The organism is Hansschlegelia sp. (assembly GCF_035538955.1).
Taxonomy (GTDB): domain Bacteria; phylum Pseudomonadota; class Alphaproteobacteria; order Rhizobiales; family Methylopilaceae; genus Methylopila.
In genome coordinates this window covers 1-55216 of the sequence record NZ_DATLJK010000017.1, presented here as the reverse complement: position 1 = coordinate 55216, position 55216 = coordinate 1, and the positions used below count along the sequence as shown (strand labels likewise).

Here is a 55216-nt window from a genome sequence, read left to right as displayed (position 1 = left end):
GCAGCGCTTCATCCCCGAATATGGCGAGTCCGGCGAGCAGTCGCTGCTGCGGGGCTTCCTGATCGGCAGCCGCGTGATGTCGATGGTCACCTCGACCATCATTGCGGGGGTTGGCGTGCTGGGCGTGTGGCTGTTCCAGGACCAGCTCGACAGCTGGGCCGTGGTCCCGCTCTACCTCGCCTTCTTCTGCGTGCCGATGTACGTGCTGACCGACGTGCAGGACGGCATCGCACGGTCCTACAATTGGATCGACGTGGCCTTGGCGCCCGCCTATTTCGTGCGGCCGCTGCTGATCCTGCTGCTGCTCGGGGCGCTCAGCTACGAGCGTTTTGCGCCGACCGCCACGACCGCGATGGCCGCCACCATCATCGCCACCTGGGCGACCTCGATCGCGCAGCTCGTGATGCTGGAGCGCAGGCTGAAGCGGCGGCTGGCGCCGGGACCGCGCGCCTACGCGCCGGGAACCTGGATCAAGATTTCGCTGCCGATCTTCATGGTCGAGGGGTTCTACCTGCTCCTCGCCTACACCGACGTGCTGGTGCTCTCCGCCTTTCGCGAGCCGCGCGAGGTCGGCGTCTACTACGCGGCCGTGAAGGTGATGTCGCTGGTGGCCTTCGTGTCGTTCTCCGTCTCGGCCGCGGTGGCGCACCGCTTCACCGAATATGCGGTCTCGGGCGAACGCGCGCGCCTCGAGACGATGGTGAAGGACGCCGCGCGCTGGACCTTCTGGCCGTCGCTCGCGGGCGCGGCGATCATCCTCGTCTGCGGCTGGCCGATCCTGTGGCTGTTCGGGCCCGGCTTCACGGACGGCTATAGCCTGCTGCCCGTCATCGCGGTCGGCCTCATCGCGCGGGCGAGCGTCGGACCGCTCGAACGGCTGCTGAACATGCTGGGCGAACAGAACATCTGCGCCGCCGTCTATGGCGGGGCGTTCTTGCTGAACGTCGCGCTCTGCATCGCGCTGGTGCCCGGGTTCGGGATGATGGGCGCCGCCGCCGGAACGTCGGCGACGCTGGTCATCGAGTCGGTGCTGCTGTTCGCCATCACCCGTCGGCGGCTCGGCCTAGGCGCCCTGCCCTGGTCGCGCGCCGAAGCCGGCGGCGTTCCCGCGGCCGCGGATGTCGCCGCCCTGCGCCCTAAGGCCGCCATGCGTTCGACAGAGGCCGTCCAGTCCTTCCGTTTCGAGCTCATGACGATCGAGACGCTGGGCGCCCATCGCGCGGCCTGGGACGACCTTGCCGGCCGCGCGCTCGAGCCCAACCTGTTCTGCGAGGCGGACTTCGCGCTCTCCGCCGAGCGCATGAAGGCCGTCCGCCGCATCCGCATCGCGACTGCATGGGACGACTCCGGGCCTGGCGGGTCGCGCATGATGGCGGCGGCGGCGGTGACGCCGCGCCGCCTGCTGCCGCTCGTGCGCATGCTGGCGAGCACCGAGTGGGCGTATTTCGGCGCCCTCGGCGCACCGCTGCTCGACCGCGATCACCCGACGCTCGCGGTCGAGGGGCTGCTGGACGGGCTCGGCCGGCACGGCCATGCGATGTTCATGTTCCGCTTCCTGCCGGAGCAGGGACCGACGGCCGACGCGATCCGGGCCGCCATCGCGTTCCGGGGAAGCGCGCTGCTGCGCGTCGACGGCCATGAGCGCGCCGTGCTGCGCTCGGAGCTGCCGGCCGAGGACTACCTCACAGAAGCGCTCTCCTCGAAGAAACTGAAGGAGCTGCGCCGGCAGCTGCGGCGCCTCGGCGACGACGGTCCGGTGGCGTTCCGCGAGGCCCGCGCGCCCGACGACGTCGCGGCCGCGCTCGAGCGTTTCCTCGATCTGGAGGCGCGCGGCTGGAAGGGCGACAACGGCAGCGCCATGAAGCTCCATGACGATCAGGCGAGCTTCGTCCGGCAGCTGTTCGCCCGCCGCGCCGAAAAGGGCGAGGCGCGTATTCTGGAGCTGTTCGTCGGCGAGGAGCTGATCTCCGCCGGCCTGGTGCTCTCCAGCGGCCGCGCCGCCTGGTTCTACAAGACCGCCTATGACGAGCGCCGCTCCAAGTGCTCTCCGGGCGTACAGCTGACCCTCGAGCTCACCCGCCGGCTGCTCGAGGATGACGGGATCGACTTCGTGGACTCGACCGCGATCGCCGATCACCCGATGATCGATCACATCTGGCGGGAGCGTCTGGCGCTCGGGGACTGGCTGGTCGCCATCCGTCCCGGAGCAGGACCGCTGGTGATGGCCGCGGCGCGGGCCGAACATCTGCGCCGACGACTTCGCGCAATGGCCCGCGACCTCTATCATCGTTTGAAGGACAGAAGCCGATGACCGCCCTCCGCGCCGACGCGGCTGAGCTCGCCGCGAACTATCCGCTCCGCCATTTCCGAATCGCGCATGATCTGGCGTCGCACCCGCTGCTGCAGCTGCCGCGGCTGATCGAGCTGACTAAGGAGCTCGACCGTGACCGGATCGAATACAATTCCGGAAAGCTCCAGGTGAACCAGAAGGCGGAGGAGACTCCGCTGGTCGAAATGCCGCCGGAGGAGGTCGTCCGCAAGATCGAGACCGCCGGCGCCTGGATGGTGCTGAAGCGCGTCGACACCGTGCCGGCCTATCGGGCGATGATGGAGGAGGCGCTGCTCTCGATCGCGCAGCAGCTCGGCCATAAGAGCCTGGACGGCGCGAGCTTCCGCGAGATCGAGGGCTTCATCTTCGTGTCGTCGGCGAATTCCGTGACGCCGTTCCATTGCGACAACGAGGACAATTTCTTCGTCCAGATCCGCGGCCCGAAATTCTTCCACCTGTTCGACAATGACGACCGCTCGCTGGTCTCCGAAGAGCTGCTCGAGAGCGCGCCCACGAAGCACCGCAACCTGCCCTATGAGCCAAGCTTCGAGAGCCGCGCGACGGTCTACGACCTGAAGCCCGGCGAAGGCGTGTTCGTGCCCTACCAGGTGCCGCACTGGGTCCGCACCGGCGACGACTACTCGATCTCGATGGCCATCACCTGGCGATCGGCGGACGTCGTGCGCCGCAACAAGCTGATCTTCATGAACGCCTGGCTGCGCGAAAAGGGCTTTCCGCAGGCCGCGCCCGGCAGCAAGCCGGCGCTCGACGGGCTGAAGGTCGCGGCCTACACGGCGGCCCGCTCCGCGCTGGAGCCGTTGCGCCGCAACGAGTCGATGCGTCGCCTGCTGCGCCGCGTGATCTTCGGGGAGAAGGCCAACTATTTCGACGCGGCCCACAAGGCGGCGGAGCAGAAGAAGGCGGCCTAGGCGCGAGCGCCTCGCGCGCTCGACCGCTTTATTCCGCGTCCCGGAGCGCGCGACGGATCAGCTTGCCCGTCGTGGTCAGCGGCAGCGCCTCCACGAACGCGACCTCGCGCGGATATTCGTGCGCCGAGAGCCGCTCGCGCACGAAGCGGCTGAGCTCCTGCGCGAGCGCCGGGCTCGGCTCCGACCCCGGCTTCAATTGCACAAAGGCCTTCACGATCTCGGTGCGCAGGGGGTCGGGCTTTCCCACGACGGCGGCGAGCGCGACCGCGGGGTGCCGGGCGAGGCAGTCCTCGATGTCGCTCGGCCCGATCCGATAACCCGACGAGGTGATCACGTCGTCGTCGCGGCCGAGGAAGCGGAAATAGCCCGCCGCGTCGACCACGGCCTGGTCGCCTGTCGTCAGCAAGCCGTCGCGGAACCGGGCCGCTGTCGCTTCAGGCTGGCGCCAGTATTCCAGGAACATCACGGGGTCTGGCGCGCGGACGCAGATCTCTCCGGCCTCGTTGGGAGCGCATGTGCGGCCCTCTGGGTCGAGCACGGCCACCCGATGGCCCGGAACCGGCTTACCCGTAAACCCCGCCTTCGAGACGCCAAGGGCGGCCGCCGAGGCCAGCACGTAGTTGCACTCGGTCTGGCCATAGACCTCGTTGACCGGCGTCCCGAGCGCCTCCTGCGCCCATTCGAAGGAGGCCTCGCTCAGCCGCTCGCCCGCCGAGACCAGGCTGCGGAGCGGCGTCCGCAGCCGGCCCTCCGGGCCGTCGATCTGCGCCATCAGGCGCAGCGCAGTCGGCGGGATGAAGGCGTTGCGCACCCCCGCCTCCTCGATCAACGCGAATGAGCCGGCCGGGTCGAACTTGGTGACGGGCTGCGCCACCACCGGCACGCCGTAGTGGAGCGCCGGCATCAGCAGGTTGAGCAGGCCGCCCGCCCACGCCCAGTCGGCCGGCGTCCAGGCGAGATCGCCGGGCCGCGGAAAGCCGTCATGCGTCATGCGGAAGCCTGGAAGGTGCCCGAGCAGCACGCGGCCGGCGTGCAGCGCGCCCTTTGGCGGTCCGGTGGTTCCGGAGGTGTAGATCATCAGCGCCGGATCGTCCGGGGTCGTGGCGGCGGGCTCGACGCCGCCTCCCGCCGCGACCAGCGCAGCGTAGTCGAGCGCCTCGCCGTCGGCCCCGTCGGTCGAGACGATCGTCTCGAGCGCCGGAAGCGGCTCGGAGACCTCCCGCAGCTTGGCCAGACCCGCGGCGCAGGTGACGAGCGCCCGGGCGCCCGAATCCCTGAGCCTGAAGGACAGCGCGTCCGGCCCGAAGGCGAGCGCGAGCGGCATTGCGATCGCCTCGAGCCGCGACGCCGCCACATGGGCCGCGACCGCCTCCGCGCCTTGCGGCAGGAAGATCGCCACCCGGTCGCCCCGACTGACGCCGCGGCGCGCGAGCGCCGCCGCCAGCGCCTGCGAGGCTGCGCGCAGCTCGCCATAGCTCGTCGCGGCGAGAGGTTCTCCGGCTCGCTTGGTCAGCAGCGCGGTGCGGCCGGGGCTGCGCGACGCCCAGCGGTCGCAGATCGCCTCGGCGAGGCTGAAGCGCGCCGGCAGGCGCCAGCGGAAATTTCCGCGCAGCTTTTCGTAAGGGTCGTCGGCCTCGCCCATCAGCAGATCCGGCCCGTCAGCCCGCGAGATGCGCGAACGCCCGGACCACCTTGTCATAGACCGACCGCTTGAACGGCACGATCATGCCGGGGAGCTCGGACATTCTGGCCCAGCGCCATTCCGAGAATTCAGGCTTGTGGCCCGGCGGGGCGAGATCGATCTCCGACTCGTCGCCGGTGAAGCGGAACGCGAACCAGAGCTGCGTCTGGCCGGCGAATTTGCCGGACCGGGTGCGCGCCAGCACCTCCGGCGGAAAATCGTAGCAGTACCACTCCGGCGCCTCGGCGAGCAGTTCGACCGAGCGGACGCCGGTCTCCTCGATCAGTTCGCGTTTCGCCGCGGCGAGCGGGTCCTCGTTGCGGTCGATTCCGCCCTGCGGCATCTGCCAGAGATAATCCATCTTGTCCGGGTCATGCTGGCCGCCCCGGCGCTTGCCGACGAACACGAGTCCGTCGCGGTTGAGCAGCATGACGCCGACGCAGCGCCGGTAGGGCAGCCGCGCCGCTGCGCCTCCCTGGCCCGCGGGGCTCACGACGGTCCCTGCGGGCGCACGGCGGCGGTGATCGGCGTCAGCGCGACGCCGCGATCCGCAAGCCCGCCGGCCCAGGCCGCGATGCGCTTCAGGCTGAGAGGCGATGCTGTCGCCCAGCCGACCGCCGCGCCGTCCGTCTTCGCGGCGCGCTCGAGGTCGGCGAGGGCCGCGTCGATCGCTCCGGCGTCGGCCACGACGTCGATCTGGATCGCGGGCCGCGCATGCACCAGACCGGCCTGCTCGGCGGCCAGATCCGCCCGGCTCTCGCCACCCGCCGCGGCGGCGAACAACAGGCCCCGCCGCCCGAGTTCAGTGAACACCGGCGCCATGGCTGCGTCCGTCTCGAGAAACTTGCCGCCGCCAAGCGGCGCGACGCCGACATAGCCCTTGGCCCGCCCCAGCGCCCAGCGCAGCCGCTCCAGATTGGCCGGCGCCGGCAGGCTCGTCAGCAGCGTCTGCGGCCCGGTGTCGTTGGCCGGATAGCCATAGGGCTCCATCGGCGCCTGGATGAGGGTCTCGTGCCCCTGCGCGCGCGCCTTTTCGACCTGCTCGGCGACGTCCTTGCCATAGGGCGAGAAGGCGAGCGTGACGGGAGCCGGCAGCGAAGCGGTGGCGATTTCGGTCACCTCGTGGCTCACGCCGAGGCCGGCGACGATGAGCGCCACGCGGGCCTTGGCGGCGGCCGCCTGCTGCGGCCGGGCATAAACGTCGAGCGGACGCCGCCCATCCGCGCCGATCCGTGGCAGCGGGCCGTAGCGGCTGTCTTCGAGCAGCGTCGCCTGGATTGCGGAAGACGACGCCTGGCCGGTCTCCGCCGGATCGTCCGCGCCCGGAATCCGGATGATCACCGGACCCGACTTCGGCATCGGATCGCCGGGGCGCACCACGGGCACGCCCTCGCGAGCGGCCCCCCCGGCCGAAGAAGACGCAGCCGGCCCAGCAGCCGGATCGGCCTGGGCGGATTGTTGGGGCGGCGGCGGCGAACGGCGCTCGATGGCCGCGACCGCGACCGGCTCACCGCCGAGCGGATCGTCGGCGAGCATCGCCCAAAGACCCACAAAGGCGAGCGCGGCGCCGACCACGCAGGCGAGCGCCACAGCGCCATCGACGCGACGCCGGGTCCGGCGGGGGCTACGGCCCGCGCGCGGCATGAGCGGCTTTTCGAGGTCGTCCTGCGTCATGGAGGTCCGCCCGGTCGCGGACGAGTCTAGCGGATTCGCGAAGCGGCCGCCGAGAACTTGGTTCCCGGCGGCCGCGAATGCGCGACGGCGTGGCGAGCGCGCCTCAGTTGGCGCTGGTCTTGTTCTGCGGCGGGAAGTTGGCGTTCGACTGGATGCCGTGCATCAGGTCGAAGGCGTAGTTGAGCTGCTTGTCGTCCTTGCGCTCCGGCGGGATGTAGGCCGAAGAGCCGGACTGCTCCTGCTCGCCATTCTTGAGGTGGCCCTTCAGCCCCGCCTCGCCCTTGGTCTCGTCCTTGCCCTTGACGTCGTCCGGGACGTCCTGGTCGACCTCGATGTCGGGCAGGATGCCCTTGGCCTGGATCGACTTGCCGGAGGGCGTGTAGTAGCGCGCGGTGGTCAGACGGATCGCGCCGGCGGTGCCGAGCGGGATGATGGTCTGCACCGAACCCTTGCCGAAGGAGCGCGTGCCCAGGATCGTGGCGCGCTTCTGGTCCTGCAGGGCGCCGGCGACGATTTCCGAAGCCGAGGCGGAGCCGCCATTGACCAGCACGATCACCGGCTTGCCCTTGGCGAGGTCGCCCGGGCGCGCGTTGAAGCGCTGCGACTCGTCCGGATTGCGGCCGCGCGTGGAGACGATCTCGCCGCGCTCCAGGAACGCGTCCGACACGGCGATCGCCTGGTCGAGCAAGCCGCCCGGATTGTTGCGCAGGTCGATGACGTAGCCCTTGAGCTTGTCGCCGGCCTTGTCGGCGATCTGGTCGATGCCCTTGCTCAGCCCCTCGAAGGTGGTGGCGTTGAACTGGCTGACGCGGATGTAGCCGATGTCGTCGCCGGCGAGCTCCCACTTGACCGAATCGAGCTTGATCTTGTCGCGGACGATCTTGACCTCGAGCGGCTTCTCCTGCCCTTCGCGCTGGATCGTGAGCGTGATCGGGGTGCCGACCGGGCCGCGCATCTTGTCGACCGCCTGCTCCAGGCTCAGCCCGTCCACCGACTCGCCGTCGAGCTTGGTGATGACGTCCTTGGCGCGGATGCCGGCGCGGGCGGCCGGGGTGTCGTCGATCGCGCCCTCGACGCGGATCGCGTTCTCGAACATCTGGACCTTGATGCCGAGACCGCCGAACTCGCCGTCGGTGTTGGTGCGCATTTCCTTGAACGCCTTGGCGTCCATGTAGCTCGAATGCGGATCGAGGCCCGACAGCATGCCGTTGATGGCCGACTCGACCAGCTTGGCGTCGTCCGGCTTCTCGACATAGTCGGCCCGCACCCGCTCGAACACGTCGCCGAACAGGTTCAGCTGGCGGTAGGTGTCGGCGGCGCCCGCGGCCTCGGCGACGGAGCCGAAGAAGGCGCGCGGCTGCAGGGCCATCCCGGCGGCGGAGGCGCCGATCACCGCCCCGAAAAGGACCAGGGAAACTTTTCGCATTATCCGCCTACCTTTTCGCCAGGAATCCCGGCCCACCAGGGCGAGGGGTCGATCGATCCCCGATCCTTGCGGAACTCGACGTAGAGCACGGGGCGCGCGGCGGGGGAAGTCGCCGCCTGTCCGGAAGCGGCCGCATCGCCGCGCATCGTTCCCACGGGTTCGCCTGCAAGGACGAACTGATTCAAGCCGACCGTGATGCGCTCCATGCCCGCAAGAAGGATATGATAGCCGCCGCCCGCGTTCAGGATCAAGAGTTCCCCGTAGGAGCGGAACGGTCCGGCGTAGACGACCCAGCCATCGCAGGGCGCGGTGACCGGCGCGCCGGGCGCGGCGGCGAACGACACCCCCTGCTCCTCGCCGCCGGCGGCGTTGCGCTGGCCGAACGTGCGCAGGCGCTTGCCGGCCACCGGCAGCGGCAGCATGCCTCGCGCCTCGGCGAAAGGGATCGCAGGGGCGAGCCGCGCCGAATCATGCAGCGACGCAAGAGTGCGCTGGCCGCCGGGCTCGGCAGGCGGCGCCTTCGCGGCCTCGGCGGCCGCGCGTGACGCCTGCTCCTGCTCCATCCGGGCGATCAGCGCCTCGAGATCGCTGACATTGTGCGTGATGGTCGCCGCCTTGTCGGACTCAGCCGAGAGGTCGCCTTCGCGCTGGCCGAGCTGGCGCTGGCGTTCGTCCACGAGGGCCGCAAGCCGCTCGCGCTCGCCGCCGAGCTGCTTGAGCTCGCCCGCCATGGCGTCGCGCTCGCCGGTCAGCATCTCCTTCAGGCGCGCCATCTCCCGCAGATCCGAGGCGAGCGACTCCCCCTCCGTCCGCATGTCGGGCACCACCGCGCCGAGCAGGATCGCCGAGCGGATCGCCTCCAGGGCGTCATCGGGGCGGACGAGCAGCGCCGGCGGCGGCTGCCGGCCCATGCGCTGGAGGGCTGCGATCACGTCTGCGAGAACGCCGCGGCGACGCTCGAGCGACGCCTTCAGCTGCCGCTCGGATTCGGCGAGATCGTCGATCCGGCCGGCCCGCTCTTCGACCTGCCGCTCGCGGTCGCGGATCGAGGCGACCGTGTCGATCAGGCTCGCCTGCAGCTTGCCGCGCTCGCCCTTCAGCGCCTCGATCTCGGCGGCGAGCCGCTGGCGGCGCTCCTGCGTCTCCTTGAGGCTTTCGCGCGCCTCCTCGAGGGCCTTGCGCTGCTCGGCGGCCGCACCCGGGGCCGGCGGATCTTCGGCGCGCGCGGCCGACGCCGCTGCGAGAAGCGCGAGACAGATCAGCAGAACGCGAAGAGGGCCGGACGTCATCCGGCCATTTGAAACGCCCGCCGTTAAGCCTTCGTCAACCACGACGGACGCTCAGCCGCGATGGTAGGGGTGGCCCGCCAGGATGGTCGCGGCGCGGTAGATCTGCTCGGCGAGCAGGATGCGGACGATCTGGTGCGGCCAGGTCATCGCCCCGAAGGCGAGCCGCATGTCGGCCCCAGCCAGGAAGTCGGGCGCGAACCCGTCAGCGCCGCCGATCACAAAAGCGAGGCCCGCGGCGCCGTCATCGCGCCGGCGGCCGATATCGCTCGCGAACGCTTCGCTGGAGATCGTCTTGCCGCGCTCGTCGAGCGCGCAGATCGCGCACCGGGGATCGAGCGCGGCGCGCAGCCGCTCGGCCTCATCGCGTTTGCGATCCTCCGGACGGCGCGCGCGGCTCTCGTCGAGCTCGACGATCTCGGGCGCATCGAGCCCGAGCGAGCGGCCGAGCTGTCCGGCGCGTTCGACATAGCGGGCGACGAGCTCGCGCTCCGGCCCGGCCTTGAGACGGCCGACCGCCGCGATCACGAGCCGCATGCGCCGTCAGATCAGGAGAGAGCGCCTTCGACGGGACGCCCCGCCGACCACATCTTCTCGAGATTGTAGAAGGCGCGCACTTCCGGGCGGAACAGGTGGACGATCACGTCGCCCGCGTCGATCAGCACCCAGTCGCAGTGCGGTAGTCCCTCGACCACGACCTTGCCGTGACCGCCCTTCTTCAACTCCTCGACCAGCTTGTCGGCGATCGCGCCGACGTGCCGGTTCGACCGCGCGGAAGAGATGACCATCTCATCGGCGAGCGCGGACTTGCCGCGCAGGTCGATGACCACGGTCTCTTCAGCCTTGTTGTCGTCGAGCACGTCGAGGATGAGATGAAGCAACGCCGGGTTCGCCGCTGCGGGCGCTCCGGCGCCGATGTGAGACGCCATCTTGGGCGTCTCCTTCAGCGCTATGGTGGACAGAGTTTTAGCCTTCCGTCTGCCGTCCTCAGGCCGGAATCCAGCTCCGACCAATGCTTAACATAAGCCCTGAGGGTGCGACATTTCAACCGCGACGTCTTCACGTCGCCGGGTCCTGCTCGGATTTGCGCCCCTGGCGCAGGATCGTGGACGACAACGCGGAGCGCGGACCGTGCAGGAAGCACCAGGCCGGCGGGGCCGCGCGGGCGAGCGAACGCGCGCGCCGCTCGGGAATTCGGTAGCGGGCGAGCGCATGCGCGGCGCGCGAGGACGGCGAGAAGGTCGCGCCCGGGCGATCCACCACCGCGATCGGAACCAGGTGGGCGATCTCCCGCCAGCGCTGCCAGCTGTGGAAGCCGGCGAGATTGTCCGCGCCCATGATCCACACGAAGGAGACGCCCCGGCAGCGCGCCGTCAGATAGGCGATGGCGTCATAGGTGAAGCGCACGCCGATCGCCGCCTCGGCGTCCGAGACCTCAATGTCGGGATGCGCAGCCGCGCGGCGCGCGGCGGCCATGCGCGCGGGCAGCGGCGGCAAAGCGGCGTTGTCCTTGAGCGGGTTGCCGGGAGTGACCAGCCACCAGACCTGGTCGAGCCCGAGCCGCCGCAGCGCCAGCAGGCTCGCCCGTCGATGGCCCTCATGCGGCGGATTGAACGAGCCGCCGAACAGCCCGATGGTCATGCCGGGCGCGTGCGGCGGCAGCCGCGGCAGCCCGGTCCGTCCGCCTGGAAGGCGCAGGCGCGCGACGCGACTCAAGAAAGCGCCGCCGCGGACGGCAGGCGGCCGTCCCCTCGCCTCACGGCCGCGTCTGGCCCTGGCCTCGGACGCGATAATTGAACGAGGTGAGCTGTTCGACGCCCACCGGCCCGCGCGCGTGCAGCCGGCCGGTCGCGATGCCGATCTCGGCGCCGAAGCCGAATTCGCCGCCATCGGCGAATTGGGTGGAGGCGTTGTGCAGCACGATCGCGCTGTCGACCTCCCGGAGAAAGCGCTCCGCGATCGCCGCGTCCTCGGTCACCACCGCATCGGTGTGATGCGAGCCATAGGTCTCGATATGCGCGAGCGCGCCGTCGATGCCGTCGACCACCCGCACCGCGATGATCGCGTTGAGGAACTCGGCGCCCCAGTCCTCTTCGGTCGCGGCGCGCGCCTCCGGGAACACGCGGCGGGTCTCGGCGTCGCCGCGGATCTCGCAGCCCGCCTCAATCAGCGCCTCGACGAGCGGAACGAGATGCGTGTCGGCGACCGCGCGGTCGACCAGCAGCGTCTCGGCCGCGCCGCAGACGCCGGTGCGGCGCATCTTGGCGTTGAGGACGATAGAGCGCGCCATCTCTAGGTCCGCGCCCTTCGCCACGAAAACGTGATTGTTGCCATCGAGATGCGCGAACACCGGCACGCGCGCCTCGGTCTGAACACGGGCTACGAGTCCCTTGCCGCCGCGCGGCACGATGACGTCCACATTGCCGTCGAGGCCGGCAAGCATTTCGCCCACCGCGGCGCGGTCGCGCGTCGGCACGAGCTGCACCGCGTCTTGCGGCAGCCCCGCTTCGCGAAGCCCGTAGGCGATGCAATCCGCGATCGCCGCGGAGGAGCGGAAGCTGTCGGTTCCGCCGCGCAGGATCGCGGCGTTGCCGGCCTTGAGGCAGAGCGCGCCGGCGTCCGCCGTGACATTGGGCCGGCTCTCATAGATTACGCCGATGACGCCGAGCGGCGTGCGCACGCGCTCGATCGCGAGCCCGTTCGGCCGCGTCCAGGCGGCAGTCGTCTCACCCACCGGATCGGCGAGGCCCGCCACTACCTCGAGGCCTTCCGCCACCGAGGCGAGGCGCGCAGGGGTCAGGGTAAGGCGGTCCAGGAAGGCGGTCGCGACGCCTGCGGCAAGCGCGGCCGCGACGTCCGCGGCGTTGGCGGCGAGAACGGCGGCCTCGGTCTCGCGCAACCGCCGTGCGGCCGCCAGCAGGGCGGCGTCCTTTGCCTCCCGCGGCGCGAGCGCCAGCACACGCGAGGCGGCGCGCGCGCGCCGGCCGATGTCGCGCATCAGCGTGGAAACGTCGTCGGTCCTGAGTTCGGCGACGGCCGTCATGCGAGCCTCCTCGAAACGGACTGCTCACGTAGCGCTTTTGGGCCGCTTCGTCATCACGCGCTCAGCCCTGGTCCGCGTTGCGCGTCCGGGACATCGGCGTCTTACGCCCCGGTGAGCACCAGATCGTCGCGGTGGATGATGGCCGAGCGGCCCTTGAAGCCGAGGATGCCCTCAATCTCGGCGGACGCCTTGCCGAGCAGACGGTTGGCGTCGCCGGAATCGTAGGACACCAGCCCACGCGCGACTTCCACGCCGTCGGGCGCGCGCACCACGACCGCGTCGCCGCGGCTGAAATGGCCCTCGACCCGGGTGATTCCGGCGGGCAGCAGGCTGCGGCCGCGGTTGAGCGCCGACGCGGCCCCCGCGTCCACGAAGATCGAGCCTCGCGGGGCCAGCACGCCGGCGATCCAGCGCTTGCGCGCCTGACCGGGGTTCTCGTGCGGCAGGAACCAGGTGCAGCGTCCGCCGCTCTCGATTGCGGCGAGCGGGCTCATGACCTTGCCGGATGCGATCAGCATGTGCGCGCCCGCGCCGGTCGCGATCCGGCCGGCCTCGACCTTGGTGCGCATGCCGCCGCGCGACAGTTCCGAGGCCGGGCCGCCGGCGATCGCCTCGACGGAGGCGTTGACGCGCTCCACGATCGGGATGTGCTTCGCGTTCGGGTCGCGGTCCGGCGGCGCGTCGTAAAGTCCGTCCACGTCCGACAGCAGGACGAGGCAATCCGCGCTCGCCATCGAGGCGACGCGCGCCGCCAGCCGGTCATTGTCGCCATAGCGGATCTCGGAAGTCGCGACCGTATCGTTCTCGTTGACGACCGGGATCGCCTTGAGCGCCACCAGCCGCGCCAGCGTCGCGCGGGCGTTGAGGTAGCGGCGGCGCTCCTCGGTGTCGCCGAGCGTCAGCAGGATCTGGCCGGCCGTGATGCCGTGCGCGCCCAGAACCTCGCTCCAGACGCGGGCGAGCGCGATCTGGCCAACGGCGGCGGCGGCCTGGCTGTCCTCGAGCCGCAGCGCGCCGCCAGGAAAGCCCAGGACCGTGCGGCCGAGCGCGATCGAGCCGGACGAAACCACGATGATCTCGGCGCCGCGCGCGGCGTGGCGGGCGAGATCGGCCGCGAGGCTTTCCAGCCAGTCACGCTTCAGCGCGCCTGCCTCGCGATCGACCAGCAGCGCTGAGCCGATCTTGACGACGATGCGGCGGAAGGAGGCGAGCGAAGGCGCGGTCACGGGATTGGTTTCCGCTGGAGGCCGGCGCGCGGCGCGCCGTCGGGGGTCGGCGGGATCGATAGGTTAGAAGCGGCGCCGGTTTCAAGCCGCCGCGCGGCCGCGGCTCATTCCGCCGCTTCGAAACGCCCGCCGGCGCGGCCGAAATGCGCCTCGCACAGCTCCCTCAGGTGCCGGGCGAGCAGCCGGTACTCATGGCCACGGCTGGCGCGCTCGCGCCAGATCAGCGCGAGCTCGCGGGATGAGCGCTCGCCCCGGCACGGGATGAGCGTCAGCGGCGCGCCCTCGGCGATGCCGGCCGCGACCGCGATCTCCGGCAGGAAGGTGACGCCGAGATCGTTCGCCGCCATCTGCACCAGCGTCATCAGGCTCATCGCCTTCAGGTCGCCGCCCTCATGCGCGAAGGTCGCGCCGGTCAGCGACAGCACCTGGTCGCGCAGGCAGTGGCCGGGCTCGAGCAGCAGCACGCGCTCCTCCGCCAGGTCCTCCGCCGCGATCTCGCCGCGTCCGGCCAGCCTGTGGCGGCTGTTCACGCCGACGAAGAAGCGGTCCCGCCAGAACGGCTCAACCGCAAGTCCGCCGGCCGAGAACGGCAGCGCGATGATCGCGGCGTCGAGCTCGCCGGTGCGGATGTCGGCGATCAGCGAGCGGCTCAGGCCCTCGCGCACCGAAATCCTCAATTCCGGGAAGGCGGCGCGGATGCTGGGCAGCGCGCGCGGCAGCAGGAACGGCGCGACCGAGGGGATGACGCCGAGCCTCAGCCGCGACGTCAGCGGTCTTCCGGCCCGCGCGAGCAGCGCCGGCAGATCCTCTATCTCGGCGAGGATTTCGGCGGCGCGCGCGGCGAGCAGCGCGCCTTCCGCGGTGAGCTCGAACCTGCGGCCGCTGCGCTCCGCGAGCCGAATTCCGAGCTCCGTCTCCATCTCCTGGATCGCGCCGCTGAGCGTGGACTGGCCGACGCCGACGCGGCGCGCCGCCTTGGAGAAGGAGGCGGTTTCCGCCAGAGCTACAAAATACCGCAGCTGCCGCAGGCTGACGTTCAGCACCGACGAGTCTCCTCGAAATCGAGCGGTTCGCCGCCCGAGGAGGAGACTATCGACAAAACCGATACCGCGCTTCTGTTTTATCGACTGGATCGCAGGTCGCGCGCGTGCGAGGCCGGAGGGGCGAGCGGCTGGCGGCTGCGCGACCCCAAGCGCGCGGCCCGCCGGAGAGCCTCAGGACCTTTTCCGGAGCGGAAACATGCTGGGCATTGGCGACAAGCTTCCCGAGTTCACCATTACGGGCGTCAAGCCCGGCTTCAACAATCACGAGGAAAACGGCGTCTCGGCGTTCGAGCCGATCACGGCCGAAAGCTTCCCGGGCAAGTGGAAGGTGATCTTCTTCTACCCGAAGGATTTCACCTTCGTGTGCCCGACCGAGATCGCGGAATTCGCGCGGCTCGCCTCCGACTTCGACGACCGCGACGCCGTGGTGCTGGGCGGCTCGGCCGACAACGAGTTCGTCAAGCTCGCCTGGCGGCGCAACCATGCCGATCTCGACAAGCTGCCGATCTGGTCCTTCGCGGACACCCGCGGCGACCTGATCGACGGCCTCGGCATCCGCTCGGCCGATGGCGTGCCCTACCGCTACACCTTCGTGGTCGACCCGGACAACGTGATCCAGCACGTCTACGCGACCAACCTGAATGTCGGCCGCGCGCCCAAGGACACGCTGCGCGTGCTCGACGCGCTGCAGACCGACGAGCTCTGCCCGTGCAACCGCCAGGTCGGCGGCGAGACGCTGAAGGCCGCCTAATCGGCCTGACGTCGCCTGCCCTCCCCGCGCCCGCCGGTCGGCGCGCGGGGCTCGGCATCCGCACACCCATGAGGACATTGTCATGTCGATCGAAGCGCTGAAGCAGGCGATCCCCGACTTCGCCAAGGACGTCCGTCTCAACCTGTCCTCGATGGCCAGCGACGAGACGCTCACCGACCAGCAGAAATACGGCCTGTTCGTCGCCTGCGGGATCGCCTCCCGCAACACGCAGCTGCGCGACGCGCTGCTCGGCGAGGCCGCGCCGAAGCTTTCCCCCGCCGCGCTGGCCGCCGCCAAGTCGGCCGCCGCAATCATGGGGATGAACAACGTCTACTACCGTTTCGTCCACCTCGCGGCGAACAAGGACTACCAGTCCATGCCGGCGAAGCTGCGCATGAACGTCATCGGCAACCCCGGCGTCGACAAGGTCGACTTCGAGCTCTGGTCGATCGCGATCTCGGCCATGAACGGCTGCGGCATGTGCATCGACGCGCATGAGGAGACGCTGCGCAAGGCGGGCGTCACCACCGACAGGATCCAGACCGCGGTGCGCTTCGCGGCGATCATCGCTTCCGCGGCGATCGCGCTCGAGGCGGCCGACGCCAGCGCGGAAGCGCTCGCGGCCTGAACGGCTTGCGGACAGCCCCGGCCGGCTCGGCCGGGGCTGTCCCCGCGCGACCTCAGACGACCACGAAATCGGCAGCCGTGACGGCGGCGTGGTTCTCCAGGATCGCGAAACGAACGGCCGCATAGGCGCCTCCCGTCCCGTCGCGATCGAAGAACAGCGCGCCCGTCGCCTGATCGTAGATGATGCGGTCGTCGGAATCGTGCGCCGCCGTGCCGGCGTAGAACGCGTCGGCGGCAAGCGCCCCTGCCGCAAGCCCCACGAACACCCCGTTTTCCAGCCGGATCGTATCGTCCGCCGCCACGAAGTCGGTGATGGTGTCGACGTTTGAGGCCTTGAGGGCGGTCGTGAACGCGAAAGTGTCGGCGCCCGCCCCGCCGGCGAGGCGGTCGTTGCCGCCGCCGCCGTCCAGCACGTTCGCCCCCGCGTTACCGAACAGCCGGTTGTCGAGGCTGTTGCCTGTGCCGTTGATGTTGGCCGATCCGGTCAACGCAAGGCGTTCGACGTGCTGCCCTGCGAGCGAAAAGGTGACGGAGGAATAGACCCGGTCGAGCCCCTGGTCCTGGGTCTCGACGACCCGATCGCCGACATTATCGACATAGTAGTCGTCGTCGCCGAGGCCGCCGGTCATCGTGTCCGCCCCGGCGCCGCCGTCGAGGTCGTTCGCGCCGGCGTTTCCAGTCAGCCGGTTCGCCTGAGAATTGCCCGTTCCGTTGATGTCGCCCAAGCCGGTCAGGACCAGATTTTCGATATACTGCCCGGCGAGCGAGAAGGTGACGGAGGCGTTCACCGTGTCGACGCCGGCGACGTTCGCCTCGATCACCACGTCGCCCGCATTGTCCACATAGTAGGTGTCGGCGCCATCGCCGCCCTCCATGCGGTCCGCGCCTCTGCCGCCGTCCAGCGTGTCGTTTCCGGCGAGGCCGTAGAGCTTGTCGGCCCCGGCCTGGCCGCTCAGCGCGTTCGCTCCGCCGTCGCCGCGTAGCGTGTCGGCGAAGCCGGAGCCCGAGACGTTCTCAAAGCCGACATAGGTGTCGCCATAGGCCCCCTCGTCGGCGAGATTGATCGTCACGCCAGTTGTCGCGAACGCAAAATCGAGCGTGTCGTTGCCATCGCCGCCATCCAGGAAGTCGATTCCGGCGCCGCCGCTGATCGTGTCGTTCCCGCCCCCGCCGCCGATGGAGGCGCCGTCGTTCCCGGCGATCAGCCTGTCGGCGCCGCCGCCGCTGATGATCGCGCCGCTGACCGTTCCGCCGCGCCCGTCGAAGAGATTCCCGCCGGAGCCGGCCAGCATGACGTCTCCCTCGACATGGCCGGAGTTGCGGAACGTCGTGCTGGCGTTGCCAAAATAGGAGTCTCCCTCGATCGTGCCGCTGTTGGTGAGCTGGATTGTCCCGCCGCTAGACACTTGGATTGCGTAGGATGAACTTCGTAACGTTCCGGAATTCGAGATGACGACCCCAGACGATCCGGAGCAGAATAGTGCGCTCGATCCACTGGTCACTGCACCGGAATTCGAGAAGTACGTGCCATCTGCAGCAGATATAGTAACTCCCCAACCATTTACAAATATGGCACCGTCGTTCACTATGTTTGAAAAATCGCCAGATGTCCATATTCCGTTGTAGCCGAAGATGTGTCCTGACGCAGCATTCCAGATATAAGACGTTAATCCTGAAGTCGTTATGCCGCCGCCAGCGTTGATAGTCCCGTTGTTCTGGACCCAGTTGAAGCCGTTGCTGCCCATGTTGACGCCCGAATAGCCGGCGCTGGTCGTCAGCGTCACGCCCTCCTCGATCGTGAGGTGCACGTTTGATCCGCTGATCGTGTAGCCGTCGGCGTTGCCGGCGTCGTAGTCGCTCGAGATGATCGGCATGAGCACAGACCTCCTGTGAGACCCGCCATAAGGCAAGATCAGAGGCTAGGCGCGTAGAATAGGGCTGTCGACTTCTTAGATGTTATCAGACGACCAAGAGGCCGGCGCAGAAGATCAGCGCAGGCGGACGCCCCCCAGGTCTCGGCCAACCAGGGCGCACCCCTCAGCGATGCTAGGGCCGCCAGGCTTCTTCCGCGATCTTCGGCATCGCCTCGGCGGCCTCCTGCTGCTTCGCTTCGTCGATGACGGCCAGCAGCCGACGCAGCGTGTCCTCAACGGCCTCGCGCGACAGCGAGGAGAGCGCGATCGGCGTCTGCTTCGCCGCCCGCTTCAGGCGGGCGAGCTGTTCCTTGCGCAGCTCGGGCGAAAGCGCGTCGGCCTTGGACAGGGCGACGATCTCGGGCTTGTCCGTAAGCCCGCCGCCATAGGCCTCGAGCTCCCGGCGCACCACCTTGTAGGCCTCGCCGGCATGCTCGCAGGTCCCGTCGACAAGATGCAGCAGCACGCGGCAGCGCTCAACATGGCCGAGAAAGCGGTCGCCGAGGCCGACGCCTTCATGCGCGCCTTCGATCAGGCCCGGAATGTCCGCCATCACGAACTCGCGGCCGTCGACGGCCACGACTCCGAGATTCGGGTGCAGGGTCGTGAACGGGTAGTCGGCGATCTTCGGCTTGGCCGCCGACACCGCCGCCAGGAAGGTCGACTTGCCGGCGTTCGGCAGGCCCACAAGGCCGGCGTCCGCAATCAGCTTCAACCGCAGCCAGACCCAGCGCTCCTCGCCCTCTAGCCCCGGATTGGCGCGCCGCGGCGCCTGGTTGGTCGAGGTTTTGAAGTAGGCGTTGCCGAAGCCGCCATTGCCGCCCTTGGCGAGCACGATGCGCTGCCCGACCTCCGTCAGATCGGCGAGCAGCGTCTCCTCGTCCTCATCCAGCACCTGGGTGCCCACCGGCACCTTCAGCACGACGTCCGCGCCGTTCGCGCCGGTGCGGTTCTTGCCCATGCCGTGGACGCCGGTCTTGGCCTTGAAGTGCTGCTTGAAGCGGTAATCGATCAGCGTGTTGAGGCCGTTGACGCACTCCACGATGACGTCGCCCCCGCGTCCGCCGTCGCCGCCGTCGGGGCCGCCGAACTCGATGAACTTCTCGCGCCGGAACGACACGCAGCCCGCGCCGCCGTCGCCGGAGCGTACGTAAATCTTGGCCTGGTCGAGGAATTTCATGGTCCGTCCAGTCGTTTCGGCGTCGCCGCCAGAGATGATCTAGGCCCGTTCGGCCGGGCGCGACAGGGCGCCGGCCGGCGCCTCAGTCGCGCTTCCGGTCCGGATCGCCGCCGCGCCCCAGGCCTTCAGCGAGTAGAACACGTCGCGTTCGAGCCGGAACCGGTCGACCGGCACGGAGCCGCCCGACGCCTGGGGCCGCATGTGGCCCGCGCCGGACCACTGAAACCCGCAGCGCTCCAGAACGCCGCGCGAGGCCGGGTTGATCGGCCGGCAGCAGGCCTTCACAGTCGCAGCCCCGGTCGTTTCGAACGCCGCCTCCAGCGCCGCCCGGGCGGCCTCGGTCGCGAGACCGACGCCGCGATGGTCGGCGCCCAGCCAGTAGCCGAGTTCGACCTCGTCGGCGCCGGCGTCGCGCCAGCCGATGCCGCCGATCAGCGCGCCGCTCTCCCTGAGCCGCATGCAGAAGCTGGCGTCGGCCGGAAAGCCCCGCCGCAGCGCCTGAAGCACGAAGGCGCGCGCCTCCTCGGGGCGGCGCACACGCGGGGTCGCGGCCGTGGTCAGCGGCAGCCCGCCGTCATTGGCGAGCGCCGCGATCTCGTCGGCGTCGGCCATCAGCGGCGGCCGCATCACGAGCCGCGCCGTCTCGATCGTCGGCCGCCCGGCCGCCCAGGCCTCGCGCTCGAGGTTCATGGCGACCAGGCGGACCGGCTCGGCGCGGGCCCGCGAGCGCGTCTCCACGACGCCGGCCGGCTTGAAGCCGAGTTTTCTGAGCACCGCGGCGGAGGCCGCGTTATCGACGAAATGACCGGAGACGATCTTCTCGATCGCAGTCGCGGCGAAGGCGAGATCCACCAACGCGCGCGTCGCCGCCGAGACGATCCCCCGCCCCCAATGGGCCCGGACGAGCCAATAGCCGAGCTCGGGAAAGCCCGCCGTCGCGTCGATCGCCACGCAGCCCGCAAAACTGTCTTCGACCCAGAGCCCGGCGCACAGCATGTGCGGCGAGGCGGCCGGCCCCCTGAGGAACACCGTCGCGTCCTCCGCCCCGTAAGGATGCGGCACCGCGACGAGGTTCTTGGCGACCTCGAGGTCGTTCAGCCCGGCCGCCAGCGCCGCCGCGTCGGCGGGCGCGAGCCGCCTGAGGCGGACGCCGGGAACCCTGGTGAGGCAATCCTCGGCGAGCAGGCCGTCGTCGAACGCGATGCGCGCGGACATGGAAACCAGACCCTGAAACGGCGACGGGGGAGAACGGCGTCCCGTCTCCCCCGTCGTCCTGGACCTTCGGTCCAAAATCCGCCGCCGGAGGGTCAGGCGCCCGGCGGCTGCGTCGCGTCAGCCTGCCGTCATTCCGCAGCTTCGGCCGTGACGGCCGGGGCGACGTTTACGTAGGTGCGGCCGTTCGCCTTGGAGACGAACAGAACCTTGCCGGTGACGGTGGCGAACAGGGTGTGGTCCTTGCCCATGCCGACATTGGCGCCAGGGTGCCACTTCGTGCCGCGCTGGCGCACGATGATGTTGCCCGGAATGACGTTCTCGCCGCCGAACTTCTTGACGCCGAGGCGCCGGCCTTCGGAGTCGCGGCCGTTGCGCGAGGAGCCGCCTGCCTTCTTGTGAGCCATCTGGTCTCTCCTGCCTCAGCCGTTCAGTTCTTCGCGCCGTCGAGGCTCACGATCTTCACGATCGTGTAGTCCTGGCGATGGCCGCGCTTGCGCTTGGAGTTCTGGCGACGGCGCTTCTTGAAGGCGATGACCTTCGGGCCGCGCGCGTGCTCGACGATCTCGGCCGCGACCGAGGCGCCGGAGACGAGCGGCGCGCCGATCATGACGTCGTCGCCCGAACCGATGGCGAGGATCTCGCCGAAGGTGATCTTGGAGCCGACGTCGCCGTCGAGCTTACCGACGGTCAGCACTTCGTCGGCGACGACCCGGTGCTGCTTGCCGCCGGTCTTGATGACTGCGAACATTTTGAAGTTCCTGTGTTCGATCCGGGCTCCGGGGAAGGCCCCTGGCGCGGCTTTTTGTCAGCCTGGGATTTGTCCCAAACGGAAAGGCGCGGACGGGAGACCCGCCGCGCCGATCGCGCGCTTCTACAGGATCGGACCTTTCCGGGTCAATCCCCGGCCTCGGCCACGGCCGGGTCCGCGAACGCTCCCACCATCGGCTCATGGCCCGTCGCCCGCAGGAAGCGGACGAGGTCGCCCGGCGCGATCGCCGTGGTGGCGGTGTTCTCGAGCGGATGGAAGTTCACCATGTCATGCGCCATCAGCGCGGCGTCGAGCGCGACCGTCACGCGCCCGCCCGGGTCGTTGATCGCGCCGAACGGCGTCACCGAACCCGGCTCGACGCCCCACACCTCGCGCAGCTGCTGGGCTGAGGCGAAGGACAGCCGCCCCTGGGCGCCCAGCTTCTCGTGCAGCCGCTTCAGGTCGATCGCGGCGTCGTCCTCAGCGCTCAGCAGGAACAGCCTGCCCTTCCTGTCCTTGAGAAAAAGGTTCTTGGACTTGCCGCCCGCGATGCGGCCCCTGAGCTCCGCGGACTCGGCGACCGTGAAAACCGCCGGATGCTCGATCGTGCGGGTCTCGACGCCGAGCGCCTCGAGATAGCCCATCAGCTCCGTCCGCGTGGCCATCTGTCCCCCGTGCAAGCCGCTCCGCATAGCGCAGCCGCCGAGGGGCCGGCAATCCCGGCCGGCGAAGCTCCGCGGAGCCGCAGGCCTGGGCGACGGAGCGCGCAGCCTCGTCGCCAGGGCGCCGGTTCACTTGACCACCGCCGGCTCCACGCGCGCTCGGCCCACGTCGCCCCCGGTCGCCTGCCGCAACGCGGCGGCCATCACGTTTCGGCAGAAGGTCTCGGTGAGGATCGGGTTCGGCCCGTGCGACCCGATCCGCGTTCTGTCATGACCGCTGACGCAGGCGACCAGCAGCGTCGACAGAGTCGATTTGCGCGCGTCGATCGTGGCGGCCGCGACGGCCGCCGGCTTGCCGTCGGAGCCGAGCTCGGCCCGGCCGCCGCCGACCAGCGCCACCAGCAGATGGCCGTACTGGCTGAGGATCACCGCATAGGCGTCATGCCCGATGACGCCGTTGGCGTAGCTCTGGCAGGCGGCGTAGAGCCCGTCGCGCAGCGCGAGCACGGCCGCGGCGCGGCCCCGGCCCTCCGAGACCGTCTCCACCGCCGAGCCGTCGAGCGCCGCCGCTCCGCTGAAAGGCGGCGCGGCCGCTGCGGCGCCGACGACGGCGTCGGCGGCAGGCTCGGCCGGAGGCGCGGCCTTGTTCACCGCGACCGCGATCTTCCGCGTGGCGTTCAGCGCGACCGCGTAATCGGGGCTCGGCTCCGAGCAGACCACCGGCTGGTAGCCAGGCCGCGTCCGCTCCGTCACGAGCCGCAGCGAACCGGTCGTCGCCAGCGCCTGAGTGGTCCCGAAATCCGCATGCGCCACGCGCTGGTTCGCCGAACTGCATGCGGCCAGCACGGACGCCGCCAGCATGGCCGGCGCAGCTCTCCAGACATTCATCGTTCCCCCCTTGCAGCCCCCGGCTCGACGCGCCTCTCCGCCGCTTAAATTGCGGCGACTGAAGAATACAATTTTAAGTTTAGTTACGGACCGAGGGGTCGCGCAACGGCATTTTCTCAAGCCGCGCCGCGCGCTGACGCGCGGGGGAGCGCGTAGCGTCACGCCGCTCGACGCGGCTTCAGCCTCGCTAAGGGTCTTGAGCAAGCGCCGCCCCCTCATCATCCGGTCTGCAGCGCGTCTTGCCAGCCGAGCGGCGCGACCGGCGGAATCCGCCTTGCAATCCCGATCGCGTTGCGGCATAGAGCGCGTCTCGCGGGCGACCCACCCGTGGGACGGACTTCAAGCGGGTGTAGCTCAGGGGTAGAGCACAACCTTGCCAAGGTTGGGGTCGAGGGTTCGAATCCCTTCGCCCGCTCCAGTTCTCAGACTGCCGAAAAGCCGCGGATCGCTCCGCGGCTTTCGTCGTTTCTGAGCCGCGCCGCGGAGGTGCGGCTCACGCGCTTCGAGACCGTGGTTACAGCTCGGTTACAAGGCCGGCCTGTGCGGGCGATATGAAGTCGCGGCGTCGCGGGAGTGCGGCTAGGTCTAGCCGCCTCGCCTGCTTCTGACCCTTTGCTGACATTGAGGATGTCCGCTTTGCGGCCTTTACCCCCGCGAGCGGTCATCCGAAGCAGAAAGTCAGGAGAAATCCGGACAGCTTGCACCCCGTCAAACGGGACCCCAGAGCCGCGGCACTTCAACATGAAGGTGCTTATGGCGCCGATCCTGACGTTAACCGCTCAGACCTTTGCGGTGGTCTCATGGGCTGGCGAGCATCTGGCATCCAGCACCGCGTCGCGACGGCCGAGGCGACGCAGCTCGTCCACACCACAGATGCAGCGAGCCGAACGGCGATCGCCGCGCTCCTGACCAAGCCTCAAGGGCAACACGCAGAACCCGGAGGGCAGCGTTAGCTTGCTGAACAGATCATCGAGCAGCACGCGGATGTGAAGGCGATACGGACAACATTGTGAAGCCGCCGGCGCGACAAATCGATCGAACGAGTCGAATGCCAGCCTCCATCAGGCACGATTGATCCTCATGTGACAACGTAGGAGCTCATCGTGCCACAGGCCAGCTCTCGGCAGATAACGGTAGTTCATTCAGTTCGGATCGGACAACGGACCAGTTAGGATATAGTCGATCTAGATGCTCAAAGAATGCACTCGTGTGCTTGGCCTCGATTAGATGTACTATCTCATGCACGATCACATATTCTAGCATGTCGCGCGGCTTCTTGACCAGCTCCGTATTAAGCCGGATTGTTCCTCGTTGCGGGTTGCAGCTCCCCCATTTGGTTTTCATCCTCTGCAGAAAATACCCCTGGACCTTGACGCCAATTCGACCCTCCCACTTTCGGATTAGCTCCGGAACCGCCTCGTGGAGAAGCCCCAAATGCCATTCGTGAATGATGCACGCGCGCTGGTCCCGCGTGGTTCCAGGCCTCACCTGCAGGTGGATCGTCCGGTGATCGATCTTGATCGTCGGCTTTTCGTCCCGCTCGGCCAGCTTCAATAGGTGCCGACGGCCCCAGAGATAATGGGTTTCGCGCCCACGGTATTGACGGGGCGCCTCGCGCGCTTGCTTTGCGAAACGGTCGCGCTGCTGCCTGATCCAGCCGATGCGGGTGATCGCGTAGGCCCTCGCAACATCTAGTCTCGTTGATGTCGGCGCAACAAGCGTGACGCGCCCATCCGGCGGATGGACAGACAAATGGACGTTCTTGACGTCCTTTCGCGTCACGCTGATCGCGATATCGCCAAGTTGGATCAGCTCGGCCATCAATACCCCGGTTGGTTCTTGATGATCTCGAACATCGCCAGAGTCGCTTCGCGATCGCGATTGAACAGCGGAAACAACACGTTCTTGACCTCGCGCTCTCGAACCGCATCGCCTTTCCAGCCAGCGGGAGCGTATTCGCGCACTGTTCGATCGATTTCCAGCGCCAGATTGGCTATGGCAGCGTCATCCGCCGGGCACACGAAACCGCTTGCGGGTATCGTCGCCAGATTGTTGAAAATGACGCCGGCCTCGCGATTGCCATGAAGCGCAGCCGGAAGACCATCTCCGGGCGTGCGTGCCGCCAACCGCTTGATCAGATCCTCGGCATTCCGGAGGAATTCTTCATACGCCTCCGCGTTCTCGCGGCTTCGCCTGATAAGGTCCTCCAAGAGCCGGGACATTTCATCGAAGAAGCGTGGATCGGTCAGCTGATCGCGGGTAATCGTCTTGCGAATGTTGTTGATGATGCCCTCGGCAACAGCATTCTTTGAGAGCTTCCCCTTCTCGTTCAGTTGCTTGGCGATGGCATCGTGGATGCCCGTCTCAATAATCGCCTGCGTCAGTGAAACGTTGGAGAGGCTTCCGAGAGCCTGCGCCGGATCGGCCTGGATATAGGTGTTGAGAAGGTGCCGCATGTCTGCCTCGTAAGGCTTGATGTCGAGCTCTTCGCCGGAATGTTTTTTGATTGCCGCACGGAGGTCGGTGTAAAGCTCCACCTCGCGCAAGATCCCGACTTGGGCGGAGGCATCATATCCGGCCTCGGTCAGGTTCTGGACGACAGCAGCATAGGCCCGGACGAACGACGCCACCGCTTTATAGAAGGATATCCGCAGCGCCTCCGTTTCATTGAGCGCATTCGGGTTGGCGGCGTCTCCGCAGAAATAGCGGAGATACTGCTCGACCTCCTTCGGCGGCGGTACAGGATCACATAGATAGACCAACGCCTCCCGTGCGGCATCGAGGCGGGCCTTGCCTTCTTCTAGCCACCCCTTGATCTCGACGTTGTTGTCGCCGCCGTTCCCTTGATCGATGTCGAGCTCGTCCGAACTGTAAACCGCAATGGCGTGCTGGACGTTGCCGAACAACTCCTTGAAATCGACGATGTGGCCATAGCTCTTGTCGTCGCCGTCGATCCGGTTGGTCCGGCAAATCGCCTGGAAGAGCGTGTGATCGCGCAGCTTGTCGTCGATATAGATGTAGGTGCAGCTGGGCGCGTCAAAGCCTGTGAGCAATTTCGAAACGACGATCAGCAGCTTCGTGTTCGCCGGCTCTTCTATGAATCGCCGCTTGATCTCGGTTTCATAGGCGGTCGTGCTCTGCCCGCCCTTCAAGACCGACTTGGTATAGGTGTCATACTTGTATCGCTCATCGCTGTTCGCCGGTTCCCGCGAGATCGCGTTGTGGTTCGGCTCGAACGAGGTGACGATCCCGACATGCGGGCCGAGCCGCGTGTTCTGAAACTCGCGGAAATACTCGCAGGCGTCGCGGATTGAGGACGCGACGAGAATGGCGGTGCCGCGATCGTCGCTGAGACGCGGCTTCAGATCGAAGTCCTGAACGATCTCGGCCACGATCCGGCGCTTGCGTTCGGTCGCGCTGAGCAATTCCTCCATGGTGGCCCAGCGTTTGCGAAGCACCGCTTTCTGAAAATTGTTCAGTCCCTTCGTCTTCTTCTCGAACCATGCGTCGATGGCTGCCGGGCTCGTCATGCGCTGAGGCACGTCGCGTGCTTCGTACTTCAAGTCCAGCACAACCTTATCGCGCACCGCCTCCTGGAACTTGTAGGTGTGGATATAGGTGCCGAAGACCTCGCGCGTCGTCTGCTTGTCCTTGGCCAGCAGCGGCGTGCCGGTGAAGCCGACGAAGATCGCGCCTTCCAGCCAGCGCTTCATCTGCTTGTTCATGTCGCCGCCCTGGCTGCGGTGGCATTCGTCCACGAACACGTAAAAGCGGCCGGTTACTCGTGGCGGCGGGCCGGAAAGATCGGTTGAATCGAACTTGTGGATCAGAGCGCAGATCAGCCGGGGCGATGGCGCGCCGAGCCAGCTGACGAACTCATCGCGGCGGCTGACGCGGGGCGACGGCGCTTCCGAGCCGATCACGCCCGCGTTGCGCATCACGCCTTCGATCTGCTTGTCGAGCTCGTCGCGGTCAGTGACGATCAGCACGCGCGCGTCGGGCTCGTGTTCCAGAATCCACTTGGCCAGCAACACCATCAGGATGCTTTTGCCGGAGCCCTGCGTGTGCCAGATCACGCCGCCCTCGCGCCCGGCCAGGCGCTCCTGCGCCAGCTTCACGCCGGTGAACTGGTGATGCCGCGGCACCTTCTTGATGCCGGCGTCGAAGATCACGAAGTTGCGGATCAGGTCGAGCAGCCGTTCCTTGCGCAGAAGCTGGCCCACCGGCCGGTCGAGCAGCGCGCCGGCGGGAAGTTCGCCTTCGGGCGGATTTTCGTCGCGCCACTCGACGAAAAGGGTTTCGGGCGTGCCGATGGTGCCATAGCGCAGACCCTGGGCATCGCTGCCGGCGAGGAGAAGCTGCGCGGTGGCGAAAAATGGCGCGTTGAAAATCTCGTCCTGATTGGAAATCAATTGGCGGACGCCATCGCCGATCTCGACCGCGGCGCGCTTCAATTCGATCACCGCGATGGCGAGCCCATTGAGATAGACGACAAGATCGGGGCGCCGTTCGTGCCCACCCTTCAGCGTCACCTCTTCCGCGACGGCGAAATCATTCGCCTCTGCGTTCTCCCAATCGATCAGGTGCACCTTCTTGAAGGGCGCGCTGACCGAGGTTTGCACGTCCACGCCATAGCGCAGCAGCGTGTAGGTCTTGAGGTTCGCCTGATAGAGCGTCGTGCCGGTGACCTCGATTGCCTGCATCAGGCGGGTGAGCGCGGCATCGATCTCGGGCTTGGAATATCCGCGGGCGGTGAGGTTGGCGCGCAAAAGCTCCGGTTCGACGCAGCGGTTGTTGGCCCGCGCCGACCAATCGCCGAGTGGCCGATAGCCAAGACCGCCCGCTGCTTCTGCCTGAGTGATGAAGGCGGCAAGGCGGTTCTGCGTGACTCGTTCGCTGCGAGGGCGTTCAGGCATGCGCGGCCTCCTTCGTCTGTGGCGCCGCATCGCGCCGAACGGGCAAGCGAACCCGCCCGGTCAGCAGCGCCTGCATCATCGCTTGCTTGAGCGCACGGGTCTTGTTGAGACGAAGTTCAAGCGCTGAGATTTCAAGTTCCATGTCCGACAAAACGCGCGCAATCGCGATCTGCTCGTCTGTTTCGGGCAGCCGAAGCTCGGCGCTGGCAATATGCTTCCGATTGGTCGCATAGACCTTTGTGCCGGCTGCGAGGCGGCGCAGATGCGTCGTGAACGCAGGGATGAACTGCAGGTAGCGCTTGAAGCCATCCCCAAGAACGGACTTATCGAAGCGTGCTGCGATCGTGTGCTGACCGGAAACGGCTTCAATCCCATTGGCACCCACAATCTCCAGGGACTTGCCGACACCGTTCAAGTCCTCGGACGCGTCGACGAAAACGACATCGCCATCTTGGAGACGCGTAAGCCCAGCCGCCGCCGACGAAGGAAGGCGAGGCATATCGGCATTGCTCAGATCGAGGCAAAGATCTGCCGATACATGGATATCTCCGTAGTGGAGATATCGGACCGGATCATCGAGCGTTAGCTGAGCTCGCGATTGAATACCGTTCTTCAAGAAGGCCACGTGATCGCCTAGCCGCTTCTCCTCCCACGCAGCCGTGAAGCCCGGCAGGCGGGTTTGCCCGGTGAGAAGGCGCTGCATCGCGCCCTGCCGCAGGTCGCGCTTCTTCGCGATCAGCCGCGACAACGCCGCGATCGACGCATCCACGTCCGACAGCGCTTCCACGATGGCCTTCTGCTCGGGAAGAGGCGGGGCCTGGAAGATGCGCTCCTTCAGGAACTTGAAGTGCCGATTATACCCGGTCGACTCCACAGGTCGCATGGAGAGCGCCAGCGCATGGAAGGCGGCCATCTGGCCTTCCCTAGCGGAAAGTATCTGTGTTCCGTCTGCGCCTACAATAAAATCATGTTTTACATGCTTCACTATGCAGGTGTGATCACCAAAGACTACAACACCGCCTTGTGGAACACGGAACACTCGGTCGCTACGATCCGAGTAACCCACCACAGACTCTTGTCCTTGGTCGACAACCGGAAACGAGCCAGAAGCTTGATATTCTGTCGTCTGGACCTGGAAGTTTTTTGCAGGACTCTTGCGAAGGACCTCATGAAACGGAAGTGTGTCCCATTGCTCGGGGATCACGCCGATTTCGGTCCTCTTGTACCCAGGCCTTAGTTCCATGTGGCACCTATAGCCTTGAGATGGCCAGCGACACGCGCGGCGAGGACTTCAACATCGTCCTGCAGGTTCGGCAGCGGTTTCTCGTAGCGTTCTGCGAGCGCCCGCACGCGGGTTGTCAAGGCCTGCGCTACGCGCGCGACATTCCTGCCCACCCGTGCTTCGATCGTCGCCAACCACTTGTCGGCGACGACGAGGGTCTTCACCTCGTCGTCGGTCAACGCGGCATAGCGGGCGTGAACCTTGGCGTAGAGCTTTTCCTCCGCCGCCTTGCGCTTCTTCTTCGTCTCATCGAGATCGTCGATCAGCGCCTGATAGGCGATTAAGGCCTCGCGCTCGTCCGCCAGATCGGCTTCGCGCCCGATTTCCTTCAGCCGCGCCTTGATGGCCTTCGCCGTGATCTTCTGCTTTTCGCCTTCGCCCTCGATCACTTCGGTCAGCAGACCGTCCTCGCCCGCGCCCTCTTCCAGCGCCTCAGTCATCTTCTGTTCGAGTTCCGCCAAGCGGGCGTCTAGCCCATCGAGCGCCGTTTGATCCGCCGGGAAATAGCGGGTAATGATCAGCCTTGACGGCACAAGGTCGGACGTGAACCGGCGCTTGCCGATCTGATAGTCGCCCGGCTCGGGCCAGACGAGCTTACTCTCCTTGTTCTTGCGCTTGATGATCTCGCGTGGCGCGGTGCCCGCCGCCCAGCCGACGGCGGCGATCAGATAGGCGTCGTCCTGCATCGTGTCGGCCCAATAGTCCATCAGGTGCTGATAGACATCGTAGGCATCGACGAGCGGCGCCTTGCGGAAGGCCTCGAGCAGATCCTCGGAAACCGCTTCGATGAACTCCTTCGGATGGCCATTCAGTCCGAAGGCGCGGGCGGCGGCATCGGTGCGGGTGCGCCAGGCGGCGAACACATGGCCGGCGGCTTTCGTGAACGCCTGGAATTCCGCGTGGCCTTCAATCGCCGCCTTCACATCGGCCACGGGCAACGTGAGGAAGAGGTAGCCAGGACGCAGGTCCGCGAAAAGCTGGCCACGCAGCGAGGGCATCAGCTTCCACCAACGGGCAAGCGCGTCGATATCCCGAGCAGGAATGCCGCCGTTCAAATGCCCGTCGATGTCCTGGATATCTTCGACCTCTGAGCTGTCGATGTAGCGCGACAGGCTCAGATTATAAGCGTTCTTGGGGTCGGCGATCTCGTCATGCGGAACCATACGGGCATAGCCCGACACATCAGCCGCGCGGGTGAATGTATCGACGATCCGATGGATGTCCTGCTCACGGAGCCTGTTCTTGGCGCCGTCTTTTCGGAACCCCTTCGAGGCATCGATCATGAAGATTCCGCGCCGGGCTGCGGCATTTTCTTTGTCCAGCACCACGATGCAGGCGGGAATGCCGGTGCCGAAGAACAGATTCGGCGGCATGCCGATGATGCCCTTCAGGTAACCCGACTTGATCAGCGCCTCTCGGATATCGGCTTCGGCGTTGCCTCGGAACAGCACCCCGTGCGGCAGGATGCAGGCCGCTTTGCCGGTGCCCTTCATCGAGCGGATGATGTGGAGCAGATAGGCGTAATCGCCTTGCTTGCGCGGCGGCGCGCCCCAGCTGAAACGGGCGTGTGGATCGCGGCCGGTGTCGATGCCGTTCGACCACGCCTTGTCCGAAAAGGGCGGATTGGCGACGACATAGTCGTAGGTGCGCAGGCGCTCGCCATCGAGAAACTTCGGGTTGGCGAGCGTGTTGCCCGCGACGATCCTGGCAGTTGGGAAATCGTGCAGGATCATGTTCATGCGGGCGAGACCGGCTGTGGTCACGTCCTTCTCCTGCCCTTCAAGTGTAATGCGCTTCCCGGCCTCGGCAGCCACCTTCAGCAACAACGATCCTGAACCGCAGGTGGGGTCGTAGGCGGTTGTGCCACCGACCGTGTTCCTTGGCGATATCCCAATCACCTTGGCGATGATGCGGCTGACCTCTGAGGGCGTATAGAACTGGCCCTTACTCTTGCCGCTCTCCGTCGCGAAATGGCGCATCAGATATTCATAGGCGTCGCCCAGAATGTCGTCGTGATCCGCCCGGTTTTTCGAGAAATCGAGATCCGGGCTTTCGAAGATCGCGATCAGGTTAGTGAGCCGCTCGATTCGATCGTTGCCTTCTCCGAGTTTGTTCGGATCGTTGAAATCGGGAAAGTCGGTGCGGGCGAGGCTTTCGTTGCTGTCGACAAGCGGCTGGATAATCTGGGTGTTGATCAGGTCGCCGATGTTCGGATTGCCCTTCAGGGCGATCATGTCGCCGAAACTCGCCCCCTTCGGGATGGTGATCGGCGGTTCCAGATCGTCGCTGTTCGCGTACTTGTCCGAGACGTACTTGATGAACAGCATGAAAAGGACGTAGTCCTTATACTGGCTGGCATCCATGCCGCCGCGCAGTTCGTCGCACGACGCCCAGAGAGAAGAGTATAGATCGGACTTCTTGACTGCCATTCCGCCGGCTCCACAACGGGAGCAGCGCTCGCGATCATCGTTGGCTTCGATTCGCTCCCCCCTTAACAGGACAAGCATAGACGGGGTCATCGAAAAGGCGAAACGCCTTCAGCGCGCCGCGCTCATCGCCAACACACGAGCCACTCGCTGCGGGTCGATCCAACCGGGCGGTTCGCGAGTAGCGAGACCACAGAATGGTGCCGTTCGCCAATCTGGTACGAGACGAGGCGATGCGCTTCGAACCTTAAATCCGCCCGACGGTCGTCAGACCAGCACGCTCGACCGAACCTTGTGAGGCCGGCGTCAACGCGTGCTTCATGAGCCATGAACCCGATTCAGATAGCCGACGCTGCTCGCCGACGCGAAGCTCCGGTGTCGTATCTGGCTCCGGTGTCGTATCTGGCTATGGTCCGCAATTCCTGGCTGAGGCGGCTCGGAGCAGACCTTAATAAGATGCGGGAGGGGCCGGGAACGGGCACAACCCAGTGCCGGCCCACGAAGGTCCGCTTTTAAGACGGTATCTGATCTCCGCTCCTGGCGCCAAACCGACTTTTCACCACATTCTCGTAAGGAGCTCGGCGTTCGATCCTCGGAGGGGCTACCGAACCTCAGTCCTTTACGGTGGTCGGTGGTCCGAGTCCACCCGCGGTCGCCAGGATTTCCTTCTATTCTGAGGGCTTCCCCACGGAGTCCAGCGGCGCTTCTATCTCCTGCCGAATGAGAAGGAAAGGGACACATAAATCCCGCCAGGCCCCTTGCGGCACAAACACTTCCAACGGATTCCCACCGGACGACCGCGCGTCGGCTAGACTAGGCGACTAGACCAACGATGGAACGCCCGCACAGCAAAATGAAGTCGGTGATGTCGGCGCTCTCTGCCTTCGTCAGCTCGCTCTTCGTGTTGCTCAGGGGATCCATGTCGGATTCGTGAACGATCGCGTTCCGGCGCGTCGCGATCAACTTGAGCTTCGTCGCCACAGTGCCCGCCGGTAGACCCATCGCGGCGGCGATCGCTGCCCACTTATGTTGCTCGGGCCAGATAAGGGCGAGGCCCGATGCGACGTTGTCGGGCTGTTGGAAGGAGATGTAGCCGAGTTTCGTTGCGACCTGTCGCTCAAACAGCAGCTCTTTGGGTGGGATCGCCGGGGCGACCGTCGCGGCTACGAGGGAGCCATGGAATTCCAGTGAAATTGTCTCAGCCAGATATTTAGGAGTCGGCTGGCGAACGCCGGTGAATATCTCCAGCATGCCAATTCGGATGATGTCGTGCATCAGCTTGTCAAAGGCACCAACCGCGTACACAACCTGCGCGCGAAGTAAATCCTCAAATGGATACGGCACGCGCACCTGAGCTGATAGGTATTCGTACAACGATGTCAGATGCTTCGCCTCGCCGACGCTCGTCTCAAAAACTGCGAGCGCGTCACGCATGCTCAAGGGCGTTGGCTATGTTGTCGGTTATCTGTTCAAACTGAGCGCGGAAACGATTTCGGCGTTCGATGGCACCCGTCAAGATCGGCCCCGTTTCATTGATTTCCGCGTCGGTGATCTCGAAAATCGGGACGCCTGCATCGTTGGACTTGGGCAAAAGGCCTTGGAAGTCAGGGATTTGGCCAAGGCAATATTTGCTCTCCAACAGTGGTCCGTACGCCTCCGCGGGCAAGGTCATCCCCTCCTTCGCGAGCGCGTCGAAGAACCCGTTCGAGATGCGGTCGTTGATTTCGTCGATGTTGTCTCGATAAGGCCGTGCCGCCCGACCGTTCCGGACGTTGAAGCGCTGAATGAGGCTGCCAACGAATTTGGGAGTACCCGCAGGCAACGGATAGGCTGATGCGGCGAATAGATCAATCGCGCTCCGCTTCCACTTTGACCACCGCGGTAGGATTGTCTGAAGCGTGTCTAGGGCCATGAGGGAGAACGGATCCGGGTTTGTTGGGATGATGAAGGCGTCCGAGATCAGAAAGAGGTTCTGATTGATAGCGCTCAGCCCCGGGTTCAGGTCGATGATCGTGACGTCGATCCCGTAGCGCTCCTCAGTGAGCCTAAGGAGCTCAGCGAAAGCGCCCGGTAAGTTCTGCAGCGTCGTGATCGCATTGTTCGATGTCTGCGCAAAAGTCAGCGCCGCATCGTACTCGGACAGGTTGGCGTGTCCGGCCAAAAGGAAAAGGCCAGGCGCTCGCAGCGGGCTCTTGCATGAGACCGCAGCGATCGGCACAGGCTTTCCGTCGAAGGTTGCTGAAACGCCGTCTTTTATATTCTGGAGGCGAGTGTCCTCATCTAGGTAGTATCGCTCGAAATCGTCTCTCAGGATCAAGCCTGTCAGGTTGCACTGAGGATCTGCGTCTACAAGCAAGACGTTCCTGTTCTTAGATAACATCCAGCCGATGTTGTATGCCGATGTAGTCTTGCTTACCCCACCCTTGTGGTTGAAGACGACCATTCGCTTCGACATGGCTGACGCACTTTCTGACGTTCAAGGGCACGCCGCGACTCGTGCTGAAACTCACAGTTGAAAGTATCCCCGCCCCGCGATCAACGCCCAAGGGCGCTGGACAGCGATCCTTCAACAGGATAGCGCATCTTTGACTGCTGCCGCGATCCGCTCACGTTCCTCGCCGTGCAGCATCGTCGCAGCCCTGTTGGTGGCGGGCGCGTGAAGGCTCCCAAAGCTCACGCCTTCCTTTAATCCCCAGGTTCGGCGCGCCCTCAGACAGACGACGACACGCTCCCCCCGTTCAGCCTGCTGAAACAGGACTTCCTGCGCCCAGGACAACACCACTCTGCTCGACGGCAGAGCGGTCAACATGTGGTGGTCTTTGAATTCCTTCGACTTATAGGCACCTGCGTTCAACACCGCGACCCGGCTGCGCACGTTGTCGTATTCGATCCCGAACTGCCTCAGGATGCCTCTCGTCCAATTCACTAGGGGACCATGTTCCTGAGCGGTTGGCAGGTCGGCCCCGCCAGTCCGCTGGTGGGCGTAGTAGGCCTGGCCCTCTGGTGAACTCGCATGATCCAAGTCTGTCTCACGAAAACCCGGAGACAGCGCCAGCAGTACGACTGGCGCTGTCTTGAGCGGGCCCTTGCAGAAGGCCGGCAGCGCCCCGAGCTCGAACCGATTCTGCGCTCGGTGAAGGACTTTCTCGTCGTCCGGATGCCAATGCGCCTCGCCGGGAACATCCGCCCAATAATCAAAGATGTCACTCGCCATGCGTCACTCTATCGGATGTCAGCGGACGCTACCTGTCGTCATCCGGTTTAAGGAAGGGATCAATATAGCCCCGCTCAAGCATCGCTGTGTTGGGAATCGTCCGTCAATCGAGCTGCGTTGTGGTGCGAAGTGGTCCTACCCCTCCGCTTGGCGCATCAGCGCATAAGGGTCAGCCCCGATCGCGCGTCCGAGCTCGATGAACTCCGCCGCATCGAGACGCCGCTCACCTAGCTCCACCTTTGAGATAAACGACTGACGCTGGCCAACGCGTGTGCCGAGCTCGGCCTGCGTAAGTCCGTGGGCCCTCCTTGCCTCGATCAAGAGTTCGATCATCCGCCGGTACGTTTCTGATCGGATGGAGCTCACGTCGCGCCGCCGGTTGAAAAGCCGGCGGCTCAGTGACACCCGAATTTCGGATACCCCAAAATAGGGTATTCGATCAGTGTGCCTCGAACGCAGTTCGATTCGAGGCGGCCGTGAAAGAGCAATATGTCGGCGACATCAACGACTACCGAAAATACACCCTCCTTCGGGCCCTCGCGGACGGCGGGCGGCACCGCATCGGCGTCTGCTGGATGCTTACGCCGTCCGACGACAGCCCAGACGGCAACAAGCTGGGCTACCTGACGCTGCCCGAGCGCTACCGAGCCTTTGATCCGGAACTGTTCGACCTTCTTGGGGCTGTGGTTGGGCGGGACGGCGGACGTCGCCTCATCGCGATCGAGGAGTCAGGCGCGATCCCGAATGCGCGGTATTTCAACGCCGAGACGCCTGATAGACGCGAGGAACGCGAGTCTTGGCTGGACGAGGCCCGCCTCGCGTTAGCTGGCTGCGACCTGGTTTTCCTGGACCCGGACAACGGCCTTGCGGTCGCGTCCACCGCCAAGGGGCGGAAGAACTCCTCCAAATACGTGTTCCTGGACGAGGTGGCGACCTTCTACGCGGCGGGCCAGTCGGTGCTGATCTACCAGCACTATCCGCGCGTCGAGCGGCGAACCTTCGAGGCGGCCTGCGCCGCGAGCCTGAGTTCGATCGCCCCGGACGCGCAGCTCTGGCGGTTCGCGACCGGGCACGTCGTGTTCCTGCTCATCCTCCACCCCCGGGCGCCCGCCACCCTCGCGGCTGAGGTTGAGCGCGCGGCTTCACGCTGGCCAGACAAGTTCATCCACGGCGATCGATTAACGCCGGCCAGTTCAGTGAGCGAGCTTGCAACGGAGATAATTGATCGAGATTAGCCGACGTGATGTTTTCGTTTAGATCATGGGGGATCCATATACATGCGCAATATTATCATCGTCGCTGCCGTTGCGCTGACCGCCGCAGCCTGCGGGCCGACCGACCGAAAGGCGGTTCTGGAAAGCTCGACCGTCGGCGCTGTCCGGATCGCAGGACCGGGCGACACTGTCATGAACTTCCGGGTGTCTCGGCCGATGCCCAACGCTTTCGGCGGCGCGGACATCTTCGGGCGCACGACCAATGCAGGCCGCGTCGTGGTGCGGTTCCTCGGCAGTGAGGGAGGAACGGCCTTCTTCCAGCGTTCGGATCTGATGATCGAGAGCTCCGCCACCACCATGAACCAGACGCCGCTGATCGTGCCGCACACATCCCGGACGACGGTGACTGGAATGGTCGGCGGAACGCCGGTCTCAGGCTCAGCGAGTTCGATGGATTACAGCGTCATCGGCCCGCGCCCGACAACTGACGTCGCGACGACGACCGCCCCAATCCGGCTAGCCGTTCCGGCCGGCCAGAGCGTCACGGTCGAAGGCCATGTTCTGCGGGTCCTCAAGGTGACGGCGAACTCGGTCAGTTATCGCGTCGAGTGAATGCCAGCGCTCGAATTAGAATCGATGCACGCCGTCCTCACCCCTTGTTGCGACAACCGCGGCTTCCGCCGCGGCCTGCACCGGCGCATCCCTACGCACAAGCTCACCATACAGCGTGCTCGCGAACTGGGCTCCTGCACCTAGGACGACCCAGAGCGGCACCCCGATAGCCGTTCCCAGCGCAGCGATGCCAGCCGATTGACCGCCGAACGTTGCTAGACCGATAGCAGCTCCCGCCAGCCCGAACCGACTCGGCTTGCTACGCCGATCCCATCCGTGACGCTTGAGCGCCTTAGAGATGATCTTGATGGCGGGCCAAATCACCTTGACCCGCATAGTCGCCCTGAGCGCCTCCCGCGCCTTCCCCATAATGGGCAGCTCGGATGAGCGGATTTCCAGAAGCCTACGCAACCAAGAGCGTAGCTCAGCCCGATCCGCGAAGGGCACCGCGTCCGCGACAAGCGTCACGAGCTGTCGCTGCTCTGTGTCTGCTGTCACTGAGTTCCCCCCTGCCGTCCAACCACAAGCTTTAACAGAGGGTGCTGAGCCGCAAAACGGTCAATGACGCGAGCACCACCACCGAAGCCGCTCGGCTACGGCTGCGGCTAGAGCCTCCCGGGATATGTCGCGGCGTCTCCTGGGTCCCTTCCGCGTCTCCACAACAGCGAAACGGGGGAGGGTCGGCGCTATGCGCCGACGCGGCGCGGCCTATGTCAGCGTGCGGCCCGGCGGGCCGGCGGCGGCCAGCCCGGCGGCGCGGGCGGTGGGGGCTGCCCTGCCACCCGCAGCCGAGGACGTAGCCACCGGGCGGCGGCGCGGGGTCATGCCGCCGCAGCCCTGCCTAGCCGGCGGCGTAAAGCGTCTCGTGCTCCTTCATGATGTAGCCATCTGTCGCGCACGCCTTGAAGGCGCTGAGCGCCTCCATAAGCTCGCTTACCGGCACCCCGGAGCGAAGCGAGGCGGCCTCGACCGTCAGCAGCTCGATCGAGCCCGTCACGAGACACCTCACCTCGAGCAGCAGTTCGCCCGCTGCCTCAGCCATAGGCCTGCTCTAGCGCTGTGATGGCCGCCGCCCCTCCCCTTACCGCCTGGGTGTAGTGGCCGAGCGTCACGGTCGGGTTCGCATGGCCCGCGATCTGCGCCACGAGGCCGACCTCGATGCCCTGAGCCTGCAGCGTCGAAATGAAGGAGTGCCGCGCCGAATGGGGAGTCACATAGGGCAGCCCGAGCTGCTTGAACGCCGGCTCCCAATAGCGCTTGCGGAAGTTTTGGTAGAGGAGCGGCCCGCCGCCGCCGAGGCGCGGCTTCGGCCAGGGCTGAAGGCGGCCGGGGCCGGGGAAGACGCGATGAAGCTCCTTGCCCTTCCGCGGACACCGCACCCGCCAAGCGAGCAGCAGCTCGCGCAGCGTCTTGCCCATCGGGATCTCACGCGTCCCGGCCTCGGTCTTCGTCATCTCCGTCAGCGACCCGTCGCGCTCCTGGATGCGGCGGATCCGGATAAGGTTCTTGTCGAAGTCGACGTCCTCCCATAGGAGGCCGAGCTGCTCGCTCGGGCGCGTGCCGGCCAGGAAAGGGAAGGCATAGTAGACGCCCTGCTCGTCATCAGCCGCCGCTTGGATGATTTTGCGGATCAGCTCGCCGGTCAGGATCGCCTTCTTCGGCTTGTGGCGGGCGCGCGAGAGGCCTGTCGGCATCGAGGGCGCACGGACCTTAAAATCTTCCTCGGCGAGCGCGAGGATCGACTTCAGGTGCGCCTTCGCGCGGTCCGCCGTGTAGGTCCCGGTCTGCTCCGCCACCGTCCGATGCCAGGCGCGGATCGCCGCCGTGGTGAGATCGTTCAGCTTCACCTCGCCCAGCATCTTGAGGAAGGTCGCGCCCTTCGGCTTCGCGCCAGTCGCGGTGAAGTCCGCCCGTTCGCGACGCGAGCCGACCAACAGCGGGCCGCGGATCACGGCGCAGACTACCTTGTAGCCCTTGAGGGTCGTCGCTTTGACGTTCCCCTCGCGGTCGGCGAGCCAGTGATCGATGGCTTCCGCGACCGTCGGCACAGTCCGCTCGTCCACATAGGCTCCGGCCGCAACCTGGGTCAGGAGGTCCCGCTGCCGGGCTTCAGCGTCGCGCTTGCGCTCGAAGAACTGCTGCCGGCGGCGACCGCTGTTGGGGTCGATGTAGTTCAGCACATAACGGTCCTGAAGGACCGCCTCGCCGCTCTTGAGCTTCCGCTTACGCGTCCGCTTCGTGAGATTAATTGAGAAGTCCATTTCTGCATTCCTGAAGCTGTTGTTGCCGTAAAACGAAAACACGCCCGTGTAACCGGCACAATTAATCGCGATCTGCACCCAGATGTCGGCGGCGGCGGCCCAGACGTAACCACCACTGCAACCACAACCTGCCGAACTGGACTGAGCCGAGGAGACGTTTCGGCTCACGGCTGTCCGGATTCGACGCTCACCGAGGTTGAAATCGCCGCGCGTGGCGGCGTGGCATGCGTGGCGGCAGCGCGCCCGCGGCCCCCGCCTGCTGTAGGCGGAGAGGACCGGCCTTTAAGGCTTCCCGCCCCGCCGCCCGCAGCGCCTACAGCACATGCCACACCCGCCACGGCGCCACGCTAGTACTTGCTGCCGGGCAGTTCGTCGTCTTTGTGATCGGGTCGCTTCAACCGGACGTAACCGCGGACCGTCTTGTCTTTCTCGCGGAACTTACCTTGCTCCCAGCCGAGCTTCTTCATTGCGATAGCCAAACGCTTGGTCTGATGCTGGTTCTGTCGGTCGGGCGGAATTTCCAGGACGTACTGCAGGAGGTACGCCGTCGATATGCGCGCTTTCTCGCCCTCGGCGACGCCGTTGACGGGGGATAGGAGATCAATCCAGGGATCCTCCTCCAGGCGGCCAGCTTGCTCAGCAGCCGCCGCGTCCCAGAGTTCGCGCGGCAAGACGATTGACGCTCCTTCGGCCTCACGGACCGCGGCTTCGGCCCATAGCTGATCGCGATCGCGAGCGAGCGCTTCTAGATCGATGGCGCCAGTACGAACGGGCCAGAAGCGGCGGTTCCCGGTCTGGTCGCGGAGGTATTTGTCCTCGTTCGTCGTGCCGACGAAGATCGATTGCCGCGGGCGGGTCTCGACAAATCGTGCGTAAGCCATGCGTGAGCGATCGACGGAGCGCGATGCGAAAGCTTTGATTTTGTTGACCTCGGCGCGGCTCATCCCCTCCACCTCGCCAAGTTCATAGATCCAGACGCCCGCCATCAGCTCCATCTGCGTCTTTGAATCCTGGGTGAGAATCTCCTGGTCTGAGTGATTTTCCGGCCCTGCAAGGATCTTCAGGCTCGTTGACTTGCCTGAGCCCTGCGGGCCCTCAAGAACGACAATCTGGTCGAACTTCGCTCCTGGCTGCCTGACCCGGCGGATCGCTGCGACAAGAAGGATGACGCCAATCGCCCTGTTCAGAGGAGTGTCGCTAGCGTCGAGGTAGGTCGAGAGCCAGTGTTCGAGGCGAGGCGTCCCGTCCCACAACAACGACTCCAGCATCTGTAGAATAGGGTGAAACTGGTTTTCCAAGCAGAGGAAATGAACCGCCGCGAACACGTTGTCGGGCCGCGGATCGAAGCCGAACTGTTCGACGATGAGGTGGCGGATCACGACGCAAACATCATCGCTAACCTCGCCGTGATATTCCTCCACCTGCGCCCCATTAACCGCCTTACGGTTCCGGAAGCGATCGAAGCTGAAGGTGAGGCCGAGGCGGCGCAACGCCACGACAGTGTTAGCGAAAGTCGGCTTAGGCCTCTTCATCCCGTCGACGTCCGGCCAATCCTCGGCGCACGCTGCTCGCGCCGAGCGCGCCTGCTTGAAGGCGTAGGCCAGCACGTTCCGCTTCTCGCGGACCGATGCTGAAATGCCAAGCTGCGGATTGACCAGTACGCCCGCAATGAACTCATCCGAGCAGCCTGCCCGCACAAGCGCACAGGCGACGTGGAACACCGCTTCGCTGCGGGACCGAAAGCGAGCACCGTCGGTCCCGATTGGGCGATCCAGATCATCCCCACTGTCGACGATCGCCCGCGTCTCCTCAGAAATCGCCACCGGCAATTGGCTGAGAGCGACCGCTTCGACTGCCTCGGGAGGCGATGGCGTCTCCGCGATCGCCCCCTTGGGGCCCGCGGGCTTGGGGCCGTCGTCCGGGAAGTCGCCCAGCCCGTAGGTGCGGCTCCAATCCGCCTCGACGACCTCAGCGAGCCCGGGGCGGCGGCCGCGAGCCGCCTTCTTCGCGTTCGGGAGGTTGATCGTGCCCGGCACCCGAAGCAGGTGGTCGATGCTGAAGCACGAGTCGCCGCCCAGCCGCGCCGCGAGTACCTTGTTCAGGCGCTCGGCGTGATCCAGCTCATCAGTCGGCTCCTTGAGCACCCAATAGGCGTGGAAGCCGCCGCCCGAGAAGACGATAGCGGTCGGGGTGGGCACGCAGTTACGGATGCGCTCGAGTGCCTTCGGATCGTCGACATCGACCCAGAGCACGGAGGTTTCGAGCACGTCGGCCTTCTTCGCCTTCCGGTCCGCGAAGCCCGGGCGCATACGCGCCGGGTGGAAGTAGACGTTGGCGGCGTCGGAGCAGCCTTCGAGCCACTCCGTGAGCTCCTCTTCATCTTCGGACGAGAACGTCCGCGCTTTTATCCCGCCCGCTTGGGAAATCGCGACCAGATGCCAAGGGCCGCCAGGCTGGATGTGCCGCAGGAAGCTCAACCCCCGCTCAACATCCAGTTCAGGGGATAGATTCATCGCGCGCTTGTTGCCTTCATCGGTCATTTGCGGGTTCCTTAGGCAAGCCTCTCCCGTTCCTCGCCGGGGCGAGGCTGGACGACCTGCGATGTTGTGGGAGTGGTTAGCTGTTCGCGGTTGCCGCCATGCAGGCGAGGATCTCGCTCGCCCTGACGTATTTCCGGCTGTTGAAGAGACGATAGGTCGGCACTAGGCCCAGTCGGGCAGCGCGCTGTATCTTGAAGTAAGGAAGCCCAAGGAGGTCAGCGGCCTCCTTGAACGTGCGCAGCCGATCCAAGTCGGTCGCGCCACCATCATTGTTGTGCGTCATCTCCTGTCTCCATCTAGCGACCCAGTCGTCGCCGCGGAGACACCGTTGCACTGGCCCGACGCCAAGCCATCCCGGAGTGCCGCACTACGGGAATTTCCCCGGCACCGGAGGGATCGGATCGTCGATGCCCTCATCGACAAGTGCTTCCATTTCCAGGTAGCTGAATCGCTTCTCGGTGAACGTGTCCCGGAGCTGTCCCTTTTTTATGAGGACGTCAAACCAGGCCGCCGGGAATGTCGGGGAGCGAGGGAACGACGCGATATAGGCACCGAGGCGCTCGTCGATTTCGCTACGCTTCAAGCCTTCGGCCCTTCCCATAAGCGCGAGCTTAGCGATCCAAGTTCTCTGTGGCAGGTTGGACCGAGCGACCGCCGAACGCAGCGCGGCGCGGGACTGCGCCAACGTGTCAGCATCATCGAAAAGGTGGGAAGCCAGATACCCGTGACAGAACTGAAGCACGCCCCAAGCCTGAGCGAACTCCGGGGTGAGCGCTCTGGCCCGCGCAAGCCTCTGCGCGACCGGGAAGGTCGCACGTCCTAGCTCAAGGCAATAGTCGCGCTGGTCGTACTCGCTGCTGACAGCCCGAAATGAGAGAACTGACATCGGCGCGAGGGAGGTTTCTTTAGGCCCGCCAGTGCGGAACTCGCCCCGAACGGCCTCCTCGCGCGTCTCCGCGACGTAATCGAAAAGCACGTGACGCGCGTGCTCGAGATTGTCCTCGACCATCCGCCAGAAGTGCGCCTCGTCGTCGGGAGCGCGAGTGACCTCCGGATCGTACATCTCAGCCCTCTCACGCCGGTTTCAGCCACCAGCCAGGTAGCCGCGTGCGCGTAGCCGCGCCAGCCATACAAGCTGGGGTACTGTGCGCGGTCTACATAGGGTGCGGTAGCGACGTATGCCGCGGGCACTACGGCAGCAACGCAGTGGCCAACGAACGGGGCTAGATCCGCGAGGCCTGGATAACTCCTAGGACCTCAGAGAGCCTCACCAGTTTCCGGCTGTTGAACGGCGCGTAGGCGGGCACCGCTCCCGACTTCACCGCTCGCCGCAACGCCCAGTCATGGACGCCAAGCCGCCGCGCGGCTTCCTGGATCGTCAGGAGTGGCTCCACTTGCGGCTCAGATCCCGCCGAAGCCGGCGTCTCTTTGGTTTGTCGCGGCATGATGCTTCTCCCTCATTGGAGAGTGACCGGATCACGCCGATGGGACCGGCACAATTATCGACCAAGGCTCCCTGCGCGGGTTGCACCGCGGTTACTTTCACGCCCCTCCTTTGGGGTTCTCAGTTGGACAAGGGGCACTACGCTGGTTCAAAGATGAAACGGCCGCAGTTTTGAACTGCACCGTCGCCTCTTGTCCGCAAGCGTTCAGCAGTATACGATCACACCTTGTCAATTATCGTTTGCCAAGGTTGGGGTCGAGGGTTCGAATCCCTTCGCCCGCTCCAGTTCTCAGACTGCCGAAAAGCCGCGGATCGCTCCGCGGCTTTCGTCGTTTCTGGACGCCGAGCCTCGCAGAGGCGACGGAGCCGTGCGAGCATCTCGGTTGCGGCGCGGGCGCGCCTGTTCGTTCCGGCGGAGGCGTGGAACCGGCGATCTAGCCTGCGCCTTAGCAGCGGAGGAGAGCGCAAATGTCCGACGCCGAAGTCCCAGCCCGCCGCGCCGAGATCCACAGGGCCTCGTGGAAGCTGCGATGCGGGCCCGTCTCGACCGAGGCCGAGATCGAGATCTCCAGCCGGGGGCTCATCGCCGTCGGCGCGCTCGTCAGCGGCATCCTGCTGTCTGTCGCGCCGATCATCTGGGTGTCGACACGGAAAGCGCCGCGCCGGTGATCTGAATCAGATCGGCCGGCCGGTCCATCAGCGGGTCAGCCCAGAGCGACCGGCCTTTCCGAAGGCGCGCCGTCAGAGCCCGTCGATCGGGACCTTGAGGTAGCGCCTGCCGTTGTCCTCGGGCTCGGGCAGCTCGCCGGCTTTCATGTTCACCTGAAGCGACGGGATGATCAGCTTGGGCATGGCGAGCGTGGCGTCGCGCTCGGTGCGCATCTTCACGAACTCGTCCTCGCTCACGCCGTCGCGCACATGAATGTTTTCGGCGCGTTCCGCCGCGACCGTGGTCTCGCCTCGGATGTCCCGCCCGTTCGGCCCATAGTCATGGCACATGAAGAGCCGGGTCTCGGGCGGCAGCGCGAGGACCTTCCTGATCGACCGGAACAGCGTCCGGGCGTCGCCGCCCGGGAAATCCGCGCGCGCCGTGCCGCCGTCGGGCATGAACAGCGTGTCGCCCACAAAGGCGGCGTCGCCGATCACATAAGTGACGCAGGCGGGCGTGTGGCCGGGCGTGTGCATGACGCGGCCTTCGAGGCCGCCGACGCCGAACGTGTCGCCGTCCTCGAACAGGCGGTCGAACTGCGAGCCGTCGCGCTGGAACTCGCTGCCCTCGTTGAAGACCTTGCCGAAGGTCTCCTGCACGACGCGAATGCCCGCGCCGATTGCGATCTTTCCGCCGACCGCCTGCTGGATGTAGGGAGCGGCCGACAGATGGTCGGCGTGCACATGGGTCTCGAGCAGCCACTCGACTCTCAGGCCCCGGCTGCGGACATGCGCGATGACGGCGTCGGCGGATGCATGACTGACGCGGCCGGAGGCGTAGTCGAAATCCAGCACGCTATCCACGATGGCGCAGGCGTCGCTCGCGGGGTCCGTCACCACGTAGGAAAAGGTGTTGGTCGCGGGATCGAAGAACGTCGTGACGTCCGGGCGCCCGGTCATGGTCTCCTCCATCAGCCGTGAAGCGGGCTGCGCCGCCGGAACAGGCGGATCTCTGCCCGGTCGTAAAACGCCATCCCGGCCAGCATCGCAGCCAGGAAGAGCAGGGTCGCCGGAACGCCGAGCGCGATCGACGCCACGGCCGGACCGGGGCAGAGCCCGGCCATGCCCCAGCCGACCCCGAAGATCGCCGCGCCGCCGATGAGCCGCCCGTCAATCGTCCGGCTCGTGGGCAGGTGAAAGCGCTCGTCGAAGGCCGGCCGCGGCAGCCGTCGCGAGAGCCAGACGCCGAGCGACGCGGTCGCGACCGCGCCGCCTAGCACGAAGGCGAGGCTCGGGTCCCAGGCGCCGAAGACGTCGAGGAAGCCGCGGACCCGCGCGGGGTCCAGCATCCCCGACAGCGCCAGCCCGAAGCCGAAGACGAGGCCGCTCAGCCCCGCTGCGATGACGCGCGCGCCGTTCATGACGCCCCCGCCAGACGCATGACGGCGACTGTGGCGACCGCGGTCGCGAGGAAGGTCGCGACCGCGGCCATCGAGCGCGGCGAGAGGCGGGCGAGGCCGACGACGCCGTGGCCGCTGGTGCAGCCGGAGCCCATGCGCACGCCGTAGCCGACGAGCAGGCCGGCGATCACCAGCACCGGCGCCGAGGCGACGACGTGGATCTCCGGCAGCCGGCCGAAGACCAGAGCGTAGAGCGCGGGCCCGAGCACGAGGCCCGCCGCAAACGCGGCGTTCACGGCGACGCCCGCGTCGGTGCGGCGCCAAAGCCCGCTGAGAATGCCGCTGACGCCTGCGACGCGGCCGTTCAGCGTCATCATCAGCGCCGCCGCGAGGCCGATCGCGATCCCGCCGAAGAGCGACGGCCAATAAGGCTCAAGCGTCATGCGCGACCTCCGGATACCGGGGAACGGAAGGATGCGGGCCGCCGGAGCGCGACGGCGCCGGCTGACGGGGACCGGCCTCGGCCGTGCGGAGGCGCTTCGCTCTCAGCGGGACGCGCGACGATCATCGGCCTGTTCGGGCCGGACAGGCTATTGAGGACTGCGGCCGCGACATCGGCCTGCTCTCGCGTCGGGCGTCCGGTCATGACGACCTCAGATCCGCCCCGTACGATAATATCAATCGGGCGCGTCGCCCAGCCGCAGCGGCTCTCCGGCGCTGGCGTTGCGCGGCGCCTATGCCGCCCGTCGTTCCACGTCGGGGACAATCCGCCATCGCCAGCGCGACGGCAGGCGCACGAGCGGCTGCGCCCGTGCGCGCTTGGAAAATCAGGGCGACGCCGGCCGTGCTGGCGCGAGGCGCAATCCGTTCAGGACTTCTTGGGCTTCGGCGGCGTGCCGGAGGTCGCGGAAATGCCGCGCGTGAGCGTCATCGGGGGCGCGACGGGCTCGCGAACCTTTTTGGGCTTCTTGGCTTCCTTGTTGCCGCGCTTCTGTGCCTTGGCCATGCGCCTTGCTCCCGGTCTGATCGGCCCGCCGAGCTTGGGCCGAAAGAAAAACCCCGCCGTCCTTGAGACGACGGGGCGTGAGGACGCCTAAGCGCCCCTCCGGGCCTGACGCTGCGGCGCGGCCGCAAGCGAGGTTCGCCAGTACATCCGTGGTCGACCTCGCTCGATCGGCGCGCTGCGGCGGGATCAGGCCTGAATTTGCAGCCGGTCGGCCGTCATCTTGCCGCTCTTGCGGTCGGCGACGAGCTCGTAGGTGACCTTCTGGCCTTCCTGGAGATCGAAGATGCCGGCGCGCTCCATGGCGCTGATATGCACGAAGGCGTCGGCTCCGCCGTCATCCGGCGCAATGAAACCGAAGCCCTTCTGGGCGTTGAACCATTTAACTGTTCCCGAAGACATGGGAACTCCTTTTTAAAACAACGAAAGATGCGCGCCCGCCCGAAAGCCAGCGCGTGGGATTTGCCATTTCATAGAAATAAAACCCGGCCGCGAGTTGTCGCTCGTCTGGGCCAAATCGTACGTCACTGAACTAACCGGTTGTTAGTACGCCCGGCACGCCCGGTTTACAAGGATTGTTTCCAGGTACATTTCCGCTAGAAAAGACGTGCGCGTTAGCAGGCGCTATCGAGGTCTGGCTGGCGGTTTCACGCGCGGGCGGGACCGCAGCGGACGCAGGAGCGCTCTTGGACGTTATGGTCAAACCGGTCGCCGGCGGAAACGAATGGCGGCTGACCGATCTTCTCGGCCGCTCGATGGGGGTGGTGCGCGCAGTCGAGGGCGGCACGTTTCTGGTCGAGCCCGACGGCAACGCGCGGGTGACGATGACCGGGATGCGGTGCGGTCCGTTCAATTCACTCGACGATGCGCTGGCTGCGATCGAGACGCATACGAGAGGCGTCTGCCGTCGCGAACCTCCAGAGGCGCCCTGAGGCCGGGCTCCCGGCTTCCGCCCTACCGGTCGTCTTCGGCCGCCCGCAGCCGCGCGGCGACCGCCAGCGTCGTTTCCGAAGAGTTCACCACCGCCCCGCCCTCCATGACGATGACCGTGGCGCCGGTCGGCGACGTCTGGATCGCAATCACACGGTCCGGGCGGACGAAGTTCATGCCGCCGAGACTCTTCACTTCGATCAACTTCGCCAAGGGAGCCGCCTTCCGCCGTCATGCCGCGCCGCGGCCCAAGTCATTGCGCATGAACCCGTTTCGCCGCCGCCGCTGACGCGCCGGACCAACGGAGCATGCGCCACCGAAAGTAACCCGTCTTCTGCTCGAAAAAATCTCGCGCCCAAAATAATTTCAGCGCAGCCGTCAAGTATGATTAGGTGAGCGGAGAAATTTTTACCCTCTAAAGAAGAGTATCAGATGAAATATTTAGGCCGCATTAATCGCCGAGGAACTTTAAGCGATGGCCTGGTGGCGAGCGCGCTTGAAATCGAGTGCTACGAACAGAAGGGCGGCTTGGTCACGGCCTCCGGCGAAATCGAGGTCGCCGGGTCGGCGCTCGCGCTTTTCCGCGGCGGCGCCAAGGTCGCCTTCGTCACCGAGGACGGCCATGAATTGAGCCTCGTGCTGGCGGACAGCAAGACTGCGCCGGTCGGCGCCGTCGCGCAGGTCGTCGCGACCGGCGATCTCCCGGCGATGAAGAACGGCTCGCTCGGCTGGTCCCAGCCGGCCGCCCAGAAGGGCCCGACGAGAGCCGCGTCCGCGGCCTGATCGCCGCCCGGCCTCCGCGACGTCGAACGCGCGCCGCTCGAGGCGGGGCGCAGTTCATCGCGCTCCGGCCGAAGTCCAGACGCGCGCCTTCGGAAAGATCGCTTCCGACGACGCGCGACCGCCTCAGTCCAGCTTGGTCATTCCGCTTTCGGCGGCGACGCGCTCATGATTTTCCGAGGCGTCCTTCACACGGTACTGGGGATCTCCCTCTTCCCGTCCCGAAGGCATCAGGCGGGTGATCTTCGCCACCACGCGGCGCGTGCCGAAGCCCGCCGACAACGCGACCGTCTGCCCGACCTTGAACCGATGAACCGCCATTTGCTGCTCCTTATTCTCTTGAGATTGCATTGATCGGACGAAGCGCTCGCTAAACAGCGCGCTCCGGTTGGCCGCCGTCCGCCTCAAGCGCCGCCGCAAGCTCTGCGCTGTCGACGAGGTAGGACCGGCTCACGCCGGCGCCTGCAGAAAGCGCCGGCGTGAGCAGCATCGTGGCGGTCCTGCGGAAAGCGAGAAACGAGACGCCAAGGATCTCCTCCTCGTCGATCAGGAGGCGATAGGTTCCGGCCGGCTGCCGCTCGTCAAACGCCTTGAGCTTGAACGGCTTCTGGAACGTCACGGTGGTTTCGGTGCTGCGCGTCGACATGGTTTGGCCTCAGGGGTTCCTTGCCGCCGGCTTCCGAGCGCCCGGAACGGCGTCCGGCAGTCGCGTCATCCTGGCGGCTCGCCGGAGAGCCTTGGACCCGCCGTCAGAGCGATCAGCATAGGCTTGACGGCGACACAGCGCCGCCGGTCCCGCCTCTTCTGAAATAAAAATGCGTGGCCGGTCCCGCAAATCCGCCGATATGGCAGAAGCTATGACCGTAGATCACTTTGGAAGATGCGCGCACCCTCCCCTATTTACAAGAAGTTTCTCGGCAATGAGAGGCTGGCTTCGCAGCTCAGGCGCCACAATACGTGTGCGATGTGTGCGCAGAACTGGCTCGCCGCGCGGAGATGCGGCGGGCCTGCCGAGCTTGAGCCGCCCCTCGACGCTCAGAGGTAAGATCGTGCGCCTATGCGCCCCGTGGCGGCGCGCGACGAGCTCCAGAGAAGCGAGAGCGGCGGCGTCTCAGCAGCGCCCGTCCTGGCCGGCGGTGAGATAGCCGCCCTCGAAATAGAGCAGCGGGCTCCCGGCGGGCCCGAGCTCCGCAGCTTCGACCTCGCAGAAAACGACGATGTTGTCGCCCGCCGGCACGACTTGCGTCACGACGCCGGAGATCGCGGCGAGCGCGTCCGTCAGCACAAGCGCGCCGCACAGGCGGCGGCTGGGAATTTGGCGGTAGCTGCCCGGCTGGACCTTGCTCGCGAAGGTCTCCGACAGGGCGCGTTGCGCGCCGGAGAGAACCGACACGCCGATCCGCGCGCCGGCGATCATGCTGTCGAAGCTGTCGCTGCGCCGGGAGACGCAGAACAGCAGCATCGGCGGATCGGCCGAGACCGACGTCACTGAGGTCGCAGTGAAGCCGTGGAGATCCTCGCCGCGCTGAAAGGTGACGACGCAGACGCCGGAGGCGAGCCGCCGGAACGCCGCCTTGAAGTCGTCGACGACGGAGGCCGGGTTCTGCGCCGCCTCCGCGCTCGGAGCGCTCATGAGGACAGCAGGTTTTCGCGCAGCGTCGCGCCCTCATAGGCGGTTCGCAGCCGCCCGCGCCGCTGCAGCTCCGGGACCACCAAGTCGACGAACTCCTCAAAGCAGCCGGGCGTATAGGTCGCCGCCAGCATGAAGCCGTCCGCGCCGCCCTCGTCCATATAGGTCTCCATCTGGTCGGCGATGTCGGCGGCGGTTCCGACCGCGACCGGCATGCCCATGCCTTGAGCGTAGATCAGCGCGGCCTCCTTGACCGTGACGGGAACCTTACCGTCCGGGTCCTTCGCGTAGATGATCGACTCGAACAAGCCCTGGATCCCCGGCACCTCGAGGTTCTGGACGTTCTCATCGAGTCTCATTTTCGAGAAATCGAGCCCGAAATGACCGGACATCCAGGCGACCGCCCCCTCGAGGGGGATGCACGCCTTGATCCGCTCATACTTCTCTTGCGCCTCTGACCGCGTCTCCGCCACCACGGTCTGCAGTCCGTAGATGTACTTCACGCTGCCGGCGCGTCGATCGAACTTCGTCTCCAGCCGCTCGTCCAGATCGCTCGCATACTGCTTCATGCGGTCGACGCCGGGATGCACGGCGAAGATCGCCTCCGCGTGCTGAGCCGCGAAGTCACGGCCGCGGTCGGAGGAGCCGGCCTGCCAGATCACCGGCCGCCCCTGCGGGGATGGCGCGCAGAAGTGCCGCCCCTTGCATTTGAAGTACTTGCCCTGGTGGTCGATCAGCCGGACCTTGTCCGGATCGGCGTAGACGCCCGTGGCCTTGTCGGCGACGATGGCGTCGGGCGCCCAGGAATCCCAGAGCTGGTAACAGACGTCGAGATACTCCTCCATCTTGTCGTAGCGCTCGCCCCGCGGCGTCATGTCGACATGACCATAAGCTTCCCACTCGCTCTTCGAGTAGGAGCTGACGACGTTCCACGCGACGCGCCCCTCGGTGAGATGGTCGAGGCTCGAGAGCAGCCGGCTCATTGCGTAAGGGTGCATGAACATCGTCGACAGGGTGACGCCGACGCCCAGACGCTCCGTCGCGCCGGTGATGATGGGCACGATGGTCGAGGGTTCGTGGGTCGGGCACTGCACGGCGTACTTCACGGTGGCGTCCGAGCTGTCGCCGAACGTCGAGTACGGCGCGAGCTCGTCGGCGATGAACATCGCGTCGAAGAAGCCGCGCTCCATCGTGCGGGCCATGTGCCGCCAGTAGGCCGGCCGGGCGAAGTCGTAATTGATCTTGTCCTTGAAGTTCCGCCACATCCCGGTGGCGTGGCTGTTGACGCCGTGCTGGACGAACCCCAGCAGGTGGGCCTTCTTTTTGGCGGGCATGGGAGGCTCCTTGCGCGCGGCTCGCGCCGCGGATTTCGATGAAAGGCCGGCGGGACCCCCGCGTCAGGCGACGCTGCGCGGCTCGAGGTTCTGCTGGAGGGGCCGGATGACCCGTTTGGTGAAGGGGCCGGCGTCGCGCATCGGGTCGTCGAACTGGCAGACGATCCGGTCGACCCCGATCGCGGCGAGTTCGGGGATGCGCGCCCGCACCTCCTCGAAGCTGCCGATCAGCCCGAGCTCGAACCCGGCGTTGGAGTCGACCATCTGCTCTTCGTCGAGATCGGCCCAGGCGGCGGCGCCGGACTGCCGCATCACCTGCCGGAAGAACGAGATGGTCTCGACGTTGCGCCGGGCGACGACCGATCGCCAGCGCTCCTGGGCCTGCGCCGGGCTTTCGGTCGCGATCACATAGGCGTTGACCGCGATCTCGATGGAGCGGCCCCAGCGGTTCGCCTCCTGGCGAGACGCCTCGATGTGACGCTTCATCTCGGCGTCCGGCATGCCGTTGAGGAACAGGCAGTGGCCCCACTCCGCCGCCATTCGCGTGGCGCGCGGCGAATGGCCCGCGATCCACACCTCCGGCATCGAGCTCTGGTCGAGCCCGTAGCTCGGCGGCGCTCCCGCGGCCGCGTCGCCGCCCGCCGGAAACACCGGCGCGGCGTCCTCTTCGTCGGCCGCATGCGCCAGCTGCGCCGCCGGCCGGAACAGGCCGTGCAGATCGCGCAGGAACGCGCCCGCCCGGTCGTAGCGTCCGGCGTGATCCAGCCAGCTCACCCCGGAGAGCTCGAACTCCTCCTTCCACCAGCCGCAGACGATGTTGAGCGCCAGGGGCCGCTCGGCGACCTTGCTCAGCGTGTCCAGCATCCGCGCCACCAGGAAAGGCGACCGGAAGCCCGGTTTGACCGCGCCGCAGAGCCCGATCCGGTTGGTGGTGGCGGCGATCGCGCCGAGCAGGCTCCAGGCGTCGGCCACGCCCTCCGACGGCCCATGGATGCAGTTCAGCAGGTTTTCCGAGGCATAGAGAAAGTCGAAGCCGAGCGCCTCCGCCTGCTGCGCGATCGCGAGGCAGGCGGCGACGTCCGGCGCGGTCGGTTGATCGACGGTGCGGAGCCAGCCGCCATAGACCGGCAACCAGACGCCGAACCGCATGGCGCCGGGGGTCTTGCTTGCGGAGGCGCTGGCGCTCACGGGCGCGCCTTGGCGTCGTTCTCGAGGAAAAATGCGAGGCCGATGCCGGCCGCCGTCACCAGCACCATCAGCGGGCCGGCATAGATGAAGAGCGGGTGGACGCCCGCAAGGCCGATCGCCAGGGCCGCGCCCGCGACGGCGAGCGCGATGCTCCACCAGTAAGTCTTGACGTCGCCGCTATCGTCGACCTCGACGGTGTCGTCGGCGTAGCTCGCAAGCGCGATGCGGGTCCCTCGCACATAGCCGGCGACGAACAGGATGGTGGCCAGCGCGCCAAGCGCCAGGAACAGCATGAGAAGCATGGACATCTGGAGGCTCCAAGGATGTGGGAGACGGACGCGGCGCCGGAACGCCGCGCCCTTGGCCGGGTCGATCAGCCTTCGAGGTTGACGGCCTGCTTGACGCCGAGCTCGCCCATGTCGAACGCCCGCCGGGACGCGAGCCCCGCGGCGATGACGACCGCCGCGCTGATCGCCACGATCGAGAGCGTGCCGACGAGTTCGCCGTATTCCGCCCGCAGCGTCATCCCGATCAGGATCGACAGCACGATCCCGCCCACGAAGCCGGCCGTATTGGTCCGCGGCCACAAGATGGCGAGGATCAGCGGCATTAAGACGGAGGTCTTGAGCGCGTAGGTGGTCAGCACCAGGGAGGTGAAGTCGGCGCCCGAGAGCACGATCACCGCGGCGATGATCCCGCCCAGCAGCATCGACAGCTTGGTGATGTAGAACAGCCGCGACTCCGACGTCTTCGGCGCATAGCGCTTCACGATGTCGACCGCGACGATCGAGGACAGGGCCGAGCTGGCGCCGTCGATGGTGGAGTAGCAGGCCGCCAGGATGGCGAGCACGTAGGCCACGATCAGCACGAGCGGCAGGCCGATGTGCGAGATGATGTAAGGCCCGACCGCGACGATGTCGCCGCCGACATCCGCCGGGGTGAGGCCATAGGCGAGGCCGACGAGGCCCAGGACGCCGAAGCAGATCGGGATCGGGTAGAACAGCACGCCCGCCCACAGGAAGGAGCGGCCGACCTGGTTCGGCCGGATCGCCCAGACCTTCTGCCAGAACGTCTGGTCCGCGACCGTCGCCGCCAGCAGGCCGAAGGCGAGCGTCACGCCGAACCCGGCCGCTGCGTCGGTGTTGAACACCGACAGTTTTGAGGGATCGGCGTCCGCCACCTTGTCGAACACCGCCGTCGCGCCGCCGTCGATCAGCCCGAGCACCGCGACGACCACGATCGCGGACGGCACGGTGATCATCCAGGTGTTGATCGTGCCGGTCATCACGCTGGTCCACAGCCCGCCGAAATACGAGTAGGCGAGCACCACCGCGACTGTCAGCAGCGTCGCCAGCCGCCAGTCGATCGTGAACACGGTCGACATCACGACCGCCGTGCCCTTCAGGTTGATCAGGATCTCGAGCAGGATGCCGAAGATCATCGTCACCGTGACGACGCCGGAGGCGACGCGGGACTGCTCGAAACGGTTGAAGATGAACTGGCTGATCGTGTAGCCGGCCGGCATCCGCCGGCGCAGAACCTTGGCGAGCGGCACCACGGCCATGATCGCGAAGCCGTTCGGCACTACGAACCAGAACAGGCCCGAGAGGCCCCACTGGAACGTCATGGCGGAGCTCATCATCACCGCCATCGCCCAGGTCCACACCGAGACGATCGCGCCGACCCCGAAGCCGAGGCCGATGCGCCGGTTGGAGATGATGAAGTCATGCGTGTTGCGCACGAGCTTCGTCTTGATGACATAAGCCAGCACGAGGAAGACAAGGCCGCAGCCGATCATCAGCGTTAAGCCGAGGCCCTGCGTTAGATGTGGTGAAACGACGAGTTGCGCCTTATCCATGCCAGTCCTCCGGCGTTCGGTCGGGCGGCGATGGCGCCCGCGGGTCGTGGAGGCTTGCGCAAGCCATGTGCCACGCGCGTCGAAGCCGCTCGGCGCGCTCAAAATTGAAGCTGCTGAACAAGAAACGGCCGCTTCCGGGCGGTCCTTCCGCAGTCGCGGCTCAGATCGGAGACGGCGACATTAATTTCCCTTGTGAGGTCGAAACCGAATTCATGGCTACGCGAGGCTGGAAGGCTTCTCGGCCTGCGGCCATTAACCGGGCTTATCCGGTTCACGCCCGGCGCCGCCTGAACGATCAAGCGGCGCCGCGCCTTCAGCGCCGCAGCGCGGCTGGCGCGGAAGTTGATGGAGCCGGCCGGCGGGCGCGCCTCGCGCCGCCGCTCGCTGTCGACAAGGCCGCCGCATGAACTTCGAGCAGATGAAGATCTTCGTGGCCGCCGCCCAATACGGCAGCTTCACGATCGCGGCCGAGAAGCTCGGCCTCACGCAGTCCGCGGTGAGCATCTCGGTCAAGAAGCTCGAGGAGCGGCATGGGGTGACGCTGTTCGACCGCTCCGGCCGACGGCTCGCCGTCACCGAGGCCGGCCAGGTGCTGCTGTCGGAGGCGGAGCGCATCCTGCGGGACGTCGAGCTCACCATCCGCCGCCTTGAGAGCCGCCGCACGCCCGAGGACCGCTACCCGATCGTCGCCTGCAGCCCGAACGCCTATGACTTCTGGATGCCGGCGCTGGTGTCGCGCATCGGCGGCGCCAAGGACATGCCGCGCATCGAGCTGCTGCGCGGCGCCGATGACGAGGTGAAGGCCTGGGTCATGCGGGGCACCGCCGATGTCGGGGTGACCGAGATCGCGCCCAGCCATCCGCAGTTCCGCCATCTCGGCGTGTTCGACGACAGGCTCGTGCTCGCCGGCGCGGCCTCGGTGGCGGCCGCCGCCGGGAGCCCGTCCTGGTCGACGCTCCCGGAACTCGGGCCGATCCTCTGGGAGGAGAGCGACCTCACGCCGCTCATCCTGGAAGCCCTCGGGGCGAACGGGATCGACGCGCGGCGGATCGCCTACAAGTCGCTCAGGCTCGCTTCGACCGCCGCCGTGGCCGCCGCGCTGGAGGCCGGCCGCTGCGCGGGCTTCGTCGCCGAGCGCGCCGTGCGGCACGCGCTCGCCACGGGCGCGCTCGCCAGGCTCGGCCGGATCGAGATCCCGCTGCGCTACTGGATGTTTTCCCTGAGAGAGCGTGAGATTGAGGCCTTCGCGTCCCTCGTCGCGAAGGCTGCGCAGGGTTCCGGCGGCTCCTGACGTCCGGCGCGCCGAAGCGGGCGCCGGCGAGAGCGCGCTCGCTCTGTCGGATGGCCTCCCCTCCGAGAACGTCGGGCCGACGTGGACTTTTGGCGCTGGATCGATGTCGCGGCTTGGCCGCCTCTTCCATGCCGCGATGCGGCGCCGACGCTCTGTAGGGCCCGCCCCCGCCGGTGGATGAAAGCGCCCTGATCCGCACCGAATGCGCTCGTTTTCCTGCGGACAAGACGCCTTTGACGCCCCCCTCCCCGCTGTGGATAAGCGCCCCCGGAAGGCCCGCTCCGGCGCCGCGCTGCGCAATTTTTCGGAAAGCCGGCGTTGACACCCCGGGAGCCCGGGCGTACATAGCCCTCACACCGGACGACGGGGCGGCCAATAACGGCCTCGGCGGCCCGGATATCTGTCTCAAAAGAACGGCGAAGTCGAGCAATCGAGCGGAGCCGGCTGTGGACGGACTTGAACGGCTAGGGTGGCGTCACCATCTTGGCTGGGAGCAGGCGGTTTTGTCGTCTGTTGGCTGTTTGACAAGTAGATTTATTGAAAGAGAAACGTGGTCGGCGGGGTTCTTGCGGCCTCTGGCGTAAAGCTGGGGGCATGTACAGAGACTTCGGCGGTTAGACGTTT

Annotated in this window: 55 protein-coding genes and 1 tRNA gene (1 of these 56 cut by a window edge); 11 read left to right on the top strand and 45 right to left on the bottom strand. The window is 66.4% G+C overall.

Annotated elements, in window-relative coordinates:
• Together VM780_RS16305 and VM780_RS16300 are read left to right on the top strand one after the other, a co-directional pair.
• On the top strand, window positions 1–2311 hold the 3' portion of the coding sequence (locus tag VM780_RS16305) for a GNAT family N-acetyltransferase (RefSeq protein WP_325449248.1). 248 nt of this gene lie to the left of the window's left edge; the window shows 2311 of its 2559 coding nt (coding positions 249–2559); its start codon lies off the left edge, out of view; it ends in the stop codon at window positions 2309–2311.
• Window positions 2308–3258, top strand: coding sequence for a cupin-like domain-containing protein (locus VM780_RS16300; RefSeq protein ID WP_325449247.1), 951 nt, complete (start codon window positions 2308–2310; stop codon window positions 3256–3258). The genes VM780_RS16305 and VM780_RS16300 overlap by 4 nt, the downstream gene beginning before the upstream one ends.
• A gap of 28 nt (window positions 3259–3286) precedes the next feature.
• Here VM780_RS16300 and VM780_RS16295 read toward each other — a convergent pair whose 3' ends face one another.
• The 11 genes from VM780_RS16295 to VM780_RS16245 all read right to left on the bottom strand — a co-directional run bounded on the left by VM780_RS16295 (window position 3287) and on the right by VM780_RS16245 (window position 14637).
• Window positions 3287–4900, bottom strand: a complete 1614-nt coding sequence (locus VM780_RS16295; RefSeq protein WP_325449245.1) for an AMP-binding protein — start codon at window positions 4898–4900, stop codon at window positions 3287–3289.
• 16 nt (window positions 4901–4916) lie between these two features.
• Complete coding sequence (locus VM780_RS16290; RefSeq protein ID WP_414652848.1) at window positions 4917–5369, bottom strand: RNA pyrophosphohydrolase; 453 nt, start codon at window positions 5367–5369, stop codon at window positions 4917–4919.
• 59 nt (window positions 5370–5428) lie between these two features.
• Window positions 5429–6613 carry a divergent polysaccharide deacetylase family protein gene (locus VM780_RS16285; protein WP_325449241.1) on the bottom strand — a complete coding sequence of 395 codons (1185 nt, stop codon included), beginning with the start codon at window positions 6611–6613 and terminating at the stop codon, window positions 5429–5431.
• A 103-nt stretch (window positions 6614–6716) separates the two neighbouring features.
• Window positions 6717–8042, bottom strand: a complete 1326-nt coding sequence (locus VM780_RS16280; RefSeq protein WP_325449704.1) for a S41 family peptidase — start codon at window positions 8040–8042, stop codon at window positions 6717–6719.
• The gene (locus VM780_RS16275; RefSeq protein WP_325449239.1) at window positions 8039–9328 is read right to left on the bottom strand and encodes a murein hydrolase activator EnvC family protein; all 1290 of its coding nucleotides are present in this window, start codon (window positions 9326–9328) and stop codon (window positions 8039–8041) included. The genes VM780_RS16280 and VM780_RS16275 overlap by 4 nt, the downstream gene beginning before the upstream one ends.
• 51 nt (window positions 9329–9379) lie before the next feature.
• Entirely contained in the window at window positions 9380–9862 is a 483-nt protein-coding gene (gene rlmH, locus VM780_RS16270) for a 23S rRNA (pseudouridine(1915)-N(3))-methyltransferase RlmH (RefSeq protein WP_325449237.1), read from the bottom strand.
• A gap of 11 nt (window positions 9863–9873) precedes the next feature.
• On the bottom strand, window positions 9874–10254 hold the full coding sequence (rsfS, locus tag VM780_RS16265; protein ID WP_325449235.1) for a ribosome silencing factor: 381 nt from the start codon (window positions 10252–10254) through the stop codon (window positions 9874–9876).
• Window positions 10255–10384: 130 nt separating this feature from the next.
• Window positions 10385–10966 (bottom strand): nicotinate-nucleotide adenylyltransferase, encoded by a 582-nt coding sequence (locus VM780_RS16260; RefSeq protein WP_325449702.1) that lies wholly within the window; start codon window positions 10964–10966, stop codon window positions 10385–10387.
• A 115-nt stretch (window positions 10967–11081) separates the two neighbouring features.
• Window positions 11082–12368 carry a glutamate-5-semialdehyde dehydrogenase gene (locus VM780_RS16255; RefSeq protein ID WP_325449233.1) on the bottom strand — a complete coding sequence of 429 codons (1287 nt, stop codon included), beginning with the start codon at window positions 12366–12368 and terminating at the stop codon, window positions 11082–11084.
• Window positions 12369–12469: 101 nt separating this feature from the next.
• Entirely contained in the window at window positions 12470–13594 is a 1125-nt protein-coding gene (gene proB, locus VM780_RS16250) for a glutamate 5-kinase (protein ID WP_325449231.1), read from the bottom strand.
• A gap of 104 nt (window positions 13595–13698) precedes the next feature.
• Entirely contained in the window at window positions 13699–14637 is a 939-nt protein-coding gene (locus VM780_RS16245) for a hydrogen peroxide-inducible genes activator (protein ID WP_325449229.1), read from the bottom strand.
• A gap of 196 nt (window positions 14638–14833) precedes the next feature.
• Here VM780_RS16245 and VM780_RS16240 point away from each other — a divergent pair, with 196 nt between their 5' ends.
• Together VM780_RS16240 and VM780_RS16235 are read left to right on the top strand one after the other, a co-directional pair.
• Complete coding sequence (locus tag VM780_RS16240; protein ID WP_325449227.1) at window positions 14834–15388, top strand: peroxiredoxin; 555 nt, start codon at window positions 14834–14836, stop codon at window positions 15386–15388.
• A gap of 82 nt (window positions 15389–15470) precedes the next feature.
• Window positions 15471–16016, top strand: a complete 546-nt coding sequence (locus tag VM780_RS16235; protein ID WP_325449225.1) for a carboxymuconolactone decarboxylase family protein — start codon at window positions 15471–15473, stop codon at window positions 16014–16016.
• Window positions 16017–16068: 52 nt separating this feature from the next.
• On the opposite strand, the gene VM780_RS16230 is transcribed toward VM780_RS16235, so the two are convergent.
• From VM780_RS16230 to VM780_RS16200, 7 genes are all read right to left on the bottom strand, one after another.
• Complete coding sequence (locus VM780_RS16230) at window positions 16069–17889, bottom strand: calcium-binding protein (RefSeq protein ID WP_325449223.1); 1821 nt, start codon at window positions 17887–17889, stop codon at window positions 16069–16071.
• 172 nt (window positions 17890–18061) lie between these two features.
• Window positions 18062–19108 carry a GTPase ObgE gene (gene obgE / locus VM780_RS16225; RefSeq protein ID WP_325449221.1) on the bottom strand — a complete coding sequence of 349 codons (1047 nt, stop codon included), beginning with the start codon at window positions 19106–19108 and terminating at the stop codon, window positions 18062–18064.
• A 39-nt stretch (window positions 19109–19147) separates the two neighbouring features.
• Window positions 19148–20323 carry a GNAT family N-acetyltransferase gene (locus VM780_RS16220; RefSeq protein WP_325449219.1) on the bottom strand — a complete coding sequence of 392 codons (1176 nt, stop codon included), beginning with the start codon at window positions 20321–20323 and terminating at the stop codon, window positions 19148–19150.
• Window positions 20324–20451: 128 nt separating this feature from the next.
• Window positions 20452–20727: a 50S ribosomal protein L27 gene (rpmA, locus tag VM780_RS16215; RefSeq protein ID WP_325449218.1), complete on the bottom strand. Its 276-nt coding sequence runs from the start codon at window positions 20725–20727 to the stop codon at window positions 20452–20454.
• Between the two features lie 23 nt (window positions 20728–20750).
• Entirely contained in the window at window positions 20751–21071 is a 321-nt protein-coding gene (rplU, locus tag VM780_RS16210; RefSeq protein WP_325449216.1) for a 50S ribosomal protein L21, read from the bottom strand.
• A gap of 146 nt (window positions 21072–21217) precedes the next feature.
• Complete coding sequence (locus VM780_RS16205) at window positions 21218–21736, bottom strand: prolyl-tRNA synthetase associated domain-containing protein (RefSeq protein WP_325449214.1); 519 nt, start codon at window positions 21734–21736, stop codon at window positions 21218–21220.
• Between the two features lie 126 nt (window positions 21737–21862).
• Window positions 21863–22594: a hypothetical protein gene (locus VM780_RS16200; protein WP_325449212.1), complete on the bottom strand. Its 732-nt coding sequence runs from the start codon at window positions 22592–22594 to the stop codon at window positions 21863–21865.
• 370 nt (window positions 22595–22964) lie between these two features.
• Here VM780_RS16200 and VM780_RS16195 point away from each other — a divergent pair.
• Window positions 22965–23039: transfer RNA gene (locus VM780_RS16195), tRNA-Gly, on the top strand.
• Window positions 23040–23719: 680 nt separating this feature from the next.
• On the opposite strand, the gene VM780_RS16190 is transcribed toward VM780_RS16195, so the two are convergent.
• The 8 genes from VM780_RS16190 to VM780_RS17605 all read right to left on the bottom strand — a co-directional run bounded on the left by VM780_RS16190 (window position 23720) and on the right by VM780_RS17605 (window position 34792).
• Window positions 23720–24442 carry a SprT family zinc-dependent metalloprotease gene (locus VM780_RS16190; protein ID WP_325449210.1) on the bottom strand — a complete coding sequence of 241 codons (723 nt, stop codon included), beginning with the start codon at window positions 24440–24442 and terminating at the stop codon, window positions 23720–23722.
• On the bottom strand, window positions 24442–27537 hold the full coding sequence (locus tag VM780_RS16185) for a type I restriction endonuclease subunit R (protein WP_325449208.1): 3096 nt from the start codon (window positions 27535–27537) through the stop codon (window positions 24442–24444). Before VM780_RS16185 ends, VM780_RS16190 begins: the two co-directional genes overlap by 1 nt.
• Entirely contained in the window at window positions 27530–28741 is a 1212-nt protein-coding gene (locus tag VM780_RS16180) for a hypothetical protein (protein ID WP_325449206.1), read from the bottom strand. The genes VM780_RS16185 and VM780_RS16180 overlap by 8 nt, the downstream gene beginning before the upstream one ends.
• Window positions 28742–28770: 29 nt before the next feature.
• Entirely contained in the window at window positions 28771–31248 is a 2478-nt protein-coding gene (locus VM780_RS16175) for a class I SAM-dependent DNA methyltransferase (protein WP_325449204.1), read from the bottom strand.
• A gap of 810 nt (window positions 31249–32058) precedes the next feature.
• Entirely contained in the window at window positions 32059–32679 is a 621-nt protein-coding gene (locus VM780_RS16170) for a hypothetical protein (protein WP_325449202.1), read from the bottom strand.
• Window positions 32672–33700, bottom strand: a complete 1029-nt coding sequence (locus tag VM780_RS16165) for a ParA family protein (RefSeq protein ID WP_325449200.1) — start codon at window positions 33698–33700, stop codon at window positions 32672–32674. The genes VM780_RS16170 and VM780_RS16165 overlap by 8 nt, the downstream gene beginning before the upstream one ends.
• Window positions 33701–33811: 111 nt before the next feature.
• On the bottom strand, window positions 33812–34459 hold the full coding sequence (locus VM780_RS16160; protein ID WP_325449198.1) for a hypothetical protein: 648 nt from the start codon (window positions 34457–34459) through the stop codon (window positions 33812–33814).
• A 135-nt stretch (window positions 34460–34594) separates the two neighbouring features.
• Window positions 34595–34792 (bottom strand): helix-turn-helix domain-containing protein, encoded by a 198-nt coding sequence (locus VM780_RS17605; RefSeq protein WP_414652838.1) that lies wholly within the window; start codon window positions 34790–34792, stop codon window positions 34595–34597.
• A 65-nt stretch (window positions 34793–34857) separates the two neighbouring features.
• Between VM780_RS17605 and VM780_RS16155 the strand changes: the two genes are divergently transcribed.
• Both VM780_RS16155 and VM780_RS16150 read left to right on the top strand, forming a co-directional pair.
• Window positions 34858–35694 (top strand): hypothetical protein, encoded by an 837-nt coding sequence (locus VM780_RS16155; RefSeq protein WP_325449196.1) that lies wholly within the window; start codon window positions 34858–34860, stop codon window positions 35692–35694.
• 42 nt (window positions 35695–35736) lie between these two features.
• A complete protein-coding gene (locus tag VM780_RS16150; RefSeq protein ID WP_325449194.1) occupies window positions 35737–36285 on the top strand; it encodes a hypothetical protein in 549 nt (182 codons plus the stop codon).
• 841 nt (window positions 36286–37126) lie between these two features.
• Here VM780_RS16150 and VM780_RS16145 read toward each other — a convergent pair.
• The 6 genes from VM780_RS16145 to VM780_RS17600 form a co-directional block, all read right to left on the bottom strand.
• Window positions 37127–37327 carry a hypothetical protein gene (locus VM780_RS16145; RefSeq protein ID WP_325449192.1) on the bottom strand — a complete coding sequence of 67 codons (201 nt, stop codon included), beginning with the start codon at window positions 37325–37327 and terminating at the stop codon, window positions 37127–37129.
• Window positions 37320–38546 (bottom strand): site-specific integrase, encoded by a 1227-nt coding sequence (locus VM780_RS16140; RefSeq protein ID WP_325449190.1) that lies wholly within the window; start codon window positions 38544–38546, stop codon window positions 37320–37322. The genes VM780_RS16145 and VM780_RS16140 overlap by 8 nt, the downstream gene beginning before the upstream one ends.
• Window positions 38547–38893: 347 nt before the next feature.
• On the bottom strand, window positions 38894–41086 hold the full coding sequence (locus VM780_RS16135; RefSeq protein WP_325449188.1) for a VapE domain-containing protein: 2193 nt from the start codon (window positions 41084–41086) through the stop codon (window positions 38894–38896).
• Window positions 41087–41162: 76 nt separating this feature from the next.
• Window positions 41163–41369, bottom strand: coding sequence for a hypothetical protein (locus tag VM780_RS16130; protein ID WP_325449186.1), 207 nt, complete (start codon window positions 41367–41369; stop codon window positions 41163–41165).
• Between the two features lie 84 nt (window positions 41370–41453).
• Window positions 41454–42149, bottom strand: coding sequence for a hypothetical protein (locus VM780_RS16125; RefSeq protein ID WP_325449184.1), 696 nt, complete (start codon window positions 42147–42149; stop codon window positions 41454–41456).
• 160 nt (window positions 42150–42309) lie between these two features.
• On the bottom strand, window positions 42310–42531 hold the full coding sequence (locus tag VM780_RS17600) for an excisionase family DNA-binding protein (RefSeq protein WP_414652837.1): 222 nt from the start codon (window positions 42529–42531) through the stop codon (window positions 42310–42312).
• A 467-nt stretch (window positions 42532–42998) separates the two neighbouring features.
• On the opposite strand from VM780_RS17600, the gene VM780_RS16120 reads away from it, so the two are divergent.
• Window positions 42999–43199: a hypothetical protein gene (locus tag VM780_RS16120; protein WP_325449182.1), complete on the top strand. Its 201-nt coding sequence runs from the start codon at window positions 42999–43001 to the stop codon at window positions 43197–43199.
• Window positions 43200–43271: 72 nt separating this feature from the next.
• Here VM780_RS16120 and VM780_RS16115 read toward each other — a convergent pair whose 3' ends face one another.
• From VM780_RS16115 to VM780_RS16095, 5 genes are all read right to left on the bottom strand, one after another.
• Window positions 43272–44138, bottom strand: coding sequence for an MBL fold metallo-hydrolase (locus tag VM780_RS16115; protein ID WP_325449180.1), 867 nt, complete (start codon window positions 44136–44138; stop codon window positions 43272–43274).
• An 11-nt stretch (window positions 44139–44149) separates the two neighbouring features.
• The gene (locus tag VM780_RS16110; protein ID WP_325449178.1) at window positions 44150–44599 is read right to left on the bottom strand and encodes a DUF6691 family protein; all 450 of its coding nucleotides are present in this window, start codon (window positions 44597–44599) and stop codon (window positions 44150–44152) included.
• Complete coding sequence (locus VM780_RS16105) at window positions 44596–45021, bottom strand: YeeE/YedE family protein (RefSeq protein WP_325449176.1); 426 nt, start codon at window positions 45019–45021, stop codon at window positions 44596–44598. Before VM780_RS16105 ends, VM780_RS16110 begins: the two co-directional genes overlap by 4 nt.
• 425 nt (window positions 45022–45446) lie before the next feature.
• Entirely contained in the window at window positions 45447–45584 is a 138-nt protein-coding gene (locus VM780_RS16100; RefSeq protein ID WP_325449174.1) for a hypothetical protein, read from the bottom strand.
• A 186-nt stretch (window positions 45585–45770) separates the two neighbouring features.
• Complete coding sequence (locus VM780_RS16095) at window positions 45771–45983, bottom strand: cold-shock protein (RefSeq protein WP_325449172.1); 213 nt, start codon at window positions 45981–45983, stop codon at window positions 45771–45773.
• Window positions 45984–46276: 293 nt separating this feature from the next.
• Between VM780_RS16095 and VM780_RS16090 the strand changes: the two genes are divergently transcribed.
• A complete protein-coding gene (locus tag VM780_RS16090) occupies window positions 46277–46513 on the top strand; it encodes a hypothetical protein (protein ID WP_325449700.1) in 237 nt (78 codons plus the stop codon).
• A gap of 22 nt (window positions 46514–46535) precedes the next feature.
• Here VM780_RS16090 and VM780_RS16085 read toward each other — a convergent pair whose 3' ends face one another.
• Entirely contained in the window at window positions 46536–46724 is a 189-nt protein-coding gene (locus VM780_RS16085) for a hypothetical protein (RefSeq protein ID WP_325449170.1), read from the bottom strand.
• A gap of 270 nt (window positions 46725–46994) precedes the next feature.
• On the opposite strand from VM780_RS16085, the gene VM780_RS16080 reads away from it, so the two are divergent.
• On the top strand, window positions 46995–47294 hold the full coding sequence (locus VM780_RS16080; protein WP_325449168.1) for a hypothetical protein: 300 nt from the start codon (window positions 46995–46997) through the stop codon (window positions 47292–47294).
• A gap of 123 nt (window positions 47295–47417) precedes the next feature.
• On the opposite strand, the gene VM780_RS16075 is transcribed toward VM780_RS16080, so the two are convergent.
• The 7 genes from VM780_RS16075 to VM780_RS16045 all read right to left on the bottom strand — a co-directional run bounded on the left by VM780_RS16075 (window position 47418) and on the right by VM780_RS16045 (window position 53301).
• On the bottom strand, window positions 47418–47612 hold the full coding sequence (locus tag VM780_RS16075) for a hypothetical protein (RefSeq protein WP_325449166.1): 195 nt from the start codon (window positions 47610–47612) through the stop codon (window positions 47418–47420).
• 49 nt (window positions 47613–47661) lie between these two features.
• Window positions 47662–47937: a hypothetical protein gene (locus VM780_RS16070; RefSeq protein ID WP_325449164.1), complete on the bottom strand. Its 276-nt coding sequence runs from the start codon at window positions 47935–47937 to the stop codon at window positions 47662–47664.
• A gap of 465 nt (window positions 47938–48402) precedes the next feature.
• Window positions 48403–48924, bottom strand: coding sequence for a flavin reductase family protein (locus tag VM780_RS16065; RefSeq protein ID WP_325449163.1), 522 nt, complete (start codon window positions 48922–48924; stop codon window positions 48403–48405).
• Window positions 48921–50255, bottom strand: coding sequence for an LLM class flavin-dependent oxidoreductase (locus tag VM780_RS16060; RefSeq protein ID WP_325449161.1), 1335 nt, complete (start codon window positions 50253–50255; stop codon window positions 48921–48923). The genes VM780_RS16065 and VM780_RS16060 overlap by 4 nt, the downstream gene beginning before the upstream one ends.
• 63 nt (window positions 50256–50318) lie before the next feature.
• Complete coding sequence (locus VM780_RS16055; protein ID WP_325449159.1) at window positions 50319–51443, bottom strand: LLM class flavin-dependent oxidoreductase; 1125 nt, start codon at window positions 51441–51443, stop codon at window positions 50319–50321.
• Complete coding sequence (locus VM780_RS16050; RefSeq protein WP_325449157.1) at window positions 51440–51751, bottom strand: hypothetical protein; 312 nt, start codon at window positions 51749–51751, stop codon at window positions 51440–51442. The genes VM780_RS16055 and VM780_RS16050 overlap by 4 nt, the downstream gene beginning before the upstream one ends.
• A 65-nt stretch (window positions 51752–51816) precedes the next feature.
• Window positions 51817–53301, bottom strand: coding sequence for a sodium:solute symporter family transporter (locus tag VM780_RS16045; RefSeq protein ID WP_325449155.1), 1485 nt, complete (start codon window positions 53299–53301; stop codon window positions 51817–51819).
• Window positions 53302–53704: 403 nt separating this feature from the next.
• On the opposite strand from VM780_RS16045, the gene VM780_RS16040 reads away from it, so the two are divergent.
• A complete protein-coding gene (locus VM780_RS16040; protein ID WP_325449153.1) occupies window positions 53705–54592 on the top strand; it encodes a LysR family transcriptional regulator in 888 nt (295 codons plus the stop codon).
• Window positions 54593–55216: the final 624 nt, after the last annotated feature.

What these genes read in the sequence shown, in the direction of transcription:
- VM780_RS16260 (WP_325449702.1), bottom strand. Translation starts at nt 10,966, where the DNA reads ATGACCATCGGGCTGTTCGGCGGCTCGTTCAATCCGCCGCATGAGGGC.
- VM780_RS16040 (WP_325449153.1), top strand. Translation starts at nt 53,705, where the DNA reads ATGAACTTCGAGCAGATGAAGATCTTCGTGGCCGCCGCCCAATACGGC.
- rplU (WP_325449216.1), bottom strand. Translation starts at nt 21,071, where the DNA reads ATGTTCGCAGTCATCAAGACCGGCGGCAAGCAGCACCGGGTCGTCGCC.
- VM780_RS16300 (WP_325449247.1), top strand. Translation starts at nt 2,308, where the DNA reads ATGACCGCCCTCCGCGCCGACGCGGCTGAGCTCGCCGCGAACTATCCG.
- VM780_RS16285 (WP_325449241.1), bottom strand. Translation starts at nt 6,613, where the DNA reads ATGACGCAGGACGACCTCGAAAAGCCGCTCATGCCGCGCGCGGGCCGT.
- VM780_RS16105 (WP_325449176.1), bottom strand. Translation starts at nt 45,021, where the DNA reads ATGACGCTTGAGCCTTATTGGCCGTCGCTCTTCGGCGGGATCGCGATC.
- VM780_RS16190 (WP_325449210.1), bottom strand. Translation starts at nt 24,442, where the DNA reads ATGGCCGAGCTGATCCAACTTGGCGATATCGCGATCAGCGTGACGCGA.
- VM780_RS16175 (WP_325449204.1), bottom strand. Translation starts at nt 31,248, where the DNA reads ATGGCAGTCAAGAAGTCCGATCTATACTCTTCTCTCTGGGCGTCGTGC.
- VM780_RS16170 (WP_325449202.1), bottom strand. Translation starts at nt 32,679, where the DNA reads ATGCGTGACGCGCTCGCAGTTTTTGAGACGAGCGTCGGCGAGGCGAAG.
- VM780_RS16145 (WP_325449192.1), bottom strand. Translation starts at nt 37,327, where the DNA reads ATGGCTGAGGCAGCGGGCGAACTGCTGCTCGAGGTGAGGTGTCTCGTG.
- VM780_RS17605 (WP_414652838.1), bottom strand. Translation starts at nt 34,792, where the DNA reads ATGATCGAACTCTTGATCGAGGCAAGGAGGGCCCACGGACTTACGCAG.
- VM780_RS16130 (WP_325449186.1), bottom strand. Translation starts at nt 41,369, where the DNA reads ATGACGCACAACAATGATGGTGGCGCGACCGACTTGGATCGGCTGCGC.
- VM780_RS16060 (WP_325449161.1), bottom strand. Translation starts at nt 50,255, where the DNA reads ATGCCCGCCAAAAAGAAGGCCCACCTGCTGGGGTTCGTCCAGCACGGC.
- VM780_RS16050 (WP_325449157.1), bottom strand. Translation starts at nt 51,751, where the DNA reads ATGTCCATGCTTCTCATGCTGTTCCTGGCGCTTGGCGCGCTGGCCACC.
- VM780_RS16200 (WP_325449212.1), bottom strand. Translation starts at nt 22,594, where the DNA reads ATGCTGGCGGCGTCCGTGCTGGCCGCATGCAGTTCGGCGAACCAGCGC.
- VM780_RS16185 (WP_325449208.1), bottom strand. Translation starts at nt 27,537, where the DNA reads ATGCCTGAACGCCCTCGCAGCGAACGAGTCACGCAGAACCGCCTTGCC.
- VM780_RS16230 (WP_325449223.1), bottom strand. Translation starts at nt 17,889, where the DNA reads ATGCCGATCATCTCGAGCGACTACGACGCCGGCAACGCCGACGGCTAC.
- VM780_RS16075 (WP_325449166.1), bottom strand. Translation starts at nt 47,612, where the DNA reads ATGGCGGTTCATCGGTTCAAGGTCGGGCAGACGGTCGCGTTGTCGGCG.
- VM780_RS16070 (WP_325449164.1), bottom strand. Translation starts at nt 47,937, where the DNA reads ATGTCGACGCGCAGCACCGAAACCACCGTGACGTTCCAGAAGCCGTTC.
- VM780_RS16090 (WP_325449700.1), top strand. Translation starts at nt 46,277, where the DNA reads ATGGTCAAACCGGTCGCCGGCGGAAACGAATGGCGGCTGACCGATCTT.
- VM780_RS16045 (WP_325449155.1), bottom strand. Translation starts at nt 53,301, where the DNA reads ATGGATAAGGCGCAACTCGTCGTTTCACCACATCTAACGCAGGGCCTC.
- VM780_RS16135 (WP_325449188.1), bottom strand. Translation starts at nt 41,086, where the DNA reads ATGACCGATGAAGGCAACAAGCGCGCGATGAATCTATCCCCTGAACTG.
- VM780_RS16110 (WP_325449178.1), bottom strand. Translation starts at nt 44,599, where the DNA reads ATGAACGGCGCGCGCGTCATCGCAGCGGGGCTGAGCGGCCTCGTCTTC.
- VM780_RS16150 (WP_325449194.1), top strand. Translation starts at nt 35,737, where the DNA reads ATGCGCAATATTATCATCGTCGCTGCCGTTGCGCTGACCGCCGCAGCC.
- VM780_RS16160 (WP_325449198.1), bottom strand. Translation starts at nt 34,459, where the DNA reads ATGGCGAGTGACATCTTTGATTATTGGGCGGATGTTCCCGGCGAGGCG.
- rlmH (WP_325449237.1), bottom strand. Translation starts at nt 9,862, where the DNA reads ATGCGGCTCGTGATCGCGGCGGTCGGCCGTCTCAAGGCCGGGCCGGAG.
- VM780_RS16165 (WP_325449200.1), bottom strand. Translation starts at nt 33,700, where the DNA reads ATGTCGAAGCGAATGGTCGTCTTCAACCACAAGGGTGGGGTAAGCAAG.
- VM780_RS16275 (WP_325449239.1), bottom strand. Translation starts at nt 9,328, where the DNA reads ATGACGTCCGGCCCTCTTCGCGTTCTGCTGATCTGTCTCGCGCTTCTC.
- VM780_RS16125 (WP_325449184.1), bottom strand. Translation starts at nt 42,149, where the DNA reads ATGTACGATCCGGAGGTCACTCGCGCTCCCGACGACGAGGCGCACTTC.
- VM780_RS16115 (WP_325449180.1), bottom strand. Translation starts at nt 44,138, where the DNA reads ATGACCGGGCGCCCGGACGTCACGACGTTCTTCGATCCCGCGACCAAC.
- VM780_RS16120 (WP_325449182.1), top strand. Translation starts at nt 42,999, where the DNA reads ATGTCCGACGCCGAAGTCCCAGCCCGCCGCGCCGAGATCCACAGGGCC.
- VM780_RS16240 (WP_325449227.1), top strand. Translation starts at nt 14,834, where the DNA reads ATGCTGGGCATTGGCGACAAGCTTCCCGAGTTCACCATTACGGGCGTC.
- VM780_RS16290 (WP_414652848.1), bottom strand. Translation starts at nt 5,369, where the DNA reads ATGCTGCTCAACCGCGACGGACTCGTGTTCGTCGGCAAGCGCCGGGGC.
- VM780_RS16295 (WP_325449245.1), bottom strand. Translation starts at nt 4,900, where the DNA reads ATGGGCGAGGCCGACGACCCTTACGAAAAGCTGCGCGGAAATTTCCGC.
- obgE (WP_325449221.1), bottom strand. Translation starts at nt 19,108, where the DNA reads ATGAAATTCCTCGACCAGGCCAAGATTTACGTACGCTCCGGCGACGGC.
- rpmA (WP_325449218.1), bottom strand. Translation starts at nt 20,727, where the DNA reads ATGGCTCACAAGAAGGCAGGCGGCTCCTCGCGCAACGGCCGCGACTCC.
- VM780_RS16100 (WP_325449174.1), bottom strand. Translation starts at nt 45,584, where the DNA reads ATGGCCAAGGCACAGAAGCGCGGCAACAAGGAAGCCAAGAAGCCCAAA.
- VM780_RS16140 (WP_325449190.1), bottom strand. Translation starts at nt 38,546, where the DNA reads ATGGACTTCTCAATTAATCTCACGAAGCGGACGCGTAAGCGGAAGCTC.
- VM780_RS16235 (WP_325449225.1), top strand. Translation starts at nt 15,471, where the DNA reads ATGTCGATCGAAGCGCTGAAGCAGGCGATCCCCGACTTCGCCAAGGAC.
- VM780_RS16095 (WP_325449172.1), bottom strand. Translation starts at nt 45,983, where the DNA reads ATGTCTTCGGGAACAGTTAAATGGTTCAACGCCCAGAAGGGCTTCGGT.
- VM780_RS16065 (WP_325449163.1), bottom strand. Translation starts at nt 48,924, where the DNA reads ATGAGCGCTCCGAGCGCGGAGGCGGCGCAGAACCCGGCCTCCGTCGTC.
- VM780_RS17600 (WP_414652837.1), bottom strand. Translation starts at nt 42,531, where the DNA reads ATGCCGCGACAAACCAAAGAGACGCCGGCTTCGGCGGGATCTGAGCCG.
- rsfS (WP_325449235.1), bottom strand. Translation starts at nt 10,254, where the DNA reads ATGGCGTCTCACATCGGCGCCGGAGCGCCCGCAGCGGCGAACCCGGCG.
- VM780_RS16220 (WP_325449219.1), bottom strand. Translation starts at nt 20,323, where the DNA reads ATGTCCGCGCGCATCGCGTTCGACGACGGCCTGCTCGCCGAGGATTGC.
- VM780_RS16205 (WP_325449214.1), bottom strand. Translation starts at nt 21,736, where the DNA reads ATGGCCACGCGGACGGAGCTGATGGGCTATCTCGAGGCGCTCGGCGTC.
- VM780_RS16255 (WP_325449233.1), bottom strand. Translation starts at nt 12,368, where the DNA reads ATGACGGCCGTCGCCGAACTCAGGACCGACGACGTTTCCACGCTGATG.